This is a genomic window from Nocardioides sp. NPDC023903, from assembly GCF_040639295.1.
Lineage (GTDB): Bacteria > Actinomycetota > Actinomycetes > Propionibacteriales > Nocardioidaceae > Nocardioides.
In genome coordinates, this window is the sequence record NZ_JBEZZS010000037.1 from 1 (window position 1) to 50903 (window position 50903).

The window sequence follows — 50903 nt, forward strand, 5'->3', positions numbered from 1 at the left end:
GACCGTCGCCACAGGCAGCCCGAACGCGAGCGACGCGACGGTCGCCATCGCGACCGCGGCGAGGGCTCCCGGCACGATCTGTGCGCGGCTGGGCAACCGTTTCCATAGTGCGAGCACGGCGATGGTGGCGGCCGCGAGAGCGAGCGAGGCGAGGGCAGCCAGGCTGGTGGTGGCCTCCACGAGCGCCGAGGGGAGTCCGGTGATCTTGCCGATGCCGGAGGCTGGCGCAGTCATGCCTGCGGCGGAGTAGAACTGGCCGGCGATGAGCACCAGGCCGATGCCGGCGAGCATGCCTTCGACGACCGAGATCGAGATGGCCCGGAACCAGCGGCCAAGCTTGAGGACACCCATGCCGAGCTGGAGCAGACCCGCGGCCAGTACCAACGCGCCCAGCATAGGGAGCCCGAACTCCTGCACGGCTTCGAAGACGAGCACGGTCAGACCCGCGGCCGGACCCGAGACCTGGAGACTGCTACCGCGCATCAGGCCGGTGACCAGACCGCCCACGATCCCGGTGATCAGTCCGAGCTCGGCCGGGGCTCCGGAGGCGACCGCGACCCCCACGCACAGCGGCACTGCGACGAGGAAGACGACGATGGAGGCAGTGAAGTCCTGCCTGAGATGAGGGAACTTGTCCATGGTGCGCCTCACAGGTTCGAGAAGGTGTCAGAGTCGGCGTCGTGGACAAGCACTGAGCCGGTGTGCACCTCGTACAGCCAGCCGTGGAGCCGGAGCCGGTTGGTGGCGAGGTGCTTGTCCACGCACGGATACGAGCGCAGTCGCAGCAGCTGGGTAAGAACGTGGTTCTGGACCGCCTCGACGACTGTCGGGTCGTCCACATCGCCATCGGGCCGCGGAGCTGCGTGCGCCAGCCAGTCGCGCACCGCCGGCACGGGATCCAGGTCGTCGCCGCGGACCAGCGCACCGACAGCACCGCAGTGCGAGTGTCCACAGACGACGATGTCGGTGACGCCGAGCACCTCGATGGCGTACTCGATGGTGGCGGCCTCGCTCGTCGGGTGCGTCGAGTCGTGGGGCGGAACGATGTTGCCGGCGGTCCGGAGCTCGAAGAGCTCGCCGGGGCGGGCGTCGGTGATGTGGGCGGGGATCACCCGGGAGTCCGAGCAGGTGATGAACAGGACCTGCGGGGATTGACCCTGCGCCATCCGGGCGAAGTCTTCGGGGCGTTCCGGGGAGCGGTTCCGGAAGGAGCGGGCGTGGTCGATGAGGGATTTCATGTCAGCACTTCCTCTTGGGAGCGCCGTGGACGGCGCGTGGTGTGGGCATGAGGACCGAGAACAGCGAAGGCGTGATTCACGTCCGCCGGCGCGCCATCAGGAAGGCCTGGGTACGCCGGTACCGAAATGCTGCCCGTGGAATCTCAGAGCAACTTCAAAGCCAACCGAGCGATCGCTCGACGTGCTCGGCCAGCGGATCAGCGAGCGACTCCAGATTGCCTGTGCAGACGCTCGATAGTTCCGCGGCCATCGCCTGACCCATCAGGTTCGATCAGCTCACGGCCGGGGGCCGGGAGCTGCAGGGTGATCCTGGCGCCGACGCCCAGCTCGCCCTCGATGGCCAGCGCTCCGCCGTGGGCACCCGCGATCTCGTTGACCAGTGCCAGACCCAAGCCCAAGTGTCGCCCATCGACGCCGCCGGTTCCACGCCGGAACCGTGCGGTGAGCTCGGCGGCAGTCGCCGGGTCGAGACCGGTGCCGTTGTCGGTGACCGACAAGTGCACCACATCGGCCGCGCGAGAGAGCTCGAGCCCGACGTACCCGTCCTCGGCGACGTGGTCGAGGGCGTTGTCGACCAGGGCGGCGACTGCACGGCGCAAGGCGCGAGGAACACCGAGCACGACGTAGCCATCCTCAGGGGGCGCTTGCACCTCGAGCTTGGCGCCGGCCAGGTCGGCGGTGGTACGGAACGAATCGCGAACCTCCTCCGCAACCATCGTCAGATCCACCGGCTCGCGCTGCGGTGGCCGGTGTTGCAGCTCCGCGACCAGGAGGAGGTCGCTGACCACCTCGTTCGCCACGCGTGCGTCCCGGACAAGCTGCTGCAGATCACGCCTCTGGTCATCATCGCTGAGCGGCCCCCGTTCGAGCAGCTGTGCCCTCGTCATCACGATGGCAAGAGGGGTCCGAAGCTCGTGGCTCGCCTCGGCGATGAACCGGCGCTGCGAAGCCAACGCCTCGCCGAGAGGCCGTACCGCCCTGCGGCCGAAGAGCCAGCCGATACCGGCCGCTGCCATCACTCCTAGCAGCCCCGCGAACAGGGCCAGACGCGCCAGCCGCTCGGTCTCCTCCTCCTGATCGATGAAGCCGACGACCGCCGTGACGCGGGCCTCCTCGTGTTCACCGACGTAAGCGACGAAAGGCAAACCACAGATGTCGATCCAGGACTCGCCGGCAGGAAGGTCGACGACGGCATCGCGGACGTCGCTCTCCGGGCACTCTGCAGGCAACGCATCGACGATAGTCGGACTCGGTTCCGACACATCGACGTAGAGGTCAGCGTTCTCGATCTTGGCGCGAAGCTTCTCGACGGTGGCGTCGCGGCGCTCCTGAAGGCTGAGCAGATACACGAGCCCGATCACGAGTGCCACCACCACAGCGACCGCTAGGCCCGTCTGGAGGGCGACCGCGATGGTCGCTCTGCGAAGCAGCTTAAGGTCAGCTGCCGGTGCCGCGGTCACGCTGCGCCCATCTGGTATCCGAGACCTCGCACGGTCCGGACCACACCGCGACCCAGCTTCCGGCGGAGGTAGTAGACGTAGGTGTCAACCGCGTTCGAGCTCTCGGCATCGCGGAACAGAAGGTCCTGCAGCTCTTCACGTGTGAAGACCCGACGCGGGCTTGCCGCGAGGAGGTGCAACAGGTCGCGCTCCCTCTCCGACAAGGGCACCGTGTCCGCATTCGCTGACAGCACCCTGCGGCCCGTGACGTCGAGATAACGGTCTCCGAGGTCGACCGTGTTCGAGGTCTCGACGTGCCGCCTGAGCAGGGCGCGGAGGCGGGCGAGGAGCTCGTCCACGTCGAATGGTTTGACGACGTAGTCCTCCGCTCCCGCATCGAGTCCTTCCACACGATCCTCCGAGGTCCCCCTTGCGGTGAGGACGAGGACAGGGGCAACCACGCCCTTGGAGCGCAGCCGTCGAACGAGGTCAACCCCTTCGACCGCCGGCAGCATCCGGTCGATCACCATGAGGTCCCAGCGCCGAGACAGGCCGAGATGAAGCCCTCGTTGCCCGTCGCGTGCCCACTCGACGTCGTACCCCTCCGAGCGCAGGAGCCGATCGAGCAGATCACCCATGCTGCGGTCGTCCTCGACCAGCAGCAGACGGTGCTGACATTGCGCTTCGGGCATACCCCGATCCTCCCGGCTCTGTTCTGAACTTCCTCTGAGATTGACAGCAGTCGTCACTGCACGTCGCGCAGGGCGATTTCAACAGTCGCGGCCTTAGGGCCGGCTGCGATCATCGGCGGCAGGTAGGGGCTGTCGGCGTACTTCTCGCCATAGGTACTGTCGATCCGTGCGCCGAGCTCGGGGTCGGTGATCGGGGTGAACTCGACCTGGTACTCCGTCCCAGCGGCTGAGATCTTCCCAGTGCGCTGTGCGATTGCGGACTTGTACCAGCGGCCGCGCGTGCCGTTGTAGGCGCGGACGAACAGGCGCCCGTCAACTACCACGGACCAGATCCAGGTAAGGGTTCCCGTGGTCACCCCGTCGGCGCGGAAGGGAGCGATGTGGAGGTCATCGGTGGCAGCGATCTTCTCGATGATGTCGGTGGGCCAGGCGGCCATGAATGTCCTTTCAATCGACGGTCTTACGACGGAAGCGCGACGGATCCGAGGTTTGAAGCCACTCTGCTTCCCCCATCTCACCGCACGGCTACTAGGAGGCCGATCTTGTCGATGCGGTGTTCCGGGTTGCCGAACTCGTCAGACCAGTAATTACCGACCGCGTGGTCCTCTGGAGTCGCGCACGTGGACAGGGTGATCATGGCGCGAGTGGCTACGTCGCCAGGCCGGCCGGGGACCGCAGCCCGCTGAGCGCGTAGTGATGCTGCCGACCGGAACGACGTCTCTCGGGTTTCGACGATGCGGTAGACGTAGGTGGCGTCCTCGGTGCGCACGAAGGCCCGATCCCCCGGTTCGAGCTCGGGCACCCTACGGAAGGCCGCCGTGGAGGACAGCCGATGTGCGGTCACCTGGTAGTTGCCGATTCCGCCGGGGCCGGGGCCGCCGCGAGGCCCGAATGGGCTTGCCGCGCGGCCGTTGTTCTGTATCTCGGTGCCAGGAGCGTCATCGGTCCATCCGCGGTAGGGCACAACGTCCAGGTTCGCGACCCCGATCGCGGGGATCGACAGCTCACCGCGCACTGGCCGGCCGTCGGACGACAACGGCACATCCTCCGTCGCGGACGGTGATCCCGGACCCGGCTCGGGCGCGGTTGGGGGTTCCGGCGACGGAGCCGAGGGTGAACCTGGCGCCCTGCTGACGTCCGTAGTCAGTTCGGCGGCGTCACTTGAGGGCGACGTGCACGCAGCGAGCATGGTGAGAGCGCCGAGCAGGGCTGCAAGGGCGAGGGGCCGTACGCCGCGCCATGCCGTTGCTGCTCTCATGCTCACTGCTCAAACGGTAGGTCCGTGCGTCGCCGGGTGGGAGGCACTGTCAGGGCACCTTTGCGGCGCAATCCCCCATCGGCCAGCATCGATCCCTCGGGCGCCTCGCCCGCCTCGATCACAGGAGGGCGACGGCGTTCCCGGCCGAGCCGGTCGCGCCGGTGACGTTGAGTGGCTTGACGTTGAGGAACGCCTCCCACTGCTGCAGCGCGTCCATCCGCGGCGCAAGCTGCCCGAGCCGACACAGCTCACCAAGCGGCATGCCGAGCTTGGCCAGGAACCTCCTGGTGCATCATGCCGCGGTCGTTGAGGCCGACCGGACGAAAGGCGAATCGGCACGGCCTGCAGGCACTCGACCGCGAACGTGTCCGCGGCGAGCAAGGCCGGGCCGGTGTCCCAAGCCCAGTCGAGCAAGCGGCAGGAGTGGAAGTCTGCGATGAAGGGTGTACTGGCAGGGCATCCCTGGCGTGATCTCGACGTCATAGCGTTGAGGACGTGGACAACAGGAACGAAGCACCGACCCATCGTTGCCCCGCAGGAGCCCGAGCAGAGCTTCGCCGTCGCCTGCGTCCGACTCACGCGGCGACCTTGCTCGGGCGCGTCACCGGCGACGACTACAGCCGCGCCCACCCCACGACGACGGAGAACTGACCGTGCACACCAGAACACTCGGACAAGGCCTGGTGGTCTCAGCGATCGGACTCGGCGCGATGGGCATGTCCCAGAGCTACGGCCCCAACCCGGGCGACCGGGCCGACATGGTGACGGTGCTGCGGTCGGCCGCTGAACACGGCGTCACCTTCTACGACACCGCAGAGGTCTACGGCCCCTACGACAACGAAGAGCTTGTCGGCGAAGCCCTCGAACCGCTGCGTCACCAGGTCGTGATCGCCACTAAGTTCGGCTGGCACATCCAGAACGGCCAGAGCGTCGGTCTCGACAGCCGTCCCGAACAGATCCGACGCGTCGCCGAGGCATCCCTCAAGAGGCTGCGCACGGACGTGATCGACCTCTTCTACCAACACCGCGTCGATCCCACCGTGCCGATCGAGGACGTCGCTGGCACCGTCAGCGACCTGATCGCGGAAGGGAAGGTGCGCCACTTCGGCCTCTCCGAAGCCTCTGCCGCAACGGTCCGCGCCGCGCATGCCGTACATCCGGTCACAGCCGTCCAGAGCGAGTACTCGCTGTGGACCCGCGACCCTGAGACCGAGGTCTTACCGACCCTCGCAGAACTCGGCATCGGGTTCGTGCCATTCAGCCCGCTCGGCAAGGGATTCCTTACTGGCACCGTCGACACGTCGACCTCCTTCAGCGACGGCGACATCCGCCGCCGAGTCCCCCGGTTCTATCAGGAGAATCTCGCCGCGAACCAAGCTCTCGTAGACCACGTGAAGGACCTTGCGAGCAAGAAGGAAACGTCTCCTGGACAGATTGCGCTGGCTTGGCTCTTGGCACAGGAGTCGTGGATCGTCCCCATCCCCGGCACCCGCCGCACCGCCCGCATCCAAGAGAACGCCGCCGCCACCGAGGTCCCACTGTCCGCGGACGAGCTCGCCGACCTCGACTCCCTCACACAGCGCATCGGTGTCCACGGTGCCCGCTACAACACTCTCCACATGGGATACGTCAACCGGTGACAGCTCGTGGCCTAGCCAGAACGCGGCCAAACTGCTCGACACAAAGGTGTGAGTACGGGGCGCGACATGAGGGACGACGGGGCCGTACGCTGCAAAGACGTCCCGCCGGGCGGCGACCCTCCTGCAGCGTCCCACCCAATCGTGCCCATGAACTGTGGTTGCCTCCCCGATGGACCCCAGGCGTTGAGGCCTCCAGAACTCACGCGAAGACTCTCATCCGGGCCTGTCTGCATCGCGACCACCCAGCGCAAGTGCCGCTGCCACGCTGCAAGTAGATCGCCCCGTACGCAACTACTGCACCCACGGTGAAGGCAGCCAGCATGGTGGCGCTCCCGATCAGCGGAAGCACCCCCGGCATCTTGGAGCAGGGCGACCTAAGTCGGCTGGAAGGGACCAACCCGGACGACGACCGCTCCCACACCCAATTTGCCCCAGCGCCTGGAAGGCGCCGGCAACCGACACGCCCCGAACTGCCGCGGCGAGGGCCCGGCCAGGTCGACCTGACGGTCGGTGAAGGTCTCCGAGCGACTGTGGCGATGGTCAGCAGGTTCTCAAGGAGGCGGCACATTCGGCGGGTGGCCTAGATGTGATGTCCAGTGACAACGCACGGCCAAGCGCGGTGCACGCGGCATGGGCACGTAGCGGTGGCCGACGTGAAGGATCGTTCGCACTCGCTGCTGAATGGTTTCAATCGCTCCGCGGGACGCCGGTCTCGGACCATTGACATGGTTTCGCAACGTGAGTAGCGTCACAACGAAAGCCAATCATTGAACAGTTTCAAGAGTCCGGCCTCTGCTCCGATGACGGACCGGTTCCAGGAGGAACGATGCGCGAACGTGCTCTGCGTCGGGTTCCGGCGGCGGTCGCCGCCGTCACCATCGCGGCCTTGGCCCTGGCCGGCTGCGGAGGCGGTGATGCAGGTGACGACGGACCGGTGGAGCTCACCTGGTTCATGGGTGCGGGTGTGCCCGATGACATCGCGACCGCGGAGCAGCTGGCGGCCGACTTCAACGCTGAGAATGACGACATCGAGGTCGTCGTGGACGCCTCGGGCCCGGAGGGCGTCGAGCTGGACAACGCGGTCAAGACGCAGCTCTCGACCGGGGAGATGCCCGATCTGTTCTGGTACAACAGCGGTGCGCTCATGCAGGCGCTCAATCCCGATCAGCAGCTGTTGGACGTCTCCGACGAACCCTGGGTCGACGATCTCCAGGAGGACTACACCACGACGGTCTCGACCGACAACGGCACGTACGGCGCCCCAGTCGGGCAGGCGATGGGCGGTGGGTTCTTCTACAACATCGATGTCTTCGAGAAGGCCGGGGTCGAGGTTCCGCAGACCTGGGACGAGATGCTCGCCGCGGTCAAGACGATCCGTGGCAACGGCGTCGACCCGGTGATTCAGTCGCACGGCGACACCTGGACCTCGCAGATGCTGGTGCTCGCGGACTATTACAACGTCCAGGCGCAGGATCCCGAGTTCGCGGACCAACTCACGGCGAACAAGGTCAAGTTCTCGGAGGAGCCCGGGCTGAGCAGCTTCCGGAAGCTCGAGGACTTGGCAGCCGTCGACGCCTTCAACGCCGACTTCCCGACGACCTTGCTCGACCAGGCGCTCGCCAAGCTCGCGAAGGGCGAGGGTGCGATGTACCCGATGCTGACCTTTGCGCAGGCCACCATCGAGCAGAACCATGCCGATCAGGCAGACAGCATCGGGTTCTTCCCGGTGCCCGGCGAGTCCGCCGACGACTACGGCCTCACCACCTGGATGCCGTCGTCGGTCTACTCGCCTGCTTACACCGAGCACCCGGACGAGGTGAAGAGGTTCATGGCCTTCGTCGCGAGCAGCGACGGCTGTGCCGCGATCACCGAAGCCCGGGGCATCACGGGACCCTATGTCGTCGACGGCTGCGAGATCACCGGCGACGTGTCGCGGATCGTGTCCGACATGCTGCCGTTCTTCGAGGACGACCGCGTCGCGCCGGCGCTGGAGTTCCTCTCGCCGGTGAAGGGCCCGAACCTGCAGAACTTCACCGTCGAGCTCGGTTCCGGGAGCACCGATGCCAAGTCGGCCGCCGCGGAGTACGACAAGGACAACGAGCTCCAGGCCCAGCAGCTCGGACTCGAAGGCTGGTGACCCGAACTCGGCGGACACCCGCACCTGTTCCCCTCCCTCCCCCATGGGCAGCGGGGTCGACGAACCCGTCGGCCCCGCTGCGCAATCGAAAGGCACCATGACCAGCGCATCGACCGCCGCACGCCGGGGCGCCTCGACGCGTCGACCGAGCCGGCGGCGCGACCACTTCGCCTACCCCGGGTGGTTCTACGCGCCCGCGGCGGTGATCTACGCCGTCTTGTTCCTCGTCCCGACGTTCGCGTCGTTCTACTTCGCGTTCACCAGATGGACCTTCACGACCAGCGAGTTCACCGGGTTCGACAACTTCATCACGTTCTTCACGCAGCCGCGCCTCTCCACCAGCTTCACCAACACCCTCATCTACGCCACGCTCACCTCCGGGGCGAAGGTCGCGATCGGCCTCGTGCTCGCAGTCGTGCTCACGTCGGGGATCTTCGCGCGCGGGTATCTCCGCGCCGTTGTCTTCTTTCCGGTCCTGGTCTCGACGATCGGGGTGGGCATCACCTTCAAAGTGCTCCTCGACCCGTTCGACGGCGTCGTCAACAAAGCGCTGGCCGCGATCGGTGTCCGCGGTCCCGGCTGGCTGACCGATCCGGACCTCGCGCTCTACTCGATCGCAGCCGTCGACGTCTGGAAGGGCGTGGGGCTGGCGACGCTCATCTACATCGCCGGCATCGTTGCGATCCCCGACGAGTACTACGAGGCCGCGCGTGTCGACGGGTCGTCGGCCTGGAGCACCTTCTGGACTATCACTGTCCCTCTCGTCCGCCCAGCCACGGTCACCGTCGTGATCCTCTCCCTGATTGGCGGCTTGCGCACGTTCGACCTGATCTGGGCCATGACCGGCGGCGGCCCCGGCTTCGCCAGCGACACGGTCGCGTCGGTCATCTACAAGCAGTACGCGGCCGGGTTCTACGGGCTGTCGACGGCTGGGAACGTCATCCTGTTCCTGCTCATCACCGGGATCGTCCTGCCGCTGTTCCTGTTCCTGAACCGAAAGTCGAAAGAGCTGTGAGGGCTAACCGAACGCGCGACCTCGTGGCGGGAATCATCGCGATCGCCGTGTCGATCGTCGTGTTCCTCGTCCCGTTCCTGTTCATCGTCCTGACCTCGCTCAAGACGCAGCAGGAGTCCTCGCTCCTCGAATTCAGCTGGCCGACGGAGTTCGCCTTCTTCGACAACCTCCGCGAGGTGATCCAGACACGCGACTACACCGTCGTCCGGGCCTTCGTGAACAGCACCCTCGTGACCGTCTCGTCGGTCACTGTCATGGTCGTGCTTTCCGCGATGGTCGGCTGGGTGCTCCAGCGACGCTCCTCGAGGTGGAACCCGTTCATCAACTTCCTCGTCCTGGCAGGGCTGATCATCCCGCCGGCGGTCGTACCAACGATCTACGTGATGCAGCAGCTCGGGATCTTCCGAACCCTGCACGGACTCGCGCTCATCGAGGTGGCCTTCGGGATGCCCTTCTGCATCCTCCTGTTCCGCGCCTTCGCCGCCACGATTCCTCGAGAGCTCGACGAAGCCGCGCTGCTCGATGGCGCTGGCCCACTGCGGCTGTTCTTCCTGATCGCGTTCCCGCTGCTGCGCAGCGTGATCGTGACGGTGGTCGTGGTGCAGTCCGTGACTGTATTCAATGACTTCGCGAACCCGCTGTACTTCGCGCCCGGCGCTGAGAACGTCACCGTCCAACTGACGCTCTACAACTTCCAGAGCCAGTTCTACACGTCGTGGAACCTGCTGTTCACGAACATCCTGCTGATCATGGTTCCGCCGCTGGTGATGTACGTCTTCTTCAATCGGCAGATCGTCGCCGGCATGACCGCAGGCTCGATCAAGGGCTGAGTGAGCACTGGAGGCCGAGTGCGCCCTCAGCCGATGACCAGGTCGGCGTGCTTCCCCGGATCCGCGACATCGAGGGCAGCGACCACCCGGTACGCCCCGGGCTCGACGGTCCAGCCGTCCGCCCAGTGCGCGAACCTCCGTCCGGAGATCGTGGTCTCCACGGCGCGTACCTCACCGGCGGCCAAGTGGGCCGTCTCGAACTGGGCGAGCCACCGGACCGGCCGGTCGACACCTGACGCCGAGACTCGCTCGAGATAGAACTGCACCACCACCTTCCCGCACCGCGCTCCAGTGTTCCGGATCGTCGCGGCGACCCGCACCCCGGCGTACGGCTCCAAGGCGGCAGGGGCCTCGATCGAATCGACCGCCCACGTCGTGTAGCCCAGCCCGTGCCCGAAGGGGTAGGCCGGAGCCCGTCCCGCCGCGAGCCAGGCCCGGTGACCGACGTGGATGCCCTCGGCGTAGTCGAGGCGACCCTCGACCGGCGTCACCGCGCTCACGGGAACCTCGTTCTCGGCGCTCGGCCACGTGGTCGGCAGACGTCCACCGGGTTCGGCATCGCCGCTGAGGATGGCGGCGAGCGCGTCGCCGAACTCCTGGCCGGGGAACCACACCGCGAGGATGGCGGCGACGTCGTCGCGCCAAGGGAGCACAACCGGCGCGCCGGTGTTCACCACGACGATGGTGCGGGGGTTCGCAGCCACGACTGCACGGACCAGGTCGTCTTGGCGGCCAGGGAGCGAAAGGGTCTGCCGATCGAAGCCCTCGGACTCGACCTCGGCCGAGGTCGAGACCACGACGACGGCGACCTCGCGCGACGCCGCGAGCGCGCTCGCCTCCGCGATGAGCGCGTCGCCGTCGAGGGCAGGGGCCGGCGAGCCGACGCCGAGCGCGACAGCGTCAGGCACGCCACCGGGCACGGGCGTGAAGCGGACGACGACATCGGAACCTCCAGCTGCGACCGGGAGCTCGATCGCCGTGAACGGCGGGGTCAGGACCGAGGTCGCGAAGTCGTCGCCCGGACGCAGCCGGATGGAGCCTGCCGTCGCCGCCGACCCGTCGATGTGCACCTCGAAGTCGCACAGCCCGATCACAGCCAGCGGCGTGCTGCCCGGTCGTCGAGGTGTGTAGCGGAACGACATCTCGACGGTGGCCGCACGGGTCAGCATCGAGGACCCCTCGAAGGACACGATCGTCGTCGCCCGGCGCGTCTCGCGGCCGAGCTCAACGCCCTCCGTGTCCAGGTACCGCACCGACACCCCGGGCGCCCCCGACAGGTCAGCCACCTCGGTCAATGGCAGCGGGGAGGGTCGCCGGTCGACCACAGCTCCAGGCGCCCACGCGATGGCGTCCTCGCCGAACCGCCTGCGCAGGCCATCGGCGGGAGAGACGACCGCCTCGGGGATGACCGTCGCGCTGCCGCCGCCCTGGGACCGCGCGACCCTGGCGCCCTCGCCGATCAGGGCGATCGAGGGTGCGGGCGGGAGGGGGAGGATTCCGTCGTTCGAGAGCAGGACCGAGCCGCTGATCGAGACCGTCCGCGCGATCATACGGACATCAACGGGCGCTGGTACGTCAGGACTGGGTCCGCCGAGCGCACCCACACGCGCGGCGAGGCGCAGAATACGCAGCACCTTGCGGTCGATCGCGGCCTCCGACACGTCCCCGGTGCGTACCGCTTCGAGCAGTGACTCACTCCACGCGCTGGTGGGACCGGGCATGGCGAGATCCTGCGCCTGGTGGGCGCTCTCGAGCGAGCGCACCGCGGTCCAGTCGCTGATCACGACCCCGTCGAAGCCCCACTCGTCGTTGAGCGGTCGCGTGAGCAGCTCGTTCTCCGAGGCGGTGACGCCGTTGATCGAGTTGTACGAGCTCATCACGAGCCACGAACCGGCCTCGGTGACGGGAGACTCGAATGCCAGCAGGTAGAGCTCGCGCAGCGTCCGCTCGTCGACCCGCACGTCGACCGTGAACCGCTCGGTCTCGGACTCGTTGGCGACGTAGTGCTTGAGGGTCGCGCCGACGCCGTACTCCTGGATGCCGCGCACGTACTCGCCGGCGAGCTCGGCCGTCAGGACCGGGTCCTCGCTGAACGCCTCGAAGTGGCGCCCGCCGTAGGGCGAGCGGTGGAGGTTGACGGTCGGAGCGAGCACGACGTCGACGGACTTGCGGCGCGCCTCGCTGCCCAATCCCCACCCGATCGTCCTGACCGCTGCTCGGTCCCAGGTCGCGGCGAGCGCCGTCGGAGACGGGAAGTTCGCGGACGGCGAGCGCTCGTCCCAGACATCGCCGCGCACACCGGCCGGACCGTCGGACACGACGATGGAGCGCAGGCCGATCGACGGGAGGGGGTGGAGAGACCACGAGTCGCGGCCCGTGAGGAGGAGGACCTTCTCTTCGAGCTGTAGCTTCGAGAGGAGGCGCCCGAGATCCTCTTCGCTGAAATGCTCCATGTGCATCCTCCTCGGTCGAGGGCACTCTATCCCAAATACCAGTCATCGACTAGTTTCGAGAATTCCGATCACAGTAGGATGACGCCATGTCGGCTCGAGGTCCGTACGCGAAGGGGATCGCCAAGCGCGAGCAGATCCTGGAGATAGCACTCGATCTTTTCGCGCAGAAGGGCTACGACCGCGTGTCCGTCCGCGAGATCGCCCGGGAGAGCGGGCTGAGCCAGGCCGGCCTGCTCCACCATTTCAGCACGAAGGAGGAGCTCTTCCTCGAGGTGCTGCGACGCCGCGACGACAGAGATGGGGATCCGGTCGAGCATCGCCACATCCACAGCGTCGAGCATTTGATCGGTGCAGTCGAGCGCAACGCCTCGGAGCCGGGCTTGGTGCGCCTCTTTGTGTCGATGTCGGCAGAGAGCACCGACGAGGCCTCGCTGGCTCGCGAGTTCTTCGTCAGCCGCTACCAGTGGCTGCGCGACGAGGTCGCCACCGACATCCGCAAGCTGCAAGCAAGCGGTGAGGCCCCGGAGAGCCTCGACCCCGACGCGGTCGCCTCCATCTTGATCGCGGCAGCGGACGGCCTCCAGCTCCAATGGCTTCTGGACAAGGACACGGTCGACATGGGAGTGCTCATGACCACGCTGTGGGACTCGCTCCGCCAGAGCCACTGAGGTACGAGCCGCGGGCAAATACCTGTCCGTGATCGGCAAGATCCGGGAATCCGACCAGGAGGTGCACAGGTGACCGAGCGTCTCGACGGCGCCTCCTGGATCGCGCGGTCAGTCCCGCCAGGGCAGCGCATCATCCGGCAGATCACCGCCTCCCGCGTCGACAGGGTTGAGCCCGGACACTCGCTCGGGCAGACGTTCCGCACCGGGGGTCCGATCACGGCCGTGAACGTCGACCTGGTCGGACCGGGCGACGCGGCGGAAGCGCACACTGCCGACGTCCGCTTCTTGCTCAGACTGGAGGACACCTCCGGACGGGTGGTCGCGGAGCGCCGGTTCGAAAGCCCACAGCTCGTCTGGGACTACTTCGGACCTTTCCTCGACGTCACACCGATGGCGCCTCCCGGCGACTACACCGTCGTGCTGCACTCGGACCGCGGCGCGATCGGGTGGTCAACGGCAGACTCGGTGGCGGCCAACGCAGACGACGGCGTCTCGCCACTCCCGGTCGACGGAAGAGCGCTCGTCGACGGAGAGCCGGTCGAAGGCGTCCGGATGATCGGGATCGAGACGCTCCCGGCCCCGAACCCGATCTTCCGCCGCGTCGTCGACCTCGACGCCGTCCCCCAGGCCGCGCTGCTCAGCGCGACGATCCTCGGCACCGGCGTGGTCCGCATCAACGGCATCCGGGTCGGCGAGGAGATGCTCGAGCCTGCGGTCACCGACTACGACAAGACCGTGCTCTTCCGCACGTGGGACGTCGCGCACCTGCTGCGTGTGGGCCCGAACGAGCTCCTTCTCGAGGCCGGCCGCGAGAGATACGCCGCGCGAGGCGGTGACACCTGGGGATGGCATCTCGCGCCGTGGCATCGTGAGCCGACTGCGATCGCCCGGCTGGACCTGGTCGATGCCGACGGCCGATCGTCGACGATCGTCACGGACGAGTCGTGGGAGACCGCTCCCGGTGCAGTCGAGGCAGATCGGCTCTTCCAGGGCGAGGACTGGGTCATCCGCGGCGGGACACCCGACTGGAAACCGGTGACCCTCGTCGAACCGCCCTCCGGCAAACTCAGGTTGGCAGAGCTTCCGCCGGTGCTGGGGCTGCCTCCCGTACCGGCATGTGTCGTCGAGGCGCTCGACGCGCATCGCACCGTCCTCGACTTCGGGGAGGTCATGGTCGGCCGGGTCAGGGCGCGGCTCAGCGGGGGGCCAGGGGGCAAGGTCACCGTGCTCTCGGGCGAGCAGCGCGGGGATGACGGTGCCGTGCTGTGCAACAACCCCCTCGTCGCCGGACAGGCCCAGATGGACTCGGTGCAGCTCGAGACCGGTGTCGTCGACCTCGTCTGGGAGCCGCAGTTCGGATACCGAGGCTTCCGCTGGGTGCAGATCGAGACCTCGGGGGACGTCACGGTCGAGGAGGTTCGCGCCGTCCCCCTCTACACGGAGGTGGAGCGCGTAGGGGAACTCAGAGCCGCCCACCCGGTCCTCGAGTGGATCGACGCGGCGACCGCGCGCACCTTCCGCAACAACCTCCACGGCATCCCCACCGACACCCCGATCTACGAGAAGAACGGCTGGACCGCGGACGCCCATCTCGCGACCGAGGCACTCCTCCACCACTTCGACCTGAAGGCGGCGTTCGGCAAGTGGATCGACGACCACCTCGACGCCCAGGGGCGCGACGGCGCGATCCCCTGGATCATCCCGACCCCGGGATGGGGGCGTAGCTCGGACCCGACCTGGTCGTCGTCCGCCGTCCTCATCCCGTGGTACCTCTATCGCGAGTACGGTGACCGCGAGATCCTCAAGCGTTCGGCATCGATGATCAGCCGGTTCGCCGATGACGTCCTCTCGAAGCTCGACCAGGACGACATCTGGCGGCGGCGTACGTGGGGCGACTGGTTGTCCCCGGGCCACCTGGTCGGGCCGGAGGGCATGGCGCCGATCGGCACCGCGATGACGGTCACGATGTTCAGGCACGTCGCGGTTATCCTCGCCGAGCTCGGCCACGACTCCGCGGACACATACGAACGTGCGGCGGATCGAGTCGGCCACGCCTACCACGCCACGTGGTTCGACCCAGGGACCGGAAGGTACGCGGTCGACGGGGTCGGCCACCGCCAGGTGTTGGACATCCTGCCCCTCGCGTTCGGCATCGTCCCGGAGCAGCACGTCGCTTCCGTACGCCGAGGCCTGATCGAGGACCTGGATTCGCGCACCCGCGGGCACCTCGACTGCGGAGCCGTCGGCGTGCGCCACCTGTTACCAGTCCTCAGCGCAGCCGGGCGCGACGACCTCGCGATCAGTGTTCTCACGGCGCGCACCCGGCCCGGCTGGGGCGCCTGGTTCACGGCCGGCGAGTCGACCCTCCTGGAGTCCTGGGACGTCGACGCCCGTTCGCGGAACCACTACTTCCTCGGGTCCGTGGCTGCCTGGATCCAGCAGCGCGTCGGAGGGTTGCGACTCACCGAGCCCGGCTGGCGTCAGTTCGAGGTCGCTCCCGTCGACGATCCCCGCGTCGACCGTGCGAGCATCCGGCACCGCACTCCGCTCGGGGATGCGCGGGTCGCATGGCAACGCGGGCCCGGCGGCTGGCGCTTCGCGGTCGAGGTCCCACCCGGGGCGTCCGCCGCCGTGCGGGTGCCGGGCGCGCACGCGGACTTGGGCCCCGGCGTCCACGTCGTCCACCTTCCGGGATCGCAGCCCCAAGCGTGACAGCGGCGGTCGTTTCGGCGACTCGCGGCACCTCATCGGCGTGGCCTCCCGTGGCCAGTTCCGGCCACATCTCGCCTCGATGGTGACAGCCCTCACGACGCATGAAACCATTCAATGACAGGTGATCGACGTCACAAAGTGGTCGATCGAACGGCTGAGGAGTGATGGTGGGACGACACGTCGTGCATGTGGGCGCAGGCATCGGCTTGGGCCTCGCGCTCCTGGCAACGCCAGGTGGTGGGGCACCAGCGCTGGCAGCGCCGGAGGACGATTTCGTGGTCGACGTGGTCGACCTGAGTGTGAACGGGCGCTATGACGAGCCGCTCGGCATCGGCGATGCCAAGCCGACCCTGTCATGGCGGATGACAGGCGACGTCGACGGCGCGAATACCTGCTACGACCCCTCAGTGCCGGGCACGTGCCCGCTCGACCGGCAGACGGCGTACGAAGTGGAGGCGGCAGCCTCTGTCGCAGACCTTGAAGCCGGCGACCTGATCTGGGACAGCGGTCAGGTGCGAAGGCCGACCAACCAGGCGGTGTTCGGGGCGGAGCTGGGTTCGCGCGACTCCGTCGCGTGGCGCGTGCGCGTCTGGGACGCCACCAAGACCGTCAGCGAGTGGAGCGAGCCCTCCACCTTCACGATCGGCCTGCTGGAGCAAGACGACTGGCGCGACGCGAAGTGGATCGAGCAGCCCGGGCGCGCCGAAGGCGACCCGCTACCGATCTTCGCGCGGTCCTTCGCGGTTCCCGAGGGCAAAGAGCTCAAGGACGCAACGCTCTACCTGTCGGGAGTCGGCCTCCACCACGCGACCGTGAACGGCGAAGAAGTCACCGACGAGGTGCTCGCCCCGGGCAACACCAACTATCAGCTCTCCACCGAGTACCGGACGTACGACATCAGCGAGATCCTCGAGGACGGGGACAACACCGTCGGCGTAGAACTTGGAACCGGCACGGCCTACATCCGCCGGTCCGTCCACAATCCTGCGGTGGGCCGCACGTCGCCGTACGCATGGTGGCAGAGCCAGCTCAAGGGCAGCGGCACGCTGGTCGCCGATGTCGCGGCCGGCGCCACGAACGTCAAGGTCTCCGACGTCAGCAACTATCACGTGGGCGGCACGATCAACATCGACACCGGCGACGGTGGCGACCGCCTCGAGTCGCGTGTCATCACGGCGATCGGTACCGCTGGTGCCGACGGCACCGGAATCACCTTCGAGCCCGGTCTCGACGCCACCCATTCCTCCGATGCGCGCGTGACCGGCTCGGGCAACAACATCGCCGCAAGCGACCCGAGCGCCGGCGCCGCGGTCACCCCCAGGATGATCGCCCGGATCGAGCTCGAATACACCGATGGCACCTCCGAGAGGATCGGGAGCGACCGTGACTGGAGGGTCGCCTCCGGTCCCACCACCACGACCGCCTGGTACGCGGGCGAGGACTACGACGCTCGTCGTCAGCAGGCCGGCTGGAACGAGCCCGGCGCCGACCTGACCACCGACGCAACGCGTCGCGACGGCACGGCGATGAACTGGACCTCCGCCGGCATCGCGCCCCCTCCGAACCTCGCGACCAAGCTCGTCGCGCGCGAGGCGGAGGTCATGAGGGAGATGAAGACCTTCGTGCCGAAGAAGGTCACGAACCCCGCGCCGGGCACATGGGTCTTCGACTTCGGGCAGAACTTCGCCGGTTGGCCGGAGCTGAACCTGTCCGAGGTTCCCGCAGGCACGATCGTGAAGATGTTCCCCGCCGAGGGCCTGAACCCCGACGGGACCGTGAACCAGTCCTCACTCGGCCCCGGCGGACGCGGAGCCAACCTCTTCAATTCGTACATCGCCTCGGGCGCCGAGCGCGGTGAGACCTGGAAACCGAAGTTCAACTACTTCGGCATGCAGTACGTCCAGGTCACCGGCCTTCCGGCGGACTACACGCCGGACGCTTCACTCATCACCGGTCACGAGATCTACGCTGACATCCCCAACGTGACGGGCGCGTTCAAGAGCTCGAATCCGCGGATGAACCGGATCCACAACATGGTGCGGTACTCATTCACGTCCAACATGATGTCGACGTTCACCGACTGCCCGGGACGCGAGAAGCAGTCCTACCCGGCCGACTACACCGCACCGATGGGTGGGCTGCTGTCGAACTTCGACCTGCGCGCCTACATGCGCACGACGATGCACCACCTCATCGAGGGCCAGTCGCGAGCCGACACTCCGATGTTCGGCAACGTGGCGCTGAAGACGCCGGTGCACGACTGGGGATACACGGGTCGCTTCGGTGACGAGATCAACTGGGGCAACGGCATCGTCCTCGTCCCCTGGTTCCTCTACAAGCACTACGACGACACCGAGACCATGGACCGCTACTGGGACAACATGGTCGACTTCGTGGACTACATCCGTCGTGAGAAGGCCGGAACCGGCGAGAACGAGCACATCGTGAACGCCGCTCTGTCGGACTGGGTCAGCGTCGTCAACACCGACGGTCGGATCACGGGCACCTGGGGCTACTACCTCACCATCCACCACATGGCGGTGATGGCGGACAAGATCGGCCGGCCCGACGCGGCCCGAGAGTACGAACGCCTCGCCGAGGAGATCAAGGCGGCCTTCAACGAGCACTTCCTCAACGAGCAGGGCGGCTACTACAGCGCGGACGGGGAGACCGACACGGGTGCGACCCAGGCGGCGCAGGCCTTCGCGCTCGACGCCAGCCTGGTGCCCGCCGGGCACCGCGACGAGGTGCTCGACTACCTGATCGACCACATCCACTCCTTCGACCCGCAGGGAACTGGCGGTCCGCACATCGAGGCCGGTCACATCGGGCTCGCTCCGCTGGTGCGCGTCCTGCGCGACAGCGGCCGCCAGGACGTGCTGTGGGAGCTGGTCCAACAGGACAGCTACCCGAGCTACGGTCACTTCCTGCAGCCCACGGACCGCAACCCCGACGGCTTCACCACCATCGGCGAACGCTGGGACCGGGGCAGCTCGAGCAACCACATGATCCTGGTGCAGGTCGAGGAGTGGCTCCAGGGCGGCGTCGCAGGTCTTAAGGAGGCCGCGGACTCTCAGGGCGGTGACAAGCTCATCTTCAAGCCGCAGCCAATCGGCGATCTGAAGCATGCCGAGACGAGTCGCCTGCTACGGAGCGGCACCGCGAAGGTGCATTGGGAGAAGACGAACGACCGCTTCACCATGTTGGTGCAAGTCCCTGCGAACACGAGTGCCGAAGTCTGGGTGCCGATCAGCGCCGACAGTCCGCCCGCGACGCCCACGCGCGCCAGGTTCAAACGGATCGACGGAGGTTACGCCGTCTATAGCGTCGGCGCAGGGTCCTTCCGGTTCGCGACCGACAGCTAACCACCACCTGATCCATCACGATCCCCCGATGGCCCCTGAGCTCTGCTCGGGGGCCACTCGGATCTCGGGCTCGACCCGCTTCTTGAATGCGTCGGCTCGCAGCATGCCGAGCGGGCGAACGGCCGGCGCGCTAGGCACCGAGGTAGCTAGCTATCTTTGTGGCGAGATTGGTGCGGACCGTCGTGTCGAACCCGGCGCCCCGGCGATCGCCGTCGCCCGGCGCTGGGCAGCCAGCGCTTGGCGCCTGTCGGCACGCTCGGCTTCGGTTCGAGCGCTGGGTCCAAGCGGGAGGTCACTGGTGATCCCATAGCGGTCTCGGTAGGCCGCGACGGTCGCGACAAGGGTTAGCCAGTCGCGTCGTGCGGCCGGGGTGTTCGGCGGGTCTCCGAGGCGACGCAGCCAGACTGGGGCGGCGACCAGCGCCGCTTCAGCGAGCTCGGCGGCGCGGCCCTCGATGAGGTCTCTGCGCTGGCCGAGCGCCTCTCTCATCTCGGGCGCCATCGCGCCAACGGCCTCGGCGATCATGCCCGCGATGAAAGTGGCGCAGGTTGTGGCCGGAACCTGTCTCACAGCACCGATGTCCGTCGAAAGGCGAAGTCGGTGCTGCAGAACGGCCCCGATGTCGTCGGCGTCGCTCAGATCACGTCGGGAAACCAGGCGCCGGAATAGGCCGTCGATGTTATGGCCGCAGGCTTCGGCTCGGCGTAGGGCCGCGGTCAGAGGACCGAAGGAGTCACCGGTGATGACGAATTCCGTTTGAGCCTCAGTCAATCCGGAGGATCGTAGGAGGGCTTCCCAGCGTGGGCGCTGGGCTGCAGCGGCGATGGTGTCGTACTCGGCGGCGAGTTGGGCGATGGAGGTCCAGGTCTCCTGTTCGGATGCGATGGTCTGGTGGGCGGAGAGCTCGACACTGGTGCGCTGGAGGATGCCGAAGAGCACCGTCTGGGCATTGATGTCCTCACCAGCCGGGCTGGTGTGGGTCTCGTCGGGCTGATCGAGGGCGACGTACGCGTTATTAGACCTGCGGCCTCGCGTCATTGAGACGTACAGGCTCTCCTTGGTAGTACTCGCAGAGACAAGGGCGTGGGCGGTGTCGACGGTGACGCCCTGGGCGCGGTGAGCGGTGATGGCATAGCCGAGATCAACGTGCTCGGCGACGTACACAGAAGGGAGAGTGAGCGTCGCGGCGTGGCCGTTCTGGCGGGAGACGGTCAGGCTGCCGTCCTTGTTGACCTTGTCGATGCGCCAGCGGTCGCCGTTGCGTACCCAGACGCCGCCTGGTGTGCGGAGGCGGCGGTCGTTGCGGCGAGTGATGACCAGGTCGCCGGTCGAGGCCGGTTCGCCGCTGGCAAGGGCGACCTCGCGCGATGCGGTTGTCTGGCCGGTGATGACGCGTTGGGCTCGAGCGCGGACGTTGAGGGCGTGCATGGTCTCGGTCGAATCGGCGACCAAGATCGTGGCCAGGCCGTTGGTCTGGTCGCTGATCCAGGCGGCGTACGCGGCCTCGCGCATGTTGTCGGTGGTGCCGTCACGGAGGCGGTCGTGGTGGGCGTAGGCGGTGATGGCTTCGATGCGGCCGGCGCGGAGGTCGACGCTCGCAGCCCGTTCCCAGTCGTGGGTGAACCGGTGGATCTCGGTGAGCTCAGCGACATCGTTTCGAGTCGCCGCGAGCATGGCGAAGGCGCCGCCGGCGTCGACGGACTGAAGCTGAGCCCAGTCCCCGACGAGGAGCACTTTGGCGCCGGCGGCCGCAGCGATGCCGGTGACCTCGTCGAGGGTCGCGGTGTCAGCGAGAGTGGCCTCGTCGAGGATCACCAACTGCCCGCGACGGAAGACACGCAGCCCGATGGAGTGGTCATGGAGCCACTTCGCGGTGTTCTCGCATGCGATGCCGAGGTCACTGGCGAGCACCTCCGCCGCGGCAGCCGATGGGGCGAGCCCAACGACGCTGTGACGGCCATGCTCCCGGGTCCAGGCGAGGAGCAGTGCATGCATGGCGGTCGTCTTCCCCGCCCCCGCAGGGCCAACGAGCAGGTCGACCTGACGCCGGGAGGTCGCGATAGCGGTGATCGCCTCGGCCTGACTAGGAGTCAAGCGCCGGCCATCATGGCGACGCCTGACGACAGCTGCGACCGATACGGGACTCGCCACGGGAGCACTGAAATCATTGGCGTGGGCCAGGACGCGGTCCTCGGCAGCCATCACGCTGGTCGAGGAGTAGATCGTGCTGTGGCGGGGACGGAAGACCGAGGTGCCGTCCTCGCGCCGGAACTGGGCCGGACTAACGACGGGCTCCGGAGGAGTAAGCGCCACCGAGTTCATCTCCGCGGACTCGACCACTCGCGCGATCAGCGCCTCCCGCTCGCGTGCACTCGTGAACCGCAGGTGCATGGTCTGGCGTGATGCCTCGGCCCACAGGTTCCACCGGCGCCAGGTCGCCCTCTTCCGCGCCACCTCAGCCACGACAACCGCACCGATCTCGTCCACCAGCTCAGCGGGTATCCGGCGGTCGACCGAAACGAGCCCCGGTGTGCCAGATGAGATCACCGAACGTGCCCAACCTGTCGCGTCACGGCCCAGGAGGCGCCCCGCGCGGTGACGCCACTCTGCGGTCAGGTCTTCGAGCGACCGGACCTGTTTCTCCGGACGCGTCGCCAAGGTCGCCCTAGCTCGAAGCACGACGACCGCGGCGTTGTTGGGTCGTCGGCCATGCCTATGGACGTACTCGTCGATCATCCGCTGCTTCTCGACCTCGATCGCCCGGGTACGGCTGGAGAACTCCTTGACCAACGACTCCGGGACCCCAGTGATCTCCCATTGAGGGTTGCGGTCGGCGCCTCTCGCGCGCTGCTCCCAGCCCAGCCCGAAGGTGCCGGTCAGCCGGTCAGCGAGCACCGCGTTGTAGTACGCCGACACGGCAGTGACCGCGCCGTGCATCGGACGACTATCCAGGCTGCGCCAGCGACCATCGAGATCGGCCTGCACCTTGTTGGAGATCACCACATGGGTATGGAGCTGTGGGTCATGTGCACGGGAGTCCCAATGGTCATACGCCGCCGCGATGAGCCCATGAGTCGCGACCTGCGCCACCGCCCCATCGGCGTTGGCGACACCGGCGCGGGTCACGGCAACCTCACGCTCCATGAAGTCGACGACGTCCCCGACGGCTGCGTGGTGTGCCGCGACGATCAGCTCCTGAGTGTTCGCGTCGGCCACGCCCCACAACACCGAGACCGACTTCGGGACGCTGAACGTGAAGTCGTAGCCGGCCACCGCTCGCCGACCCGAGTGCGCGGCCTCCTCTGCTTCAATTCGTGAGATCTCCGCGTTGATCTCGCCGACCGAGAGATCGTGGTCCAAGCGGCGTACGCGTTCGTCAACTCTCTCTCGGGTCGGTTTGTACTCCGGGTAGGCCCGCCCCAACGGCTCGCCGGTCACCGGGTCACGACCAAGCCCAACCAACAACCCCAACTGCGCCTCGGTCACCTGCGCCCCAGCCACGGCCTGCGCTCCACCAACAGCGGGTAATCCCGATCCGAGCCACCGCCCAGGCGGCGTGCCCACCTCGGCGTAATAGCGCGTCAACGGCGTCGAGAGCGAACGGTTGCCATCGCCCGCGGCCACGCTCCGAAGGAGGTACTTGTAACCGTCACCGGCATGCATCACGCGCATCGACACCGTCATCCGCTGCACCTCCCTCACTGAGGTGAGCATCAAGGCCCAAGCCCGGGCCACTCCCCCTCGATCTGCCAAGCGTGTGAGGCGGGATTTGGGTTGAGCGAGCAAACCTAACGGCTAGAACGGCCGCCTCGGGCTATAGGAACTAATCGTCGGTCGTGTTCGACATGGAGTCAGCAGCGGAGTCGCTGGCTCTGTCCCTTCGATGGTGATACGGGAGTCTCTCCGTACTCAGCCACATGATTCGTTGAGGTGCACGGCGTCGGAGTGCTCACAAATCTCAAACTTTTACTTTGACGGTGCTTGACTCGGCAACAGTCACCGCGCAGGCCGTGCTGCCCCGGGTGTTCCGCTGAGCAAGGGCGAGATTGCTCCCTGACGCGTTGACCTCACACCAGTCCGCCCTTTGACCTGCGAAAACAGGATGCACCCGAGACAGGTGCATCAAGACCATCTTCAACGGGAAAGTCGTGGCGAGGACCGACCTCCTTGGAGGTCATTCGCCCCTTGACGGTGCAACCCCACCACGGCTCTCACCAGCCAAAACGCGCCCACTTTCCCGTTGCGTAAAGAGATTGACTGGCGGCCGGCTCATGTCCGAGAGCAACAGTCGGATCTGAAGCGACTTCGGAGTCAGTCGGCCGGCGCGGACCTTGTCCAGCGGCTCGGCGAGCACGCCGTGCAGAGTCTCGGCGGTGTAGCCCACGAAGTCGACCGTGACGTGCTCGGCCTCGAAAGCCGCCTCGATGTGCGGCCGCAGGCCAACGGGCCGCTCGGTACGTACGCGAGCAAACACGCCGCTGCCCTGGCGCGAGACCGTGAGGCCTTCCTCCTTCAAGACCCGCAACGCCTGCTGGATGGTCATCCGAGCAACGCCGTAGGTCTGGCTCAGCTCGTGCTGGCTCGGCAGCTTCTCGCCCGGCCCGATCTTGCGGGTCAAGATCGCGGCGCGCAGCGCCGAGGCGATCTGCTGATACGGCGGTCGAGGGTCGTCCGGGTCAAGGCTCACCACACCAGCGTAACAACTTGCCTAGGTTGAATAGACCAATCGTTATTGACTTGGCTAGCCAGGCTAGGCAAGATGGTGGAAGGACAACCGGATAGCCCGAGTTCGAGGTGTAGACCCCATGAGAGTTCTGAGCACCAACCAGCGCACTTCTGATGTCACGGCGGCCAGCTGATGTGGGCCGCAGACACCACCGCGGGAGTCCGCGCACGTCGCCAGGAGCAGACGGAGTCGGCGAGGCGAGCGCGGGCTGCGCTTGCCCTCACTCTGGCGAACCAGCTCGATCGCGGCGCCGCTCCGGAGGAACTGGTCCTCGATGAGTATCGGACCGTGACCCGTGAGCACCGCAAGCTAGCCAGCAAGAGCCACGACTACAGCGAGGCCGCAGATGGTCACCGGGTCGAGCGCGACAGTGTCGGCGACCTGGCGCTGCAGGGAGGTGCGCGATGACCTCGCAGCGCCGCCGACCGGGCCGGCCTCGGCACATCGCGTACGGCGGCGACGCTTCACCGCGCGACCAGATCCTCGACGCTGCGGCCCGACTGTTCGTCGAGCGCAGCTTCGCTGCGACCTCGACGCGTGAGATCGCCGACGCCGTGGGGATCCGGCAGGCCTCGCTCTACTACCACTTCGCCAACAAGGACGAGATCCTCGCCGAGCTACTCAAGCGATCGGTGCGACCGACAGTCGACAAGATCGCCAAGATCGAGCAGCTGGTCCCGCCGGAGACCCACGAGACCGCGCTCTACCTTCTCGCCCTGGTCGACGTACGCACCCTGGCCACCGCGCGCCACAACATCGGCGTGCTGTCCCGGCTCCCCGACGTCACCAACAGCGCGGCATTCGCGGAGTTCCGTGACGACCGCGCCGAGCTCGTCGAGGCCTACGGTCGCCTCGGGGGCTCGATCGCGCCGGCGACCATCGTCGACCTCGTTGGCCAGAAGCGTCTCGGCGAGATGCTCGTCCAGGTCGTCGACACCGTCATCAACATCCGCAGCGGCGGCGACCCCGCCGGACCCCGCACAGCAGAGGCCGTGGCTACAACCTGCCTGCGCATCTGCGGCAGCGACGACCACAAGATCCTGGCAGCCTCCGCGGCCGCGGCGCAGCTGCTCGAGGCCTTCCATGACGAGCCCATCTGATAGCCCGGTTGAGACCGAACAGACTTACGATCTGTTTGTGGCCTCCGAACCTGACCTGGTGACGCTCTACGCCTCCGCACGTCCTCGCCCCGTCGGCGGCGTCGACGAGGGCCGGCGCGAAGAGATCACCGTTACTCGCGCGACCTACGGGGACGCGCGCGAGGCCGTCGATGCCCGGGTCCCCGAGGGCTGGCAACTGCTCGGCGTGAGCAGCTGGCCCTGCTAGAAAGTCAGCACGGCCCAGACGCGTATTTGAATCTCAAACTTCGTCGAAGTCTCGCCGGCGCTACTCGCTCGGAACATCCGAGCCAGGCGCTGCAGGGCTGGAGTCTCCACCACCCGGATCCTCCGGGGCGACCGCGGGCTTGAGCGAGTCGGGGAGGTCCAGCGGCAGCGACGGATTCCACAGGTAGTGCAGGTACGCCCACCAGATGAGCATCACGAAGCCGATAGTGGCCCCGATGACGACCACCAGGAACACAAGGAAGTAGTCGCTCCACTGATCGATGCGGCGCACGCTCTCCTCGATCGCAGCGGGGCTGGTCGGGTCGACTTCCGGTGCCTTCGCCTGGAACACGAGAGTTCCTCCACCCAGGATCCCTATCGACGCTACGACAGTGCCGATCGTTGCCACAGCGGGGCGGATCTGGCCTCGGGCCCGGTGAACGTAGTGGGTGTACGCATAGCGCCAGACGTGCGCGTCGATGATCCCCTCGAGGAATGGCCGGGCCTCGTCGTCTTCGGGGAGCTTCTCTAGGAGGGCGTAGTCCTCCAGGATGCGCCGCCGCAACGCAGCGGGGCCGGTGTACTGATCGAGGTACCGCACCAAGAGGCCAACCAGGATCGGCCCGGCGACGGCGCTGATGACCGCGATCACTAACGCGCTACTCACGACGAGCCTCCACTGTCCACCAGGTCACGTTTTCGAGCTCATCATCCTGTAGTCGTCGAGGTCACCGGCGGCGCCACCGGTCGTAGGTCACGAGGATGGCTGCCAGCACGGCGCCCGTGACCACGAGGAGACCGGGCGTACCCGCAAGGTTGTTGTTATAGGCCGTCCAGGCGAGCGATCCGAACACGACCAGAACCCCGAGCGTGTACAGGACCAGCAGGAGGTCACGGTCGTGTTGGCGCGGCGAGGGCGGGTCCTTCTGGAGCACGGGCTCAGCATCGGCGCGGGCCTCGGTCTCCGCGGCTTCGTCGATCGGCTCGAGGATGTCGTGAGACGCGACGTCCTCGCCTTCGTTCATCGGCTCGACAAAGACGAGCTCGGAGGTCGTGCCCGGACCCTGCGGCAGATCCTGTTGGGCGTCAGGGTCGCTTGCGTCGTGGACCACGATCTTGTCGATGCGGAGACTGGACTTCCGCTTCGGCCGGAAGAAGGTGGCCGCCACAAGCCACGGTCCTCGCTTCTGTCGCTTCGAGGGATCGGCTGGAGAGGGTCTCGCCATGACATTCCTTGTCAACGGGAGGCGGGGACGAAAGTCCCGCTCTCAGTGAGGCCGTGCGACTCTGGCGGTATGGACCCGACAGAGGTGTTGCGAATGTCCTCACGATCATAGCCTCGAACAGGGCCCACCGCCAGTGGGCCAATCGTGCACATGAAATGTGCATCTATGTTAGTGTGGCTAGGCCTCTTGGACACCACGCACGCCACCAAGAACGCCCCACTAACGCGGGCGAGGCGTGCGCCCGAGTGCCCAGGTATCGAAATGATTCAACCGCGCGGTTGGGGCCGCGCCGAAGAAGGGAATGGCACACCATGGACGCCGAGACGGACGGCACCGACACCAAGCAGGATGCACCCCCGCGCAACACCCGCCCCCGCATCAACATCAACGCCGAGACGGACGGCACCGACACCAAGCAGGATGCACCCCCGCGCAACACCCGCCTCCACATCAACATCAACGCCGAGACGGCGAAGACCCTGCGTGACACCGCCGAGGAGGAGGGCACCACCGTGACTGAGGTCGTGCGGCGAGCCACGTCGGTCTACGCGTTCTTCAACGAGATCCGGAAGGAGGGAGACACTCTCCAGCTCGTTGGACACGACGGTCAGATCACACAGGTACGGATGATCCTGTGACCTGCAAAGTCGCGCCAGCACTAAGCGGATAAGGGGATTATCCGCTCAGGTCGGAAGCGACGGGTCACATCATCAGGTCAGGGAGGGCCTGCGGCGCAGCTCAGTCTGGGCGCCGCAGGCCCTCCCTTCTCTCCCCTCATGGTCCTAGTCGGCCAGGAATGCTCCGAGCGTGTAGGCGGGGTGTCTGTCCAGATTGTGTCGGCCACGGTCGTAGCGCCGGGTAGTGCGCGGGTCGGCACGGCCGGCTTCCCACCGGTGGGCGAGCGGGACCGTGGATAGCGAGCCGACAGCGCCTGCTGGGGTCGCCCAGACATGCGCCGCGCGGATTCCGCTAGGTCCGTTCTTCTCCCAGATGCGCGCATACCACAAGACGGCTTGAGCGGCCCCGGAGTAGGTGAGCCAGATGCATGCTGCCCCGATCTCCACGGTCACGCCGATCGAGTCGACAAGTCTCGCGGCCCCTTCTTTGACTGTGGGGCTGGCGGTGAGCTTCCCGCGAAGTTGTCGGGCGGCAAGGACGAGAGCGAAAAGGGTACCGGCGAAACTTGCGAGGCCGGAGAAAAACGCCGTCCAGTCGGCGGAGTGGGGCATGGACAGGGATCGTGGACCAGGTCAGTACCAGCAGACTCTGCCGCCCATGCTGGCGTCGCCCATACTGGGGAGGCCCGTGAGGAACGACGGCGCCACAACCTACGCCAAGGCGGTGGACGGAGCCGCGGATGGTTCGCATCGGGTGGCTCGTGCATGCGAACGTGGACCGTCGGCCTCAGTCGGCGAGGAAGGCCACCAGGGTGTACGCCGGGTGTCCGTCGAGATTGTGTCGGCCGCGGTCGTAGCGCCGGGTGGTGCGTGGGTCGGCGTGGCCTGCCGCGTCCTGGACGTCCTCGAGCGGGACACCGGCCTCGCGGGAGAGGGTCACGAAGGTGTGCCGGAGGCTGTGCGGGGAGATCCGGTCGGCGTGCTCGACCCCGGCCGCTTTCGCGATGCGCCGGATCAGGCGGAAGGCTCCCGGTTGGTCGAGCCGGTTGCCGGACTTGGTGATGAACACAGGTCCGGTCTCCCGATCGCCGACGTACGTTTCGATAACAGCGGCGGTCGCCGGCGCGAGGACGACGTCGCGCCGGGCCCCGCCCTTGCGGGTGATCGTGAGTGTCCGGTGGCCGCGGACCGACCCGAGATCCTCGATGTCCGCCTTCAGCGCTTCGGAGATCCGCAGGCCGTCGTGCAGCAGAAGAGCTACGAGTGCTCGAGCACGTGAGGAGTGCTCGGCGGCCTCGGCCAGGAGTGCCTTGGCCTCGACGCGGTCCAGGCCCAGCGTCGGGGAGTCGGCCGGCGCACTGGGTCGCTTCACGTGCTCGAGCGGGGAGCTGGCGAGCACGTTCTCGGAGACGGCGTACTTGTAGTAGCCGGCAAGGGTGGAGAGGCGCCGTGCGATCGTAGACGGGGCCGCGGTGGTCTCCAGGTGCCGGCTGTAGCCGGCGACGGCTGCCCGGTTCGCGTCGAGCGGGTCGATCTCGAGCCCGGCGCACCAACTGAACCAGTTGGCCAGGTCCCGGCCGTACGCGCGGCGGGTGTGCCCCGAGTAGTCCAGCAAGAACCGATGGCCGAGGGCCTCGGCGCGCTGCTCGCGCGACAGCTGCCACAGCGGCTCGAGGAACGTCGAGCGCAGCTCCTCGCGCGGGTCGACGACCGCGTTCGAGTCGCTGACCGCCGAGACGGCCGCCTCACGGTCGCTGTCGACGATGTCGGCGTCGTCGCGGCTGGGCTGGTCGACGTCGTCGCTCATGCTGGCTCCTGCGGTTCCGAGGCGAGGATCTCCAAGAGCATGTCGACGTGGCAGGGCAGCTCGGTCGCGCAGTAGCAGGCGAGGTCGTAGCCGGCGAGCTCCTCACGGGCCTGGGTGACGAGCTCGGGGTGCTCGGCCAGGTACTCGCGGTAGGGCGCGACCGCGGCCGCGTTCGCCTCCGGTGACCGCTGGCCACTAGGCGGCCGGTACGGGTTGGCGAACTTCCTGGTGCCGGCGACGCTCTTGGCGCCGGGCGGGAGGTGCCCACCCCGCCGTCGGGACTGCTGCAGTCGCTTGCCGGCCACCTTGAACACCCCCTCCTCGCGACTCGATTCCTACCCAAATGATGACATGATAATGACTCTTATCATGTCATTGTGGATGACTCCGTCGTAACTGTCGGTGCCGCGGAGTACGTTGCCGTTCACGTAGCCGAATGGCGGCTACGCCGCGCACACGTACAGGGGGAACATCCACGTGCGTCTCACCAAGGCAAGAATCCAGAATTACCGGAGCGTCGAAGACTCCGGCCTCATCGACTTCGAGGACGACGTCACCTGCCTCGTCGGCAAGAACGAGGCTGGCAAGACCGCCGTCCTGCAGGCCCTGCATCTGCTCAACCCGCTCAACCCGATCAAGGAAAAGACCACCTACGACGAGGTGAAGGACTACCCGAGCCGTCACTACTCCGCGTACAAGAAGGCGAAGGCCAAGACGGGAGAGCAGGCGCCGGTACTGACCGCCGTCTTCCAGCTCGACGACGACGAGGTCGCGGCGATCGAGGAGGAGCTCGGCGTGGGCTACCTGACCAGCCGCAAGCTCACCGTCCAGAAGGGGTACGCCCCCGGCATGACCTTCAGTGTCGATTCCGACGAGGCGGTCGCCGTCGCGTTCAAGATCAAGGGGCTCGAGCTCCCCTCCAGCGACGAGGCCTTGGTCGCCCAGGCCACTACCTTCACGGACCTCCAGGCGAAGCTCGAGGCCCTGGAGGAGCCGCACTCGACAGTCACGGCGCTGCTCGATGAGATCAAGAGCTGGCGCTCAGGCCGGGTCTCGCTCCACGTGATCGACGAGTACCTCTCGCCGCACCTGCCGCGGTTCTTCTACTTCGACGACTACAACGTTATGGACGGCAAGATCTCACTCCAGCACCTGCGAGACAAGCAGAACACCGGCAACCTGAGCCCTGCCGACGAGACCTTCCTCGCGCTGTTGTCCACGGTCGACGCCGACCTGGAGGATCTGGAGAACACCGACTACGAGGCGCTGACGCGCGAACTCGAAGGCGCGGCCAACGGTATCACCGACGACGTCATGCAGTTCTGGTCACAGAACAAGAACCTCGACGTCGTCATCCGCGTCGCACCAGCCGACCCCAACGACGAGCCGCCGCTCAACGCCGGCTCCATCGTTCACGTCCGCATCTGGAACGCCCGCCACAAAGTGACCGTGCCCTTCAACGAGCGCTCCCGCGGGTTCGTCTGGTTCTTCTCGTTCTTCGCCTTCTTCTCCGACATCGAGGTCGACGACAACCGGGCCACGATCATCCTGCTCGACGAGCCCGGCCTGAACCTCCACGCCACCGCCCAAGGCGACTTCCTCCGGTTCATCGAGAACCGCCTCGCCGGCGAGCAGGGCCACCAGGTCGTCTACACGACGCACTCGCCCTTCCTGATCGACCCCCGCCACGTCGAGCGCGTACGTACGGTGCAAGACGTCGACGAAGTCGGCACCCAGGTCTCATCCGACGTCTTCAAGACCGACGCCGAGACGCTCTTCCCTCTCCAGGGCGCCCTCGGCTACGACCTCGCTCAGACCCTCTTCGTCGGTCCGGACTGCCTCCTGGTCGAGGGGCCCAGCGACATGCTCTACCTCCAACTGCTCTCGCAGGCGTGCGAGTCGGCCGGTAAGAGCACGCTCGACGACCGGTGGACCATCACCCCGGTCGGCGGCGCGGACAAGCTCTCGACCTTCGTCAGCCTGCTCGGCAGCAACCAGCTCAACACCGCGGTGCTGATGGACTCCAACAGCAGGGACAAGCCGCGGGTTCAGGGGCTCCAGCAGAACGGCTACCTCGGCAACAAGTCGCTGATCCTGATCAGCGAGATCACCGGCCAGGTCGACTCCGATGTCGAGGACATCTTCGACGCTGGCTTCTATCTTGGCTTGGTCAACGGGGCCTACGGCGTCGACATCAAGGTGAAGGACCTGACGTCGAAGGGCGGCCGGGTGACGGCTCGGGTTGAGCAGCACTTCCGAGAGAAGGGCATCGCCGGCGGCAGGCTCAATCACTACAAGCCGTCGGCGTACTTCCTCCGGGAGCAGGCCTCATTGCTGCCGACCCTCAGCGCCGCCACTCTCGATCGCGCGAGCCAGATGTTCGACCGCATCAACACCCAGCTGACCTGACTCGCCACGACCCGCGCTCTGGCGCGGGCATCGTGCTCGTGGCACAGGGCCGGTCCTGTGGCTAGGGCGCTAGTCCGGCGCCGCTTCGAGGATCGGTGACCGGGTGGCGTCGACGCATGAGGCGGGCAACCGGAAGAAGTCCGACATGGAGGAAATCATGATCACCGTCGACCGGGTGGCGCCCGGTGACCCTACAGCTCAGGAACTCCTTCAGGAGTGGAAACCGTGGCTGGATGCCTCGAAGACTGACCGGTACGTGTATCTCATCGCCCGTATCGGAACCGACCCGGTCGGGGTGCTGGAGGGCCATCACGACTACGGCAACTGGGACGACCTCGAGGACTACCGCCACCTTGGCGAGGAGTCCCTTGGGTCGTACATCACTTCGTTGTATGTGAGGCCAGCTCACCGACGGCGCGGCGCCGCTGATGCGCTTCTCGACTGGTTCATCGACGATGCCCGGAGACAGGGGTCTGTCGCGGTCGTCGCGTTCCCTGAGGAGGAGGAGGAAGAGGACCGCGTCCACGACCGCGAGGCGAGGGTGGCGCTGAATCGAAAGCATGGGCTCGAGTTCGGACGCCCCCACGAGGACTTCAGAAAGCCGTGGCTGATGGTCCTGCCGTTGCGCTGACCGAATCCATTCGGTTTCCGGTCTTCAGCCACCGAAGTTCGTCTCTCCCGAGGAGCTCCCCAAATCGATGGGTCCTTCCATCCAACCTTCGCAGAAGATGGAAGGGGGCTACGGTCATCAACCGCCATGTTCTACTGCATGTGCAATGGAACGATTGATCGACTTCTGGCGTGAGCGCCACATGCTGTGCCCAACCTGCCGTCACCGGTGGATCGTCGACTTGGATTGGATCGACCGATGGGAGCAGGCCCAGGAAGCCTGCCCTGGTTGCGGTGTGACGTGCGAGCACGAGGATGCTCCGAGAGTGACCGTTGATCCCGGCGACCCGGCACTTCAAGATCGCCGCGTCACGCAATTGGGCTGGTACCACACCAGCACCCACCAGGACTGGCCCAGGCGAAACTACGACCCCGCAGCCAAGCTGGACGCCGACACTCGAGCGCGGATGGGTGGTGACCACCGCGTCGCCTCGTGGGCTGCGCGGCAGCGCGCAAAGGCCCTCCACGTCGGCACGTACGAGTCCGCGATCCACAACATGCTGCGGCGGATCTGTGACCAGTCCGATCACGGCAGCCAGTTCCACCTCTATCGCGTGCACCTCGTGCCGACCGTCACGGTAAGGCCGGGTTGGGTCCCCGACCCGAGTAACTGGGTCGGAGATGTGGACCTAGACACTGTCTGCCCGTCGGGAGTCGATGTGGCCCGTTATCTCAACTACCACGAGGACCCTGGAGGACTCTCCCTCGCACTGGGTCGCGGCGCGATCGCCAGCGTTCAACAAGTCGCCATTCCGATGGCCGAGGTCCAGGACGCCAACTGGATCCAGGATGCGGTCGACACTCTCAACCACGCTGCGAAGGGAAAGGTGCCCGTCGCTCGGCCGACTCGGGGTCTCGACCGGCTTCGCCCACCGCCGTCGCCGCAGGTAATAGCCGCGCGTGACCTCGCCAAGGCTCTCGCCGATCGACTGCCGATCAATCTCCGGGGGCAGTTCACCTCTGCTACAGCGTTCGTCGATGGTGACGATCCAGTGCATTGGGCCCGTCAAGCGAGCCGCCTGAGCAAGTTGATCGAGGCCCCCGCACGGGTACTCGCCGGCCTGGACAGCCAGGAGTACCGCCAAGTCTGTGCTCGAGGTTGAGGCGCCGCGACCCGCGCGCCTTCCGCTCCACGATCACGGGTAACGACCGGCTACCGGGATTGGCAGGGGTGCCGTCAACTGCCCTCATGAGATGGGGCCATTCATAGATTCCTAGGACATTCCGACGGTTGCGGCTTTACTCTGAGAGGACTGATCGGTGTGCCCCACCTCACAGATCCTCTCGGAGTCGGACTTTGAAGCAGACCAGTTCAAGTACGGAAGAAGATGTGGTGCGCGTCTTCTCGGGCGCAGTCGCGAATGGCTGGGACACGAAGTCGACGCTCATTCACGCTGTCGACGGCAACGACAATCTCATGCCAGAGCTCGTAGCAAGGGCGGTGCAGTCGCAGCAGCCGCGCGTGCTGGATGTCGGCTGTGGCACGGGCAAGTTCGCGGAGTGGGTCGAGGTCGCATTGCCGCGGGCGGAGGTGACGGGTATCGACGTGAGCACCGCAATGATCGAGATCGCCCGCGCCAAGCCATGGAAAGGCACGCCGCGGTTCGAGGTGGCGTCCCTGCTCGACTACTCGCCGGGCGAGCCTTTCGACGTCGTGGCGCTTAGGCAGGTGCTGCACCACATCCCCGACCAGAAGAGAGCGATGGACGCGGTGGCGCGGCTGCTCAGCCCCGACGGCGTCGCTCTGCTGATGTTGCCGAGCGCTGAGCACGCCAGCCAGGTCATACCGTACCGGCCAGGCCACGATCCGCTCGGACGCATGGATGAGACCGCGGTCGCCTCGCTGGCGGACGCGGCGGGTCTGACGATCGCCGAAGCCCAGCACCGCACGCATGCGGCGCGATTCGCCAGCGCGTTCCACTACTTCCAGCACCTGATCTCGATCGGCAGCCTGCAGAAGATCTTCGACTACCGGCCAGACGCGGCGGTGGTCGAGCGGTTCGTCGAGCTCTTCGCACCGATCCTGTCGACGGGCAACGACATCTCCGTTGATTTCGGCTATTCGTACTACCTGCTCAGGAAGGCGGACTGGTGAGCGACCACGACGAGAGGCTGAGCGAGGCGTTCGACGGGTGGGCTCCGACATACGAACGCGAAGTCGAGCACAAGCTGCGGCTGCGCGGATACTCCTATGACGAGCTGGCCGGGATTGTGGCGGGCGAACTGCGCGCGTTCGGCGGCGGACACGTCGTTGCCGAGATCGGCCCCGGCCCCGGCACGCTCGGCATGAGACTGACCGGCCATCGCGACGCGGTCGCCGAGATTCACGGGGTGGACATCTCACCTGCGATGTTGGCGCTGGCCGCGGACACCGGTGCCTACCGAACCTTGACCTGCGCGGCTGCGGACAAGCACGACTACCCGCCAGCGGCCACAGCGGTCGTCTCGTCGTTCGCCCTGCACAGTGTCGAGGAGATCGACGAGGTGCTGGCGAAGTTGCGTTCGCTGCCGTCACTGCGCGTCGCGGTGCTCGTGGACCTATACCCGGCAAGCGACGCCGAGCTACGCGAGAGCAATTCCCACAGCGCGCAACACGAAAACGGAGCGCCAGAGCGGTACGAGACGATCGAAGCCTTCACCACACGCCTCTCCAGCTGGCAAGTCGTTAGCCAAAAACAGCTGGGCATCACCAAGGATTACAATCACTGGCTCACCACCATCGCACCGGGAGCGAAGTGAAAGAGGAACTCAACCGCGTCGCGGAATTCCACCGAAAGATGCGGTTCGCCGAAAACGGCGGTGAGGACATGCTCTTCCGCATGGCGCTCATCGCCGAAGAGGTGGGCGAGATCGCGGCTTGCCTGACCAAGAACAAGGGCGACATTGCCGAGGAACACGCCGATCTGCTGATTCTGGTGCTGGGGAACTGCGTGTCGCTCGGCATCGAGGACCGCATCACCGACGTGCTGCACGCGAAGCTCGAGCGGCTCATGCAACTGGAGCCGGTGAGCAGCGGCTCCCATGCGCGCGTCATCACGGGAGACAGCCGATGACGACAGTAATGGTCGCCGGAGCATGGGACGAGCAGTCAGCCGAGGTACTGGCCGCAGCCGAAGCGATCGGCAAGGCCGTTGCCGGACGGGCGCACTCGCTCATCACCGGCGGCGGCAGCGGGGTGGCCGCCCACGCTGCAGCGGGCGCGGCCGGCGCTGGCGGCACGACCGTCGCGGTGATCGGGCAGACCCGTACAGCCGACGGCGAGGCAGAGCTCAACAGCGCCTACTCCCTTCGGATGTACACGGACTCTGGATGGGACGGCCGTTCGATCGTCGCGGTGAAAAGCGCCGACGTGCTGGTCGTGGTGGGAGGGAAGATCGGGACGCTCATCGAGGTCGCCACCGCCTACCTGCACAAAGTGCCAGTCATCGTGCTGCGCGCTTCCAGCGATCTGGTGGTTCGGCTGGAGGCATTCGCGCTCGACGGATACCTCGACGACCGCGAGAACGTGCGGATCAACTTCGCCGACACGGTGGAGGAAGTGCTGGCGTTGCTAGACCAGAAGACGGCCCAGAATGTGGCGAAATGAACCGGGCACTCGCGGTCGCGACGCTGCTGGCACTGCGCAAACTGGCGCCGCACTGGTTGCGGCGCACCCCCACCGCCCCGCCAGTTGTGGCCTTGCAGGATGACCGATGCCTGGTGTTCGTACTCCGCGTCTTCGCTGAACAAGCCTCGGTCGAGGCCGCGTTACAACAATGGCGGACGATGCGAGCACATGTTGGCAACGCGAAGCTGCTCGTCGCGTGCTCCCAGGCCGAACGCTCTGGCGCCGTCCCGACGACTGCTGACCACGTCCGGGATCTGCTGCGCCGGCAGAAGTATGCGGACCTCGCCTGCGACGTGATCGTGTCCGAGGCGCCGGCGCCCGCCGGGATCGCCCGGCAAACCAACCACGCGATCGGCACCTTCGCGCAGGACGGCGCGGCCGCCCGCACGTGGGTGAAGACGATCGACGTCGACACGGTGCTGGGGCCTGACGTGCTCGCGGAGCTGGTCGCCGCGATCAACCGCGACGCGCCTGCGATCGAGATCCCGGCGACGTTCACCAAGAACTACACCGATCTCGGCGTCGCCCAGCGGTGGCACGCCGCATACCAGGACCAGTGGTCGATCGACTTCGAGCAGTTCCGCGGGCTGGTGAAGAACCGCTTCGGGTTCGTCTACTCCGCCGTATCCGGCGCGGGCGCGTGCCTGCGCCTGGACGTGCTCCAGGAGCTGGGTGGGTTCCCAGAGGACGTCGTGGCTGAGGACCTCGCGCTGAGCTGGGACCTCAACGACCGCCGGATTCCCATCACCACCTTGCGCTCCCGGCTGGTGTCGGACGTGCCACCGACACTGGCACAGGGACTGGCGCAGGAGGTGCGCTGGAGCGAGGGCGCGATCGACGCGACGCGGTACGCACTAGGTCGTGCACGGGAATCGAGAAGGGCCTTGCCGCTCGTGGCCACGATCTGGGCGAACGTCGTGTGGGCGTCCGTGAGTCCGCTGCTGGCGGCGTGCGCGGGGCGCGCAGTCGTGCGCAGGGATCGGGTCGCGGCGGCGGTGGTGACCACGAGCATGCTCGCCTACGTCTGCCGCTTCGTGGCGCTGGAGCGTGCCGCCGGCGAACCGGCCGCAGCCACTGTGCGGCGGTTGGGTTTCGCCCCGCTGCAGATGCTGCGAATCAGCGTGCCGTGGTGGGTAGCGTTGGTGAGCCGGGTGGCTCGCCGATCTGGGGAAGGTCAGGGAGTGGCACGCAAGTCGCATCATGGGTGATGTTCTTGAACGGGTGAAGTTTCACCGTGGAGTCGGCGTTCCGCTCTTATGGCAGAGCGCCGTCTTCAACGCGATGTTCTACGTGGACTCGTTCGTCCTCGGTTTCGTCGGACCGCGCGAGGTCGCCGCGGTGTCAGCGGGCGCACAAGTCGCGTGGCTCTACGAGGCATTCATCGCCTGCGCGGCCTACGTCGGCGGCACCCTCGTCGGCCGGCTGGCAGGCGCCGGGCGCGAGCCGGAGACTCGAGCGGTCGTCCACCACGGATATGTTGCGACCGCAGTGCTAGCCGCAGCGATCGGCATACCGTCGTTCGTCCTCGCAAACCAGATCGCCGGTCTAATGATCGCCGACGCGGCAACAGCGGACCTGATGGCGAGCTACCTGCGCTGGTCGATTGCCGCTTACACCCTAAGCACCTTCGGGATGGTCGTGGAGACCGCACTGCAGAACCTGAAGGAGCAGCGGTTCGTGCTGCACGTCTACGCGGCGGAATTCACGCTAAAGCTCGTCGTGACGCTCGTGCTGGTGTTCGGGTTCGGCCTGGGACTCGCCGGCGTGGTGGCAAGTCTGTTGGCAGCCAAGGCTCTTCGGCTCGTACTCCTACTGCACGGTGCCCGGACGCGACTCCCCCGCTTGCGCGCCAGTGGACGCCCTGCGGACTACGGGTGGTCTGTCTTCGCCACCCAGGCCGCTCCACTCGCGTTGTCGGTTCTCATCTGGAACGTGTCCACCCTTGTGATCTCGTCGGGTTTCGGTCAGCTGCCGATCGAGCAGTACGCCGCGTACAGCGTGCTCAACAACGCGATGTACCTCCTGCTGATCCCCACGGAGGCGTACACAAAGACCGTCGCGATTCTGGTCGCTCGGTTGCTGGGTTCGCCGCTCGGTCGTGACCAGCGGGCGCTGTCGGACCGGCTACGCGACGTGACCCTGGCCGGCGTGGTGTTGGCTTTGGCCACGGCTGTCGCCTCCGCGGTCTACGCGCTGCTGCTGCCGCTCGTTCAGCCAAGCCTGGGAGGCGCGGTGCAGGACACGTTGCTCGACCTAGCCGTTCCGTTCGCCTGCCTGGTATTCACCAAGAGCGTGACCGACTCGCTCACCGAAGGCGTGCTGCGGCCAACCTTCAAGAACAGGTTCCTGCTGTGGGTCGAGGTCGCCGCGTTGCCCGTAACCGTGGTCATCTTCCACATCGGAGACATCGACGTCGTAAGCGGCTTCTGGTACCTGGTGCTGCTCGAAGGCCTTCGCATGGCGCTCGTCTTCGGACGACAGCGGCACTGGCTACGCAACGAAGTTGTACAGGAGGCGACGTGACGCGACTACTCGTGCTGGCCGGCGCATGGGGCTGGGGCCCGATCACAACGGCCGAGATGGTGTGCCGGGCACTCCCTAAGACGGTGGAGGTAACCGCGCTGGCATCCGGCATCGCGGAGGAATACGCCCGGTCGAACCGTGACTGCTTCGGTCGCGTGGTGTCGTCGCTATCCGACGTCAGAGCGTTCGACGCCGTATTAAGTGTCGTGGAGCCGGTCGGACCCTTGGTCGGGCGCGCCGCGGGCGTGCCGGTCATCGCCGTCGACAATCTGTTCTGGCACTGGGATTGGCAGCGGATGCCTTTGTCCAAACTCGCTGCGCTGGCGGATTCGGTACGGTCACTTGAGGACGTCGAGCAGGCCGTCACCTCCGCCGCTGCGCTGGCACCATACGGCGAGTACGCGTTGATGTACGCCGCCGCCACGGAGGTTCACTGGCAACGTGTCGCCGCCCGACCCGCCGGCGCACCTCCGTGGCTGAAGGGCACCTGGGTAGCCCCGTATCTCGGGCGGTTGCCGGACCGTTCGCCCCCTCCGCACCGGCCAGTGGTGTCCTTGTCCGGTGGCCTGATCAACCCATACACGACTGCACATCAGCTCGACATCTATGTCGCCCTGCTGGCAGAGATCCTCGGCCCCGTGCTGCCCGGTGACTGCGTCATCGCTGCGCCGGCGCAGCTGCACGAGCGCCTGCGGGCAAGGTTCCACACCGCGGACATCGACACCTTTAGCAGGGAGGAGTTCCTCCGGGTGCTGGCCTCCGCGTCGATTCTGTATGCACCGGCGGGTCTGTCGACGACTTTCGAGGCATGCGCGCTCGGCGTGCCACTGGTCACGCTGCCTGACGTGCACGACGGGAACCACGACAACTACTTCGGGCTCGCAGGCATCGCACCGGTGGGCCGCGCCGAACTCCAGCACGCGTTCCCGGCCGCAACACTCGCGAACTTCGGAGCGCACCACGAGCCGATCACGACCGACGAGATCTTCGAGCACTATTCGGCAGCCGTACGGGATGAGGGTCAGGGCTTCGTGCCGTGGGCACGTTCAGTGCTGGCGCGGCCGGCCCTGGCGCGAGACCAGATGCGTGTTCTCGGAGGCGTAGCCGCACGCGGTCACGGCGAACGCGAGACGGCGGCGGCACTCTTGCGGCTCGCGGTCAGCCCAGCCCCGTCATCCGCAAAGTGATATTGACCCGGCCACCGTCCAGACCGATCTCCACGGGGCCCGTGCCGGGGTAAACCTTGGGCACGCCATGGTAGGCGAACCGGGACGCGCCGCCGAAGACGAACAGGTCCCCAGAGGCGAGCTCGATGTCCGTCCACGGCCGGTTGCGGTGTTCGGTGTTACCGAACCGGAACAGGCACGAGTCGCCGAGGCTGAACGACACCACGGGCTCATTGATCCGCTCGTCCTTGTCCTGGTGCATCCCGAGTTTGGCGCTGCTGTCGTAGAAGTTGATCAGCGCTGTGTCCGGTGCGTAGGCCTTGGCCACGGCCGGGTCCCGATAGGCGTCCGCCAGCGCCGTCTGGGACAACTCTCGCAGCCAGCCGGGCAGCTCAGCCACCCGGCCACCGCCCGCGTCCTCCGCCGTTCGACTGTAACGGTACGGTTGCCAGTGCCAGCCGAGGCACACGGTGCTTACCGACATCTGCCGCCCACCGGGCAGTTTGGCTGCCCGCGCGGGCACCGGGCCGCGCGCCCATTCCTGGCAGGCGGCGACCAGGCGCGCCTGCTGTTCAAGGTCAAGCCAGCGTGGCATGTGCACCGCGCCGGGTGCCACTTCCCAGGACTCGGCGAAGGGAAGATCTAGCACGTCCGCTGCCACCCCCGGAGGTCTCTCGCGAAGTGCCGAGGATATGCCGCACCGCGACCGCGAGGCAAGCACGTCCCCGCCGCGCGGCTGGCATGGCTGCTGCTACGACTCAGACACCCAGGCAGGGGTAGATGTCGATACCGGGCGATGACGGTTGTTTGAGGCACATCGCCGGGCGCCGTGTCGCCACAATGGCCCGATGAGCAACGAGCAGAGCCACCGGCCACACTGGACACTTGAAGGGTGCCTGCTCTTCACTTTGGTTCTCGGTCCAGCAATTGCTCTCGGTATCGCGTTCGACGCGAAGGTGGGCAGCATCTCGGATTGGGTCGCAGCCCTAGCCACAACGGGTGCGCTGGTCGCTGCCGTGATCGCAGGGCGGTATGCCGCTGGCGTGCTGCGGATCGAGCAAGAGCGTGAGGAACGGGTTGAGGAGGATCGGCGCGCGGAGCAGGCGAACCGGGTGGCGGCTTGGCCCGACCATGTCCTGTACGACCTCGGGGACCAGGACGAGATATCCGGCGAGATGATCCGTACGTCCGTCCGGGGCGCAATGGTGATGCTTCGAAACGTGTCCGATGTCCCGGTGACTCGTCTTTCCCTCATGCTCTTTGTGGAGCATCCGGATAGAGATGGCACAGGGCTGTGCATCGGCCACGCGGATCTCGACCTCTTGCCACCGACTGATGGGCCGATCCGAGTTGCAGTGGAGCGCGGCGAGGACACCGCGCCGGTCCTAGTGCCGCCGGAGGTGCTCCGACGCGAACTTCCGATGCACGTCACGATCATGTTCCGCGACTGGCAGGGGCGGGACTGGGTGCGTGACCACACGAGCGGGCTCGTGCTCGCGAACGGCAAGGCCTAGCCGAACTGGATGCCAAGAGAGGGGCCGGCGTCTGGCCGGCCCCTCCCCCGGGGTCTTGCTACCGTTCTCAGAACGGCGGCTCGGTGGGCCTGGGTCCGAGCTGGGTGACGTTGTCGGCGGGTGCCGGCGCGCCGGGGTTGGTGGTCTTGCCGCCGCGGTTTTTCTCGGCGCGGGCGGTGGCGAACTTGAGGCTGGTGGCGATCTCGCCGTACCTGTCGGAGACGACTACGACGTCCTTGTAGCGGTTCTCGCCGGTCTCCTTGTCGGTCCAGCTGTCGGTCTCGACCTGGCCGTGCACGAGCACGCGGTCGCCTCGCACGAGGCTCTCGACCAGGTTCTCGCCCTGGGCTCCCCAGACCTTGACGCTGTGGAATGTCGGGGTGGCGTCAACCCACTCGTCGTTCTGCTTGACGCGTCGGTTGACCGCGACGCGGAGGTTTGCGACCGGGGTGCCGCCGTTGGTGAAGCGCAGCTCCGGGTCCTCGGTGAGGTTGCCGGCGAAGGTGGTGATCGTGTTCATGGTTCTTCTCCTTGGATGAAGGTGCGTGGATGGAAACGGAGAGCTGACCAGGTGACCCTCGGGATGTGACCCCTCGTGCCCCTTGCTCCCAACAACCAGCCCAAGATCGCGCGAGCGGCAGCGGGTCAAGGGCCGGCGGAGCCGGGCACTGCTTCCCTTGACCAGCGGAGCGAGCGATCACGATTGGGCGTTGTGGGAGCAAGGAACGAGACGCTTTGAACGGTGAGACTGCCTCGGCCCGGAGGGCCGCGTCCTTGGCCGTCGGCCCCGTGGGTATCTGGATCCTTCGGTGCTGACCGGCGTACGCCGGTCGACCAGCTGGTGTTGGTGAGGCCGGCCCGGCGGGTCGTGCCGTTCGGGTGGGGTGTGGGGAGGGCGGAGCCCTCCCCACCGCCGGCCCCGGAGGGCCGGCGGTGCGACCTGGTCGCTACTCGATGCGGTCGTGGATGGCGACGGCGCCGTAGAAGTCGTGGCCGGTCAGCTGGCTGACCAGGTCGTTGAAGCGGCTGTCGCCGGTGGCGTAGTTGCCGCCGGCCATGTTTCCCGGGACCGGGGTCCAGTTCTGACCGTCGAAGTCGTAGACGGGCACGAGCGCGGCGATGGTGCCGGCGTACCTGTTGCAGATCTCGAGCGCGACGGGCCAGGAGGCGGTGGATGGGGTGAAGATCTGGCTGTCGTGCTCCAGGCCGGCGACGTAGTCGAGGGGCTGGGCGGGGTTGGTGATGTCGTGCCCGGTCCAGCCGACCAGGGTGATGCTGTCGTGACCGGGTGCGGAGATGCCGCCGTTGGTGCAGTCGATGCGGGCCATCGGGCCGCCGGCCGGGTGCAGCAGGTGCAGGCTGAGGCCGCGGATCTCGTCGAACGCTCCGGCGAGCGGGGTGCGGTTTCGGGTGGTGGCGATCATGCTCATCGGTGGGTCTCCTTGGTGGTTTTGGTGGTGTTCTCGTCGACGGGCTCGTCGATGTCGTCGGGGGTGGCTCGGAGGTAGACGGCGAAGTCGCCTTGGGCTTCGGCGAGGGTCTCGGCGTGGGTGGACCAGCCGGGCCCGGTGTCGCTGACGACCTCGAGCTGATAGCCGGGCGCGTCGGTGGTGGTGCTGTTGCCCGGCGTGATGCAGGCGTTGAAGTGGGTGCCGTCCTGGCGTGCCTCGGCCAGGTAGACCGGACCGGTTTCGAGGTACCGGTCGGCGCCTGCGACGTAGATCCACTGCGGCTCGGCCGTCTCGGTGGTGATGGTGCTCATCGGGTCCTCCTCCAGGGGATAGGCGGGGAGGGCCGGCCTGCGGCCCTCCCCTGTGGGTTGGGTCAGCTGGCGGCGGCGCAGAGGTCCCAGGCGCGTTCCTTGAGCCGGGTCGGCTCCTCGCTGGTGAGCAGGCGCGCGGCGCGGGCGCTGGCCTTCTCGTGCTTGGCCCGGACCGGGGCGTAGTGGTCGACGTACTCGGCGATCGCCTGGTAGCCGGCCCAGGCGGTGCCTCGGATGTTGGCCTGGGTGGCAGCGTCGCCCCACAGACGCTCCAGCTCGCGGGTCCGCTCGTACGCGGCGGTGCGGCTGCGGCGCGACCCGAGGGGGTCAGGGGTGCCGTAGAGCTGCTCGACGATGCCGGCGAAGGCCGCGTCGGTCATGGTCTGCTGGATCATCTTCTCGGCCTCGGCCTCGGCCTCGAAGGCCTCGATGTAGCGGAAGGAGAGACCGAGGGCGTCACGGATGCGCGCGACCTGGATGCTCGCGTTGGTGGTGTGCCGGATGGACACGCTCGCGGTGTGGTTGGCGATCGCGGCGGCCTGGGTGTTGGCGCACACGACCCGGACCGGAGTCACCAGCAGGCGGAAGGCCTGCGTGCCGTCGTGGCTGTTGAGGGCGACGATGTTGGTGCGGATCTCGTCGGTGTCCCCGACGCGCATGGTCTCGGGCAGTCGCAGCGAGACGAACACCTGGCGGCCACCGCGCAGCGAGCCTGCGGTGTCGAAGATCGCTCCGGAGTCCTCGACCAGCTGGTTGAGGGTGTCGGCGTGCTCCTCGTTCTGGATGACGGCGTACGAGGTGCCGACGACCCCGAGGGCCTCGGCCTCGCCGGTGAACGGGTTGGTGCGGACGGTGGCGAACCGGTCCGGGACGTCAACGACGTTCGCGCCGTTCTCGTCCAGGTCGACGCCCTGCAGCGGGGTCTTGCGGACGTTCCATCCACCGAGGTGACCGATGGTCATTGCCTCTTCGGCGGTGAAGACGTCCTCGAGGGTGGTGCCGAGGCGGTGCCAGGCGTCCTCGCGGGCGAAGACTGCGGCGGCCTGTCGGCCGTGGGTCTCGATCTCGTGAGCCATGAGAGCTCTCTCTTCCTGCGCCGGGACAGGGTGGGTGGCTTCTGGGTTGCCGACCCTTTTTCGCCCTCCCCGGGCAGTGGAGAGTCAGACGGCCGGTGGAGCCGTGGAGGTCAACCACCGGGACCGGTGGGCCCGGTAAAAATAAGGGAGCGCAGCGACCGCCGTCCGGGGTCAGCGGCGCACGCAGTGCGCGGTGGTTGACCGGAGCGGCGCGGCCGTCAGAATCGGAGCCCCGGGGAGGGAGAAAAAGACAAGAGCTGTGCCGGCGTACGCCGGCTCCACCCCGGCCGGAGGCCGGGCCCTGGTGGGTGCCTTGCTCCGACGCCATTGACGGCTGGCAACCAGGCGCATGGTGATCGACGGCGGCGAGTACGAGCGTGACCTAGAAGTTCAGGTTTCCACAGAGGAAACAATCTGATCAGGTTGCGTGAGACTCTCGCGTCGGAGGCAGCCGGACTGTCTTTGACGAGGTGATGGCCTCCGGGGTCGGATCCCGAAGGCCATCGGTTACCTCGTCTCATCTGGTGAAGGGAGAGGTGGGTCCATCATGACCCAAGAGGTCACGCGAGCGCCCGGCGATGTCGGGCCGCCGGAGAGCCGGTGGGGAATCCTCAAGGCTGTGGCGGCCGCGATTGCGGCTGGCGCGGCCGCGGTCACTGCGGTGTGTGCGGTGGTCGAGGTGCTAGTCGCTCTCGGGGTGATCTAGCCCGGGCGCGATCAGGGCAGCGCCCCTTGGGAGGAGAGCCCCCTCGGCTCTCCTCCCAGTTGGGCTCAGGCCGCGCTGAGCCGCTTGAGCGGGATCTGTGCGAGCACCAGATCCGTCTTGGCCTCGACGGCGTCGTCGAGGCACTCGCGGGCGACTTCCCAGCAGTCGGTCAGCCAGCTCAGGACTTCGGCTGCCTCGTGGACCTCGAGCCGGATGTCCGGGTTGGACATCAGGCCGGCGGCGACCAGCGATCCGCGGCGCTGGGTGGTGTCGTGGTCGGGTCCGAGGTAGGCCCGGAGTGCTCCGTCGTGGATGGAGACGATGACGAAGACCTGGTCCCCGGTGGCGGTGTGGTCGACGGCGAGGCCGTCGAAGGTGATGCCCGGATGGGCGGGGCAGGCGATGGCGGCCTCGAAGAGGAGCTCCGAGGCCGCCGCCACGTGGAAGTAGCGGCGGCTCATGGGGGATCAGATCCTCACGACGAAGACGCCGGGCACGATCTGCTCGACGCCGGCGTGGTCGCCGGGGGTGGTCGGGATGTCGGGGATGCCGTCCCAGGCGAGGTTCCACCGGTCGCAGAGGTTGCGGTACCAGTCGAAGAGCTCGACGGGCGACTTCTCGCCGGCGGGGTAGTCGGGCTCGGGGTTGATCAGCGCGACGGTTGCTTCGCCGTAGCCGCCGTGCTGGACGTGGATCGGCTCGGTGGTGCGGCCGGACCACACGAAGCTCAGCTGGGCGTCGTTGATGTAGTAGGTCAGGTGGACCATCCCGTCGACGATCGGGGGCGCGGTCTCGATGGTGTAGTCGCTCATCGGCTTGACCCTTCCTGCGCCGGGGTTGGGGTGGTGGCTCTGGGTGCCTACCGTTCTTGGCCCTCCCCGGGCGTGGAGAGGTCAGGCGGCCGGTGGAGCCGGCGCGGTCAACCCCTGGAACCGGTGGGAGTCGCGAAAGCTGGTGAGGAAGTAAGCGGAGCTTGCGGAGCGCCGATCCAGGTTTCTCGGCGTACGCTGGCGCCGTAGGCGCAGGGCTTGACCGGGTCGGCGCGGCCGCCAGATTCGTAGTGGCTGGGGAGGGTCCCCGAGAGCGGTCTGCTCCGTACCCAGGTCCTGCGTGGAACAGGTCGAGAGCGGACTGCCGGATCGAATCTCATGCCGATGGCGGTGCCGCTTTCCTGTAGGTGACCACTGCCTGCGCGCCGCTATCCCCGCGGCCTGGCCGCGGCGAGAAGACGCCCGAGCGACAGACCGGAGCAGACGTACTACCCTCGAAGGAGTCGCACGTGAGGCGGGGCCCCAGCCGGCGGCAACCAGCTGGGGCCCCTGTCGTTACGACCTCAGAGGTCGTGCCACGTGCGGAGCAGGATGGCGGCGGTCTGGATGACCTGAAGTGCGATGCGAAGCCAGGTCAGGCATCCAGGCCCCCGCTGTGCCGGTCCCCGCTCCGGCGGGGGGTCGTACTGCCTGCCCACATTTCCTCCTTTCTGGATCGAGCGCCCGGGGGTCGGCGCCGTGTGGGACCAATACAAATGCGCGTCCCGCCCAGCCGTCCAGTAGACTGATGACGCGCCCTAACCGGCCAGTGAAACCGTTAAAGATGTCAACGGCGGTAGGGGCTATCTGGCGGGTTAAGGCGTTCCGACTGAGGCGGCATACCCGATGGGAGAAATCGTGACCGAGACCTTCATTGACTGGACACGGAGGCCCACCAGAAAGGAGAAGGAGCAGCTCCAGCGCCGTCTCGCTCGGCTCGAGGTGCCCGGCCTGCCGGAGCACCTGGACGGCATCAATGCCAGGATGCGGACCTACGAGCGGCCGGTCGGCAAGCTTCGAACGGATGGCCTTCGGCTGCGGAAAGAGTTTGTCTACCTGAGCGATCCCATCGACGGCGATGGTTCCGACCGCAAGGCGCCGCCGCGCGAGCTCCGTCCGCCGGCGACGCGGATCTCCTCCAGCCTGGGGTCAGCGCTTCGGCTGGAGCTGACCGTCCTCGCGCTGCTGCAGATGCGCCGGCGGCCCGGCTCTCGAGCTCGCCTCGCCGGCCTGGGAATCCCCATCGCTGGCGACAGCCAGCACACAGGCTGGGCCGACCTCGTGGCCGCCTTGCCGACCGACAGCAACGTGGGCGGAATTTTTCACACCTCCCGCGACAAGCGGGCACGGACCGTCAGGAAGGCCCTGGAGCGCTTGGAGGCTGTCGGACTCGTCGACGTACCCGCCGACCGAGGAGCCCGCAACCGCTTCGAGGACTTCGCCCCTCTCCATGAGGCGGGCGCCGACGCCCACGGCGAACTCGAGGAGTACACCATCCCCGGCGAAAGGGAGTCCGGCGTCTTCGCGATGCCTCAAGGCTTCATCCTCAACGGCTGGCTGCATGTGCTCGAGGACTCCGAGATCACCGTGCTGCTGATGGCGGCCTGTCGCGCCGGCGCCTTCTTCGACCAGGGAGGCTGGGCCTTCCCGGGCGAGGTGCGCCTGCGTCATTACGGCATCCACCGTGATCCGTACGCAGCGGCGCGCAAGACGCTCGAATGGTTCGGCCTGCTCGACGTGGAGGAGATCATGCGGCACAGTGACGGCCGCGCCGAGCACGACGTACGTCGTGTCCACCGCATCGCGATCCGCAGGGAAGGGTTCGAGGAGCCGGCGCTTCACGCGATTCAGGAGACGATCCAGCGACAGCTCAGCCGCCGCGCCTGACCTCATCTGGCCGCGTGATTTGCGCAGTAGGCCATTTGCCGGTGGGCAGTCGAGCAGAACTTCGGGGTGCCGCACAGATCGGTCAGCGGATACCCCATGGCGGAAATGATAGGAGCGGCTGCCGTCGGTTACTTCGTGGCACGCCGCTTTCTCTCAAGCTGTTTGCTGCTCACATCAGCCGGCGCCGTGGACGAAGGCATGTCACGTCGCGACCGAGGCGCCTGACCAAGGGTTCGCTCTCCCAGATGTGAGCGGAGTCAGCCAGGGGCCTCGAGTGCCGGCCAAGCTCCCCGATTCCTTACGGCCGACGGTGGGGTGAGCAACCCAGATGCTCCACTCCCCCACGAGTCTGTTGGCTCCGGGTGGTCTTCGGAACTCCCAGGCGCTCGCGGATCTCGTCTTCTGTCGTCGGTGCATCGCCGCCACGGATTGTCACGCTCTCAGCGAGCAGCAGGTCGACGGCCACGCGTATCAGCGAGTTCTCAGTGATGAGCTCGCCACGTCCGGTGCGACGCCGGTTGACCTTGCGACGCAGGACCGTGAGCTCATCGAGCTGGTCTTCGGTGAACCGAGCCTCCTTGCGGGTGATGGTCCCGTCTGGAGGGTCCGGGCTGCTGGCCGCGCGACGAGGGCGGTTTCGCGCACCTGTCTTCTGAGAGCGACACCAGCGAGGAGTGTCGTGTGACCGGGAGGCACGTCATGTCGATCCCCACCCAGCTCAGCCTGCACGGCTACATCGCGACCATCCCCGAGCTGACGAAGATCCGCGACGGCAGCCCACGGTTCCACGCCCGATTCGGGGTGGAGCAGTTCCGGAAAGAACCCGACGGTTCCTTCACCAAGCTCGACCCGGTCCACGGTGACCTCGTCGCCTACGACACCGCAGCCAAGCGCGCCTTCGAGCAGTTCCGCATCGGCGACTCCTTCGTTGCAGCCGGATACATCAACGAGTACGAGATCGATCGCGACGATCAGCAGATCCCACGCAAGGAGTTCGTAGCCCACAGAATCGGCCACGACCTCGCCCGGACCCGCTACGAGGTCCTTCGCAGAAGCCCGGCGGCCGCCGAGACCACATCCGGCGCCGCGAGCGAGTCGATCACCCCCGCTGTCGGGCTCTGAGGCCAACGATGGGCACGACCTACGAAGGCGGCGGCGGTGACGAGATCCTCCGGCCGATCAACTGGAACCTGCTTACCGCCGAAGAGGCCGAGAGCGAGTGGCTCGATTTGAATGCATGGGTCGGCTGGCTCCGATTCGCCTACGGTCTCCAACCCGCCACCATCCCGCCCCTGTGGCACCGGCACGACGAGCTCGTCTGGGAACTCTCCGCACTGCACACTGCCTGGCTCAGCGCCTACGACCCCGAGGCACCGCCCGGTGCCCCGCTCGCATGGCATCGCGAGTTCGTCGAAGCCCGACATCGTCTACGCGACTGGGTTAGCACCTGCGGCACCAAGCTCGACCGCGACCGACCGACCAGGCAGGCAACCTGGCCCGGCGAACCCCCGGCAGCCGCCCCTGTCGAGCGGGCGATCGAGAACCGGGACATCGACTTCAAGGAGTTCGTACGCAACGACCTCGCCACGCGCCGTCGACTCGAGGACGAAGTCGCCCACGAGCGCGCCCGCGACCTCGTGGACCGTCTCGGCGGGGCTGGTGAGCCCTCCTTGTGGCGTTTCGGGTCGCAGTTGTCCACAGACACCTGAACCCGCCGGGCCATCCGCAGCGGGTGCTGTGAGCGTCGAAAGACAGCCGTCACTCACTCTGAAGGAGTCCGAATCATGCTTCTCGCCCAAGCCGTCGCCATCGCTGAGGCGCGCACCTACATCGCCGCACTCGCTGACACCGCGACTACCGTCCTCAGCTCAGTCGCCTACGACCGCGCCTTGATCTACCTGGACTCCGTCCACGGAGACCAGGTCCCAGCGCTCACCGGCATCCCCTTCGGGCACCCGGCGACCCTGTATCAGTTGGCGCAGCAGTCAGTCACCGATCTCGGAGCGTACGGCCTCGACTCGGTGCACATCGAGCTCACGCTTGCGTATCTCGTTGACGCGTGGGCGCTCGACCACAGCACACTCGAGCACGGGGCACTGGTGCTGCCGTCCTGGATCGACCCGACGGACCCGTCGTGACCTACGGCGAGAGCGGTGGCACCATCCGTGCCGGCCTGACCACACTGCTGCACCAGCACCGCCTCCAGCGGCGTCTCAGCAACAACCCAGGGCTCTCCACAAGCCGCACCCTCGAGCAGCGCAAGGCGTACGGCACACAGATTCGTCGCTACCGACAAGGCGTCCTGGTCTGGTGCCGTCAAGCAACGGTCGCCGCCGACCCCTACCTCGGCGCCAACGAGTTCTTCGACCACCACAACCGACGAAAGGCCGACGGACCCTACGATCACCTCCGCAAGGGCCTCGAACGAGCCATCGACGCCTCAACGGCGCCGCTTCCGCCACTGGAGGAACTGAGCAGACCCCACGAGATCGAGCTCGTCGAGTCCTGGCGCCAGATCGCCGCAGCAGCAGCCATCGGCGAGCACGACTTCCACGCCGGCGCCGGCCACGGCATGCTCAACGCCGCCCAATGCCACACCGTAGTGAAAGACGTCGCGGCAGTCGTCCAAGCCCTAGTCATCCTCGACCACCGCTACGCCCCCACACCCGGCTGGGAGAAACTCCACAACGCCGGCCAACTCGGATGGAGCGCCCTCGCCACCGGGCTCGAAGCCAGCATCGGACCACTCGACTACACCGTCGACCACCGCGGCTGGCGTCCTCCGCTGAGGTTCATCCGCGGCCCCGCCCGCCCCGGCCTCCTCGGCGTCCTCCAAGCCGAACAGAACCTCCTCGTACGCCTCACCTCATCAACCGCGCCGATCAACCTCCGCCTCGCCGCGTCATCCCAGATGGTCATATCCGCAGCCCTCGCCGCTCGGACCACCAACTCCGACCTCCAGCATCACTGGCAGACCCGAGCGGAGACCTACAAACTGATTGGGAACGCCCTCCGCGACGTGCACCCAGGGCACGCCCAGCACGGCGCTCAAGCAGCCCAAGAGGCCAACAACGTCATCGCCCGGACCGCCACCCTGCCCGCCGATGCAACACCCGACGACAACATGCTCGCCGCGTTCGACAAACGATTCACCGCCCTCGACGCCCGGTTCGCCGACCTCATCGAAAGCGGCGTCCGCAGCAACGTCATCCTCAGGCGTACGAAACTCCCCCGCATCGACACCGACAGCCCTGCACTGGTCAAACCAGTACGCGGGCGCCTCGCCCCCGTCCAGAAGGCCGGCGACTCCGACCTCCTCACCATCGCCGGCACCCGCCTGCGACCCCGACTCGGGTCGCCTGCCCCGCCGCCCAGAGCCGCCGACAGCCGCGCCAGCCTCTATGCCGCACTCGTCACAGAGGCACCGTCAGCCAACGTTTGGCGACGACTGATATCGGACGCGGGGAGCACCGAAGGTCGTCGACCTTCGCTCTGAATACCGCTCGACCGAACATGGGGCAGACCGCGTCAGTTCGGCTCCCCTCTGTTGTCAACCGCTGGTCGCGAGGGGTCTGTGGGACTGCCCCTTCCGGGCAGTGGGCGGTGCGGCGTAGCGTCGCGGATGCG

49 protein-coding genes are annotated in these 50903 nt (G+C 67.0%); 28 read left to right on the forward strand and 21 right to left on the reverse strand.

Annotation, left to right across the window (positions count from 1 at the left end):
- From AB0F44_RS25610 to AB0F44_RS25640, 7 genes are all read right to left on the reverse strand, one after another.
- A partial coding sequence (locus AB0F44_RS25610) for a SulP family inorganic anion transporter (RefSeq protein ID WP_357359537.1) occupies positions 1-639 on the reverse strand: 639 nt, incomplete at its 3' end.
- Positions 640-647: 8 nt separating this feature from the next.
- Positions 648-1238: a carbonic anhydrase gene (locus tag AB0F44_RS25615; RefSeq protein WP_357359538.1), complete on the reverse strand. Its 591-nt coding sequence runs from the start codon at positions 1236-1238 to the stop codon at positions 648-650.
- A gap of 197 nt (positions 1239-1435) precedes the next feature.
- On the reverse strand, positions 1436-2599 hold the full coding sequence (locus AB0F44_RS25620; RefSeq protein ID WP_357359540.1) for a HAMP domain-containing sensor histidine kinase: 1164 nt from the start codon (positions 2597-2599) through the stop codon (positions 1436-1438).
- A gap of 95 nt (positions 2600-2694) precedes the next feature.
- Positions 2695-3369, reverse strand: coding sequence for a response regulator transcription factor (locus AB0F44_RS25625; protein ID WP_357359542.1), 675 nt, complete (start codon positions 3367-3369; stop codon positions 2695-2697).
- A 53-nt stretch (positions 3370-3422) separates the two neighbouring features.
- Positions 3423-3806 (reverse strand): DUF2255 family protein, encoded by a 384-nt coding sequence (locus AB0F44_RS25630; RefSeq protein ID WP_357359544.1) that lies wholly within the window; start codon positions 3804-3806, stop codon positions 3423-3425.
- 77 nt (positions 3807-3883) lie between these two features.
- On the reverse strand, positions 3884-4405 hold the full coding sequence (locus AB0F44_RS25635; protein ID WP_357359546.1) for a class E sortase: 522 nt from the start codon (positions 4403-4405) through the stop codon (positions 3884-3886).
- Positions 4406-4745: 340 nt separating this feature from the next.
- Complete coding sequence (locus AB0F44_RS25640; RefSeq protein ID WP_357359548.1) at positions 4746-4889, reverse strand: hypothetical protein; 144 nt, start codon at positions 4887-4889, stop codon at positions 4746-4748.
- Between the two features lie 391 nt (positions 4890-5280).
- Here AB0F44_RS25640 and AB0F44_RS25645 point away from each other — a divergent pair, with 391 nt between their 5' ends.
- The 4 genes from AB0F44_RS25645 (at position 5281) to AB0F44_RS25660 (ending at position 10249) form a co-directional block, all read left to right on the forward strand.
- Positions 5281-6267 (forward strand): aldo/keto reductase, encoded by a 987-nt coding sequence (locus AB0F44_RS25645; RefSeq protein ID WP_357359550.1) that lies wholly within the window; start codon positions 5281-5283, stop codon positions 6265-6267.
- Between the two features lie 826 nt (positions 6268-7093).
- Positions 7094-8404 carry an extracellular solute-binding protein gene (locus tag AB0F44_RS25650; RefSeq protein ID WP_357359552.1) on the forward strand — a complete coding sequence of 437 codons (1311 nt, stop codon included), beginning with the start codon at positions 7094-7096 and terminating at the stop codon, positions 8402-8404.
- Between the two features lie 97 nt (positions 8405-8501).
- Positions 8502-9419 carry a sugar ABC transporter permease gene (locus AB0F44_RS25655; RefSeq protein WP_357359553.1) on the forward strand — a complete coding sequence of 306 codons (918 nt, stop codon included), beginning with the start codon at positions 8502-8504 and terminating at the stop codon, positions 9417-9419.
- A 23-nt stretch (positions 9420-9442) separates the two neighbouring features.
- Positions 9443-10249 (forward strand): carbohydrate ABC transporter permease, encoded by an 807-nt coding sequence (locus AB0F44_RS25660; protein WP_357359555.1) that lies wholly within the window; start codon positions 9443-9445, stop codon positions 10247-10249.
- 26 nt (positions 10250-10275) lie between these two features.
- Here the strand turns inward: AB0F44_RS25660 and AB0F44_RS25665 are convergent, their stop codons facing one another.
- The gene (locus tag AB0F44_RS25665; protein WP_357359557.1) at positions 10276-12702 is read right to left on the reverse strand and encodes a glycoside hydrolase family 3 C-terminal domain-containing protein; all 2427 of its coding nucleotides are present in this window, start codon (positions 12700-12702) and stop codon (positions 10276-10278) included.
- Between the two features lie 86 nt (positions 12703-12788).
- On the opposite strand from AB0F44_RS25665, the gene AB0F44_RS25670 reads away from it, so the two are divergent.
- The 3 genes from AB0F44_RS25670 (at position 12789) to AB0F44_RS25680 (ending at position 19447) form a co-directional block, all read left to right on the forward strand.
- Positions 12789-13370 (forward strand): TetR/AcrR family transcriptional regulator, encoded by a 582-nt coding sequence (locus AB0F44_RS25670; RefSeq protein ID WP_357359559.1) that lies wholly within the window; start codon positions 12789-12791, stop codon positions 13368-13370.
- A 69-nt stretch (positions 13371-13439) separates the two neighbouring features.
- The gene (locus tag AB0F44_RS25675) at positions 13440-16082 is read left to right on the forward strand and encodes a family 78 glycoside hydrolase catalytic domain (RefSeq protein WP_357359561.1); all 2643 of its coding nucleotides are present in this window, start codon (positions 13440-13442) and stop codon (positions 16080-16082) included.
- Positions 16083-16249: 167 nt separating this feature from the next.
- Positions 16250-19447, forward strand: a complete 3198-nt coding sequence (locus AB0F44_RS25680) for a family 78 glycoside hydrolase catalytic domain (protein WP_357359563.1) — start codon at positions 16250-16252, stop codon at positions 19445-19447.
- Between the two features lie 150 nt (positions 19448-19597).
- Here AB0F44_RS25680 and mobF read toward each other — a convergent pair whose 3' ends face one another.
- Together mobF and AB0F44_RS25690 are read right to left on the reverse strand one after the other, a co-directional pair.
- The gene (gene mobF / locus AB0F44_RS25685) at positions 19598-23161 is read right to left on the reverse strand and encodes a MobF family relaxase (protein WP_357359626.1); all 3564 of its coding nucleotides are present in this window, start codon (positions 23159-23161) and stop codon (positions 19598-19600) included.
- A 460-nt stretch (positions 23162-23621) separates the two neighbouring features.
- The gene (locus AB0F44_RS25690; RefSeq protein ID WP_357359564.1) at positions 23622-24134 is read right to left on the reverse strand and encodes a GntR family transcriptional regulator; all 513 of its coding nucleotides are present in this window, start codon (positions 24132-24134) and stop codon (positions 23622-23624) included.
- 171 nt (positions 24135-24305) lie between these two features.
- Here AB0F44_RS25690 and AB0F44_RS25695 point away from each other — a divergent pair, with 171 nt between their 5' ends.
- The 3 genes from AB0F44_RS25695 to AB0F44_RS25705 are packed head-to-tail and all read left to right on the forward strand — an operon-like array spanning position 24306 to position 25499.
- Positions 24306-24581 carry a hypothetical protein gene (locus tag AB0F44_RS25695; RefSeq protein WP_357359566.1) on the forward strand — a complete coding sequence of 92 codons (276 nt, stop codon included), beginning with the start codon at positions 24306-24308 and terminating at the stop codon, positions 24579-24581.
- The gene (locus AB0F44_RS25700; RefSeq protein ID WP_357359568.1) at positions 24578-25273 is read left to right on the forward strand and encodes a helix-turn-helix domain-containing protein; all 696 of its coding nucleotides are present in this window, start codon (positions 24578-24580) and stop codon (positions 25271-25273) included. Before AB0F44_RS25695 ends, AB0F44_RS25700 begins: the two co-directional genes overlap by 4 nt.
- A 37-nt stretch (positions 25274-25310) precedes the next feature.
- Entirely contained in the window at positions 25311-25499 is a 189-nt protein-coding gene (locus tag AB0F44_RS25705; protein WP_357359570.1) for a hypothetical protein, read from the forward strand.
- Between the two features lie 60 nt (positions 25500-25559).
- On the opposite strand, the gene AB0F44_RS25710 is transcribed toward AB0F44_RS25705, so the two are convergent.
- Entirely contained in the window at positions 25560-26165 is a 606-nt protein-coding gene (locus AB0F44_RS25710; RefSeq protein ID WP_357359572.1) for a hypothetical protein, read from the reverse strand.
- A gap of 61 nt (positions 26166-26226) precedes the next feature.
- On the reverse strand, positions 26227-26667 hold the full coding sequence (locus AB0F44_RS25715) for a hypothetical protein (protein ID WP_357359574.1): 441 nt from the start codon (positions 26665-26667) through the stop codon (positions 26227-26229).
- 368 nt (positions 26668-27035) lie between these two features.
- On the opposite strand from AB0F44_RS25715, the gene AB0F44_RS25720 reads away from it, so the two are divergent.
- Complete coding sequence (locus tag AB0F44_RS25720) at positions 27036-27362, forward strand: hypothetical protein (protein WP_357359575.1); 327 nt, start codon at positions 27036-27038, stop codon at positions 27360-27362.
- Between the two features lie 766 nt (positions 27363-28128).
- Here AB0F44_RS25720 and AB0F44_RS25725 read toward each other — a convergent pair.
- Complete coding sequence (locus AB0F44_RS25725) at positions 28129-29148, reverse strand: tyrosine-type recombinase/integrase (RefSeq protein WP_357359577.1); 1020 nt, start codon at positions 29146-29148, stop codon at positions 28129-28131.
- The gene (locus AB0F44_RS25730) at positions 29145-29453 is read right to left on the reverse strand and encodes a DUF4326 domain-containing protein (RefSeq protein ID WP_357359579.1); all 309 of its coding nucleotides are present in this window, start codon (positions 29451-29453) and stop codon (positions 29145-29147) included. The genes AB0F44_RS25725 and AB0F44_RS25730 overlap by 4 nt, the downstream gene beginning before the upstream one ends.
- Before the next feature lie 172 nt (positions 29454-29625).
- Between AB0F44_RS25730 and AB0F44_RS25735 the strand changes: the two genes are divergently transcribed.
- The 10 genes from AB0F44_RS25735 (at position 29626) to AB0F44_RS25780 (ending at position 39543) form a co-directional block, all read left to right on the forward strand.
- The gene (locus AB0F44_RS25735) at positions 29626-31557 is read left to right on the forward strand and encodes an AAA family ATPase (RefSeq protein WP_357359581.1); all 1932 of its coding nucleotides are present in this window, start codon (positions 29626-29628) and stop codon (positions 31555-31557) included.
- Between the two features lie 145 nt (positions 31558-31702).
- On the forward strand, positions 31703-32188 hold the full coding sequence (locus AB0F44_RS25740; protein WP_357359583.1) for a GNAT family N-acetyltransferase: 486 nt from the start codon (positions 31703-31705) through the stop codon (positions 32186-32188).
- A 304-nt stretch (positions 32189-32492) separates the two neighbouring features.
- Entirely contained in the window at positions 32493-33329 is an 837-nt protein-coding gene (locus AB0F44_RS25745; protein WP_357359585.1) for a hypothetical protein, read from the forward strand.
- Positions 33330-33556: 227 nt separating this feature from the next.
- Complete coding sequence (locus AB0F44_RS25750) at positions 33557-34321, forward strand: class I SAM-dependent methyltransferase (RefSeq protein ID WP_357359628.1); 765 nt, start codon at positions 33557-33559, stop codon at positions 34319-34321.
- Positions 34318-34965, forward strand: coding sequence for a class I SAM-dependent methyltransferase (locus AB0F44_RS25755; RefSeq protein ID WP_357359587.1), 648 nt, complete (start codon positions 34318-34320; stop codon positions 34963-34965). Before AB0F44_RS25750 ends, AB0F44_RS25755 begins: the two co-directional genes overlap by 4 nt.
- The gene (locus tag AB0F44_RS25760; RefSeq protein WP_357359589.1) at positions 34962-35279 is read left to right on the forward strand and encodes a hypothetical protein; all 318 of its coding nucleotides are present in this window, start codon (positions 34962-34964) and stop codon (positions 35277-35279) included. Before AB0F44_RS25755 ends, AB0F44_RS25760 begins: the two co-directional genes overlap by 4 nt.
- Complete coding sequence (locus tag AB0F44_RS25765) at positions 35276-35812, forward strand: hypothetical protein (protein ID WP_357359591.1); 537 nt, start codon at positions 35276-35278, stop codon at positions 35810-35812. Before AB0F44_RS25760 ends, AB0F44_RS25765 begins: the two co-directional genes overlap by 4 nt.
- Complete coding sequence (locus AB0F44_RS25770) at positions 35809-37041, forward strand: glycosyltransferase family 2 protein (protein ID WP_357359593.1); 1233 nt, start codon at positions 35809-35811, stop codon at positions 37039-37041. The genes AB0F44_RS25765 and AB0F44_RS25770 overlap by 4 nt, the downstream gene beginning before the upstream one ends.
- A complete protein-coding gene (locus tag AB0F44_RS25775) occupies positions 37034-38356 on the forward strand; it encodes an MATE family efflux transporter (protein ID WP_357359595.1) in 1323 nt (440 codons plus the stop codon). Before AB0F44_RS25770 ends, AB0F44_RS25775 begins: the two co-directional genes overlap by 8 nt.
- Complete coding sequence (locus AB0F44_RS25780) at positions 38353-39543, forward strand: hypothetical protein (RefSeq protein ID WP_357359597.1); 1191 nt, start codon at positions 38353-38355, stop codon at positions 39541-39543. Before AB0F44_RS25775 ends, AB0F44_RS25780 begins: the two co-directional genes overlap by 4 nt.
- On the opposite strand, the gene AB0F44_RS25785 is transcribed toward AB0F44_RS25780, so the two are convergent.
- The gene (locus AB0F44_RS25785) at positions 39515-40183 is read right to left on the reverse strand and encodes an alpha-ketoglutarate-dependent dioxygenase AlkB (RefSeq protein ID WP_357359599.1); all 669 of its coding nucleotides are present in this window, start codon (positions 40181-40183) and stop codon (positions 39515-39517) included. The two genes, AB0F44_RS25780 and AB0F44_RS25785, sit on opposite strands and share 29 nt — an antisense overlap.
- A 187-nt stretch (positions 40184-40370) precedes the next feature.
- On the opposite strand from AB0F44_RS25785, the gene AB0F44_RS25790 reads away from it, so the two are divergent.
- On the forward strand, positions 40371-41036 hold the full coding sequence (locus AB0F44_RS25790) for a hypothetical protein (protein WP_357359601.1): 666 nt from the start codon (positions 40371-40373) through the stop codon (positions 41034-41036).
- Positions 41037-41103: 67 nt separating this feature from the next.
- On the opposite strand, the gene AB0F44_RS25795 is transcribed toward AB0F44_RS25790, so the two are convergent.
- The 4 genes from AB0F44_RS25795 to AB0F44_RS25810 form a co-directional block, all read right to left on the reverse strand.
- A complete protein-coding gene (locus AB0F44_RS25795) occupies positions 41104-41556 on the reverse strand; it encodes a single-stranded DNA-binding protein (protein WP_357359602.1) in 453 nt (150 codons plus the stop codon).
- A gap of 427 nt (positions 41557-41983) precedes the next feature.
- Positions 41984-42466, reverse strand: coding sequence for a hypothetical protein (locus tag AB0F44_RS25800; protein ID WP_357359604.1), 483 nt, complete (start codon positions 42464-42466; stop codon positions 41984-41986).
- Complete coding sequence (locus tag AB0F44_RS25805) at positions 42463-42798, reverse strand: hypothetical protein (protein WP_357359606.1); 336 nt, start codon at positions 42796-42798, stop codon at positions 42463-42465. The genes AB0F44_RS25800 and AB0F44_RS25805 overlap by 4 nt, the downstream gene beginning before the upstream one ends.
- Positions 42799-42860: 62 nt before the next feature.
- Positions 42861-43874 carry a DUF932 domain-containing protein gene (locus AB0F44_RS25810; protein WP_357359608.1) on the reverse strand — a complete coding sequence of 338 codons (1014 nt, stop codon included), beginning with the start codon at positions 43872-43874 and terminating at the stop codon, positions 42861-42863.
- 547 nt (positions 43875-44421) lie between these two features.
- Between AB0F44_RS25810 and AB0F44_RS25815 the strand changes: the two genes are divergently transcribed.
- On the forward strand, positions 44422-44580 hold the full coding sequence (locus AB0F44_RS25815; protein ID WP_357359610.1) for a hypothetical protein: 159 nt from the start codon (positions 44422-44424) through the stop codon (positions 44578-44580).
- A gap of 65 nt (positions 44581-44645) precedes the next feature.
- Here AB0F44_RS25815 and AB0F44_RS25820 read toward each other — a convergent pair whose 3' ends face one another.
- Positions 44646-45041: a hypothetical protein gene (locus tag AB0F44_RS25820; protein WP_357359612.1), complete on the reverse strand. Its 396-nt coding sequence runs from the start codon at positions 45039-45041 to the stop codon at positions 44646-44648.
- Positions 45042-45047: 6 nt separating this feature from the next.
- Positions 45048-45392, reverse strand: a complete 345-nt coding sequence (locus tag AB0F44_RS25825) for a hypothetical protein (protein WP_357359614.1) — start codon at positions 45390-45392, stop codon at positions 45048-45050.
- Positions 45393-46247: 855 nt separating this feature from the next.
- Between AB0F44_RS25825 and AB0F44_RS25830 the strand changes: the two genes are divergently transcribed.
- The 5 genes from AB0F44_RS25830 (at position 46248) to AB0F44_RS25850 (ending at position 50772) form a co-directional block, all read left to right on the forward strand.
- Positions 46248-47276 (forward strand): hypothetical protein, encoded by a 1029-nt coding sequence (locus tag AB0F44_RS25830; RefSeq protein WP_357359616.1) that lies wholly within the window; start codon positions 46248-46250, stop codon positions 47274-47276.
- Between the two features lie 699 nt (positions 47277-47975).
- Positions 47976-48398 carry a single-stranded DNA-binding protein gene (locus AB0F44_RS25835; protein ID WP_357359618.1) on the forward strand — a complete coding sequence of 141 codons (423 nt, stop codon included), beginning with the start codon at positions 47976-47978 and terminating at the stop codon, positions 48396-48398.
- Positions 48399-48406: 8 nt separating this feature from the next.
- Complete coding sequence (locus tag AB0F44_RS25840; protein WP_357359620.1) at positions 48407-48985, forward strand: hypothetical protein; 579 nt, start codon at positions 48407-48409, stop codon at positions 48983-48985.
- Positions 48986-49060: 75 nt separating this feature from the next.
- Positions 49061-49414, forward strand: a complete 354-nt coding sequence (locus AB0F44_RS25845; RefSeq protein ID WP_357359622.1) for a hypothetical protein — start codon at positions 49061-49063, stop codon at positions 49412-49414.
- Positions 49411-50772 (forward strand): hypothetical protein, encoded by a 1362-nt coding sequence (locus tag AB0F44_RS25850; protein ID WP_357359624.1) that lies wholly within the window; start codon positions 49411-49413, stop codon positions 50770-50772. The genes AB0F44_RS25845 and AB0F44_RS25850 overlap by 4 nt, the downstream gene beginning before the upstream one ends.
- Positions 50773-50903: the final 131 nt, after the last annotated feature.

Bases quoted from the DNA above. Each gene is read 5' to 3' on its own strand.
- AB0F44_RS25615 (WP_357359538.1), bottom strand. From the start codon at position 1,238: ATGAAATCCCTCATCGACCACGCCCGCTCCTTCCGGAACCGCTCCCCG.
- AB0F44_RS25625 (WP_357359542.1), bottom strand. From the start codon at position 3,369: ATGCCCGAAGCGCAATGTCAGCACCGTCTGCTGCTGGTCGAGGACGAC.
- AB0F44_RS25630 (WP_357359544.1), bottom strand. From the start codon at position 3,806: ATGGCCGCCTGGCCCACCGACATCATCGAGAAGATCGCTGCCACCGAT.
- AB0F44_RS25640 (WP_357359548.1), bottom strand. From the start codon at position 4,889: ATGCCGCTTGGTGAGCTGTGTCGGCTCGGGCAGCTTGCGCCGCGGATG.
- AB0F44_RS25650 (WP_357359552.1), top strand. From the start codon at position 7,094: ATGCGCGAACGTGCTCTGCGTCGGGTTCCGGCGGCGGTCGCCGCCGTC.
- AB0F44_RS25655 (WP_357359553.1), top strand. From the start codon at position 8,502: ATGACCAGCGCATCGACCGCCGCACGCCGGGGCGCCTCGACGCGTCGA.
- AB0F44_RS25665 (WP_357359557.1), bottom strand. From the start codon at position 12,702: ATGGAGCATTTCAGCGAAGAGGATCTCGGGCGCCTCCTCTCGAAGCTA.
- AB0F44_RS25670 (WP_357359559.1), top strand. From the start codon at position 12,789: ATGTCGGCTCGAGGTCCGTACGCGAAGGGGATCGCCAAGCGCGAGCAG.
- mobF (WP_357359626.1), bottom strand. From the start codon at position 23,161: ATGCTCACCTCAGTGAGGGAGGTGCAGCGGATGACGGTGTCGATGCGC.
- AB0F44_RS25695 (WP_357359566.1), top strand. From the start codon at position 24,306: ATGTGGGCCGCAGACACCACCGCGGGAGTCCGCGCACGTCGCCAGGAG.
- AB0F44_RS25700 (WP_357359568.1), top strand. From the start codon at position 24,578: ATGACCTCGCAGCGCCGCCGACCGGGCCGGCCTCGGCACATCGCGTAC.
- AB0F44_RS25720 (WP_357359575.1), top strand. From the start codon at position 27,036: ATGGACGCCGAGACGGACGGCACCGACACCAAGCAGGATGCACCCCCG.
- AB0F44_RS25725 (WP_357359577.1), bottom strand. From the start codon at position 29,148: ATGAGCGACGACGTCGACCAGCCCAGCCGCGACGACGCCGACATCGTC.
- AB0F44_RS25740 (WP_357359583.1), top strand. From the start codon at position 31,703: ATGGAGGAAATCATGATCACCGTCGACCGGGTGGCGCCCGGTGACCCT.
- AB0F44_RS25765 (WP_357359591.1), top strand. From the start codon at position 35,276: ATGACGACAGTAATGGTCGCCGGAGCATGGGACGAGCAGTCAGCCGAG.
- AB0F44_RS25770 (WP_357359593.1), top strand. From the start codon at position 35,809: ATGAACCGGGCACTCGCGGTCGCGACGCTGCTGGCACTGCGCAAACTG.
- AB0F44_RS25775 (WP_357359595.1), top strand. From the start codon at position 37,034: ATGGGTGATGTTCTTGAACGGGTGAAGTTTCACCGTGGAGTCGGCGTT.
- AB0F44_RS25790 (WP_357359601.1), top strand. From the start codon at position 40,371: ATGAGCAACGAGCAGAGCCACCGGCCACACTGGACACTTGAAGGGTGC.
- AB0F44_RS25795 (WP_357359602.1), bottom strand. From the start codon at position 41,556: ATGAACACGATCACCACCTTCGCCGGCAACCTCACCGAGGACCCGGAG.
- AB0F44_RS25800 (WP_357359604.1), bottom strand. From the start codon at position 42,466: ATGAGCATGATCGCCACCACCCGAAACCGCACCCCGCTCGCCGGAGCG.
- AB0F44_RS25805 (WP_357359606.1), bottom strand. From the start codon at position 42,798: ATGAGCACCATCACCACCGAGACGGCCGAGCCGCAGTGGATCTACGTC.
- AB0F44_RS25810 (WP_357359608.1), bottom strand. From the start codon at position 43,874: ATGGCTCACGAGATCGAGACCCACGGCCGACAGGCCGCCGCAGTCTTC.
- AB0F44_RS25815 (WP_357359610.1), top strand. From the start codon at position 44,422: ATGACCCAAGAGGTCACGCGAGCGCCCGGCGATGTCGGGCCGCCGGAG.
- AB0F44_RS25820 (WP_357359612.1), bottom strand. From the start codon at position 45,041: ATGAGCCGCCGCTACTTCCACGTGGCGGCGGCCTCGGAGCTCCTCTTC.
- AB0F44_RS25825 (WP_357359614.1), bottom strand. From the start codon at position 45,392: ATGAGCGACTACACCATCGAGACCGCGCCCCCGATCGTCGACGGGATG.
- AB0F44_RS25835 (WP_357359618.1), top strand. From the start codon at position 47,976: ATGTCGATCCCCACCCAGCTCAGCCTGCACGGCTACATCGCGACCATC.
- AB0F44_RS25840 (WP_357359620.1), top strand. From the start codon at position 48,407: ATGGGCACGACCTACGAAGGCGGCGGCGGTGACGAGATCCTCCGGCCG.
- AB0F44_RS25845 (WP_357359622.1), top strand. From the start codon at position 49,061: ATGCTTCTCGCCCAAGCCGTCGCCATCGCTGAGGCGCGCACCTACATC.